The 57,671-nt window shown below is 59.7% G+C and carries 47 protein-coding genes, 3 tRNA genes, 1 pseudogene and 2 riboswitches (2 of these 53 cut by a window edge); of the genes and pseudogenes, 29 read left to right on the top strand and 22 right to left on the bottom strand.

What is annotated here, in order from left to right; all coding sequences use genetic code 11:
- A protein-coding gene (locus J2Y56_RS00500; protein WP_310347839.1) for an ATP-binding protein crosses the window boundary here: on the top strand, positions 1-116 show its end. It extends 1,384 nt beyond the left edge of the window; only the last 116 of its 1,500 coding nucleotides appear in the window; its start codon lies beyond the left edge, outside the window; the stop codon is at positions 114-116.
- On the opposite strand, the gene J2Y56_RS00495 is transcribed toward J2Y56_RS00500, so the two are convergent.
- From J2Y56_RS00495 to J2Y56_RS00450, 10 genes and pseudogenes are all read right to left on the bottom strand, one after another.
- The gene (locus J2Y56_RS00495) at positions 117-815 is read right to left on the bottom strand and encodes a response regulator transcription factor (RefSeq protein WP_310347836.1); all 699 of its coding nucleotides are present in this window, start codon (positions 813-815) and stop codon (positions 117-119) included.
- Between the two features lie 333 nt (positions 816-1,148).
- A pseudogene (locus J2Y56_RS00490) lies at positions 1,149-1,302 on the bottom strand (DNA adenine methylase); the annotation flags it as partial.
- 88 nt (positions 1,303-1,390) lie between these two features.
- Positions 1,391-1,477: transfer RNA gene (locus J2Y56_RS00485), tRNA-Leu, on the bottom strand.
- A 194-nt stretch (positions 1,478-1,671) separates the two neighbouring features.
- A tRNA-Cys gene (locus tag J2Y56_RS00480) sits at positions 1,672-1,745 on the bottom strand.
- A gap of 45 nt (positions 1,746-1,790) precedes the next feature.
- Positions 1,791-1,866, bottom strand: a tRNA-Gly gene (locus tag J2Y56_RS00475).
- A 63-nt stretch (positions 1,867-1,929) separates the two neighbouring features.
- Positions 1,930-2,490 carry a CDP-diacylglycerol--glycerol-3-phosphate 3-phosphatidyltransferase gene (gene pgsA / locus J2Y56_RS00470; RefSeq protein WP_007943517.1) on the bottom strand — a complete coding sequence of 187 codons (561 nt, stop codon included), beginning with the start codon at positions 2,488-2,490 and terminating at the stop codon, positions 1,930-1,932.
- A gap of 32 nt (positions 2,491-2,522) precedes the next feature.
- Positions 2,523-4,346, bottom strand: coding sequence for an excinuclease ABC subunit UvrC (gene uvrC, locus J2Y56_RS00465; RefSeq protein WP_310347833.1), 1,824 nt, complete (start codon positions 4,344-4,346; stop codon positions 2,523-2,525).
- 2 nt (positions 4,347-4,348) lie between these two features.
- Positions 4,349-4,990, bottom strand: a complete 642-nt coding sequence (gene uvrY, locus J2Y56_RS00460; protein WP_008015884.1) for a UvrY/SirA/GacA family response regulator transcription factor — start codon at positions 4,988-4,990, stop codon at positions 4,349-4,351.
- A 127-nt stretch (positions 4,991-5,117) separates the two neighbouring features.
- Positions 5,118-5,561 (bottom strand): GNAT family N-acetyltransferase, encoded by a 444-nt coding sequence (locus J2Y56_RS00455; RefSeq protein ID WP_310347831.1) that lies wholly within the window; start codon positions 5,559-5,561, stop codon positions 5,118-5,120.
- Positions 5,562-6,320, bottom strand: a complete 759-nt coding sequence (locus J2Y56_RS00450; RefSeq protein WP_310347824.1) for a carbon-nitrogen hydrolase family protein — start codon at positions 6,318-6,320, stop codon at positions 5,562-5,564.
- A 627-nt stretch (positions 6,321-6,947) separates the two neighbouring features.
- On the opposite strand from J2Y56_RS00450, the gene J2Y56_RS00445 reads away from it, so the two are divergent.
- From J2Y56_RS00445 to J2Y56_RS00385, 13 genes are all read left to right on the top strand, one after another.
- Positions 6,948-8,027, top strand: coding sequence for a 3-deoxy-7-phosphoheptulonate synthase (locus tag J2Y56_RS00445; protein ID WP_310347821.1), 1,080 nt, complete (start codon positions 6,948-6,950; stop codon positions 8,025-8,027).
- Positions 8,028-8,330: 303 nt separating this feature from the next.
- Positions 8,331-9,212: a triacylglycerol lipase gene (locus tag J2Y56_RS00440; protein ID WP_310347818.1), complete on the top strand. Its 882-nt coding sequence runs from the start codon at positions 8,331-8,333 to the stop codon at positions 9,210-9,212.
- An 82-nt stretch (positions 9,213-9,294) separates the two neighbouring features.
- Positions 9,295-9,576: a peptidylprolyl isomerase gene (locus tag J2Y56_RS00435; protein WP_007943531.1), complete on the top strand. Its 282-nt coding sequence runs from the start codon at positions 9,295-9,297 to the stop codon at positions 9,574-9,576.
- 136 nt (positions 9,577-9,712) lie between these two features.
- Entirely contained in the window at positions 9,713-11,581 is a 1,869-nt protein-coding gene (locus J2Y56_RS00430) for an extracellular solute-binding protein (protein ID WP_310347815.1), read from the top strand.
- Positions 11,581-12,642 (top strand): microcin C ABC transporter permease YejB, encoded by a 1,062-nt coding sequence (locus J2Y56_RS00425; RefSeq protein WP_310347813.1) that lies wholly within the window; start codon positions 11,581-11,583, stop codon positions 12,640-12,642. The genes J2Y56_RS00430 and J2Y56_RS00425 overlap by 1 nt, the downstream gene beginning before the upstream one ends.
- Complete coding sequence (locus J2Y56_RS00420; RefSeq protein ID WP_007943536.1) at positions 12,642-13,664, top strand: ABC transporter permease; 1,023 nt, start codon at positions 12,642-12,644, stop codon at positions 13,662-13,664. The genes J2Y56_RS00425 and J2Y56_RS00420 overlap by 1 nt, the downstream gene beginning before the upstream one ends.
- Positions 13,665-13,678: 14 nt before the next feature.
- A complete protein-coding gene (locus J2Y56_RS00415) occupies positions 13,679-15,253 on the top strand; it encodes an ABC transporter ATP-binding protein (protein WP_310347809.1) in 1,575 nt (524 codons plus the stop codon).
- Between the two features lie 126 nt (positions 15,254-15,379).
- A complete protein-coding gene (locus J2Y56_RS00410) occupies positions 15,380-16,795 on the top strand; it encodes a sigma 54-interacting transcriptional regulator (protein ID WP_310347806.1) in 1,416 nt (471 codons plus the stop codon).
- Positions 16,796-17,081: 286 nt separating this feature from the next.
- Positions 17,082-18,473: a GntP family permease gene (locus J2Y56_RS00405; protein ID WP_007943539.1), complete on the top strand. Its 1,392-nt coding sequence runs from the start codon at positions 17,082-17,084 to the stop codon at positions 18,471-18,473.
- Positions 18,474-18,480: 7 nt separating this feature from the next.
- Positions 18,481-19,254 carry a 3-hydroxybutyrate dehydrogenase gene (gene hbdH, locus J2Y56_RS00400; protein ID WP_007943540.1) on the top strand — a complete coding sequence of 258 codons (774 nt, stop codon included), beginning with the start codon at positions 18,481-18,483 and terminating at the stop codon, positions 19,252-19,254.
- A 120-nt stretch (positions 19,255-19,374) separates the two neighbouring features.
- Positions 19,375-21,330 (top strand): acetoacetate--CoA ligase, encoded by a 1,956-nt coding sequence (locus tag J2Y56_RS00395; RefSeq protein WP_310347803.1) that lies wholly within the window; start codon positions 19,375-19,377, stop codon positions 21,328-21,330.
- A gap of 164 nt (positions 21,331-21,494) precedes the next feature.
- Entirely contained in the window at positions 21,495-24,032 is a 2,538-nt protein-coding gene (locus tag J2Y56_RS00390) for a PAS domain S-box protein (RefSeq protein ID WP_310347799.1), read from the top strand.
- A gap of 67 nt (positions 24,033-24,099) precedes the next feature.
- Positions 24,100-24,375: a peptidylprolyl isomerase gene (locus J2Y56_RS00385; protein WP_007898282.1), complete on the top strand. Its 276-nt coding sequence runs from the start codon at positions 24,100-24,102 to the stop codon at positions 24,373-24,375.
- Positions 24,376-24,411: 36 nt separating this feature from the next.
- On the opposite strand, the gene J2Y56_RS00380 is transcribed toward J2Y56_RS00385, so the two are convergent.
- The 4 genes from J2Y56_RS00380 to J2Y56_RS00365 all read right to left on the bottom strand — a co-directional run bounded on the left by J2Y56_RS00380 (position 24,412) and on the right by J2Y56_RS00365 (position 26,825).
- Positions 24,412-25,629: an amino acid deaminase gene (locus J2Y56_RS00380; RefSeq protein WP_310347798.1), complete on the bottom strand. Its 1,218-nt coding sequence runs from the start codon at positions 25,627-25,629 to the stop codon at positions 24,412-24,414.
- Positions 25,630-25,738: 109 nt separating this feature from the next.
- The gene (locus tag J2Y56_RS00375) at positions 25,739-26,128 is read right to left on the bottom strand and encodes a RidA family protein (protein WP_310347794.1); all 390 of its coding nucleotides are present in this window, start codon (positions 26,126-26,128) and stop codon (positions 25,739-25,741) included.
- Between the two features lie 177 nt (positions 26,129-26,305).
- A complete protein-coding gene (locus tag J2Y56_RS00370) occupies positions 26,306-26,587 on the bottom strand; it encodes a type II toxin-antitoxin system RelE/ParE family toxin (RefSeq protein ID WP_310347792.1) in 282 nt (93 codons plus the stop codon).
- Positions 26,577-26,825 carry a type II toxin-antitoxin system Phd/YefM family antitoxin gene (locus J2Y56_RS00365; protein WP_310348343.1) on the bottom strand — a complete coding sequence of 83 codons (249 nt, stop codon included), beginning with the start codon at positions 26,823-26,825 and terminating at the stop codon, positions 26,577-26,579. The genes J2Y56_RS00370 and J2Y56_RS00365 overlap by 11 nt, the downstream gene beginning before the upstream one ends.
- A gap of 388 nt (positions 26,826-27,213) precedes the next feature.
- Here J2Y56_RS00365 and J2Y56_RS00360 point away from each other — a divergent pair, with 388 nt between their 5' ends.
- From J2Y56_RS00360 to J2Y56_RS00330, 7 genes are all read left to right on the top strand, one after another.
- Positions 27,214-27,663 (top strand): co-chaperone YbbN, encoded by a 450-nt coding sequence (locus J2Y56_RS00360; protein ID WP_007946522.1) that lies wholly within the window; start codon positions 27,214-27,216, stop codon positions 27,661-27,663.
- A gap of 116 nt (positions 27,664-27,779) precedes the next feature.
- Positions 27,780-28,934 carry a non-hydrolyzing UDP-N-acetylglucosamine 2-epimerase gene (gene wecB, locus J2Y56_RS00355; RefSeq protein ID WP_310347789.1) on the top strand — a complete coding sequence of 385 codons (1,155 nt, stop codon included), beginning with the start codon at positions 27,780-27,782 and terminating at the stop codon, positions 28,932-28,934.
- Positions 28,931-31,105, top strand: coding sequence for a cyclic di-3',5'-guanylate-activated glycosyltransferase NrfB (gene nrfB, locus J2Y56_RS00350; RefSeq protein WP_310347787.1), 2,175 nt, complete (start codon positions 28,931-28,933; stop codon positions 31,103-31,105). The genes wecB and nrfB overlap by 4 nt, the downstream gene beginning before the upstream one ends.
- Positions 31,106-31,131: 26 nt before the next feature.
- Positions 31,132-34,260 (top strand): NfrA family protein, encoded by a 3,129-nt coding sequence (locus tag J2Y56_RS00345; protein WP_310348339.1) that lies wholly within the window; start codon positions 31,132-31,134, stop codon positions 34,258-34,260.
- Complete coding sequence (locus tag J2Y56_RS00340) at positions 34,260-35,144, top strand: DUF4434 family protein (protein WP_310347784.1); 885 nt, start codon at positions 34,260-34,262, stop codon at positions 35,142-35,144. The genes J2Y56_RS00345 and J2Y56_RS00340 overlap by 1 nt, the downstream gene beginning before the upstream one ends.
- Positions 35,122-36,198: a GGDEF domain-containing protein gene (locus tag J2Y56_RS00335; RefSeq protein ID WP_310347782.1), complete on the top strand. Its 1,077-nt coding sequence runs from the start codon at positions 35,122-35,124 to the stop codon at positions 36,196-36,198. Before J2Y56_RS00340 ends, J2Y56_RS00335 begins: the two co-directional genes overlap by 23 nt.
- Positions 36,199-36,308: 110 nt before the next feature.
- The gene (locus tag J2Y56_RS00330) at positions 36,309-36,566 is read left to right on the top strand and encodes a DUF2790 domain-containing protein (RefSeq protein WP_007946516.1); all 258 of its coding nucleotides are present in this window, start codon (positions 36,309-36,311) and stop codon (positions 36,564-36,566) included.
- Here the strand turns inward: J2Y56_RS00330 and J2Y56_RS00325 are convergent.
- Positions 36,563-36,967, bottom strand: coding sequence for a MerR family transcriptional regulator (locus J2Y56_RS00325; RefSeq protein ID WP_310347779.1), 405 nt, complete (start codon positions 36,965-36,967; stop codon positions 36,563-36,565). The genes J2Y56_RS00330 and J2Y56_RS00325 overlap by 4 nt on opposite strands.
- A 77-nt stretch (positions 36,968-37,044) precedes the next feature.
- Here J2Y56_RS00325 and J2Y56_RS00320 point away from each other — a divergent pair, with 77 nt between their 5' ends.
- Complete coding sequence (locus tag J2Y56_RS00320) at positions 37,045-38,268, top strand: NADH:flavin oxidoreductase/NADH oxidase family protein (protein ID WP_310347777.1); 1,224 nt, start codon at positions 37,045-37,047, stop codon at positions 38,266-38,268.
- Between the two features lie 118 nt (positions 38,269-38,386).
- On the opposite strand, the gene J2Y56_RS00315 is transcribed toward J2Y56_RS00320, so the two are convergent.
- The 4 genes from J2Y56_RS00315 to cobW all read right to left on the bottom strand — a co-directional run bounded on the left by J2Y56_RS00315 (position 38,387) and on the right by cobW (position 45,130).
- A complete protein-coding gene (locus J2Y56_RS00315; protein WP_310348338.1) occupies positions 38,387-38,950 on the bottom strand; it encodes a VWA domain-containing protein in 564 nt (187 codons plus the stop codon).
- Positions 38,951-39,051: 101 nt separating this feature from the next.
- Entirely contained in the window at positions 39,052-40,050 is a 999-nt protein-coding gene (locus J2Y56_RS00310) for an AAA family ATPase (RefSeq protein ID WP_310347775.1), read from the bottom strand.
- 145 nt (positions 40,051-40,195) lie between these two features.
- On the bottom strand, positions 40,196-44,053 hold the full coding sequence (gene cobN / locus J2Y56_RS00300) for a cobaltochelatase subunit CobN (RefSeq protein ID WP_310347774.1): 3,858 nt from the start codon (positions 44,051-44,053) through the stop codon (positions 40,196-40,198).
- A 3-nt stretch (positions 44,054-44,056) separates the two neighbouring features.
- On the bottom strand, positions 44,057-45,130 hold the full coding sequence (gene cobW / locus J2Y56_RS00295; protein ID WP_310347771.1) for a cobalamin biosynthesis protein CobW: 1,074 nt from the start codon (positions 45,128-45,130) through the stop codon (positions 44,057-44,059).
- Positions 45,131-45,231: 101 nt separating this feature from the next.
- Positions 45,232-45,444, bottom strand: a riboswitch (cobalamin riboswitch).
- A 177-nt stretch (positions 45,445-45,621) separates the two neighbouring features.
- Positions 45,622-45,850, top strand: a riboswitch (cobalamin riboswitch).
- 118 nt (positions 45,851-45,968) lie between these two features.
- On the opposite strand from cobW, the gene J2Y56_RS00290 reads away from it, so the two are divergent.
- The 4 genes from J2Y56_RS00290 to cobM all read left to right on the top strand — a co-directional run bounded on the left by J2Y56_RS00290 (position 45,969) and on the right by cobM (position 48,129).
- Complete coding sequence (locus tag J2Y56_RS00290) at positions 45,969-46,172, top strand: CbtB domain-containing protein (RefSeq protein WP_150781205.1); 204 nt, start codon at positions 45,969-45,971, stop codon at positions 46,170-46,172.
- 11 nt (positions 46,173-46,183) lie between these two features.
- The gene (locus J2Y56_RS00285; RefSeq protein ID WP_310347768.1) at positions 46,184-46,891 is read left to right on the top strand and encodes a CbtA family protein; all 708 of its coding nucleotides are present in this window, start codon (positions 46,184-46,186) and stop codon (positions 46,889-46,891) included.
- A complete protein-coding gene (locus J2Y56_RS00280) occupies positions 46,888-47,301 on the top strand; it encodes a cobalamin biosynthesis protein (RefSeq protein WP_310347767.1) in 414 nt (137 codons plus the stop codon). Before J2Y56_RS00285 ends, J2Y56_RS00280 begins: the two co-directional genes overlap by 4 nt.
- Before the next feature lie 81 nt (positions 47,302-47,382).
- Positions 47,383-48,129, top strand: a complete 747-nt coding sequence (gene cobM, locus J2Y56_RS00275) for a precorrin-4 C(11)-methyltransferase (RefSeq protein ID WP_310347765.1) — start codon at positions 47,383-47,385, stop codon at positions 48,127-48,129.
- Between the two features lie 160 nt (positions 48,130-48,289).
- Here cobM and nfuA read toward each other — a convergent pair whose 3' ends face one another.
- Together nfuA and J2Y56_RS00265 are read right to left on the bottom strand one after the other, a co-directional pair.
- Positions 48,290-48,874: a Fe-S biogenesis protein NfuA gene (gene nfuA, locus J2Y56_RS00270; protein WP_007946504.1), complete on the bottom strand. Its 585-nt coding sequence runs from the start codon at positions 48,872-48,874 to the stop codon at positions 48,290-48,292.
- 199 nt (positions 48,875-49,073) lie between these two features.
- Positions 49,074-51,371 (bottom strand): fatty acid cis/trans isomerase, encoded by a 2,298-nt coding sequence (locus tag J2Y56_RS00265; protein WP_310347763.1) that lies wholly within the window; start codon positions 51,369-51,371, stop codon positions 49,074-49,076.
- 155 nt (positions 51,372-51,526) lie between these two features.
- Here J2Y56_RS00265 and metH point away from each other — a divergent pair, with 155 nt between their 5' ends.
- A complete protein-coding gene (gene metH / locus J2Y56_RS00260; RefSeq protein ID WP_007946502.1) occupies positions 51,527-55,237 on the top strand; it encodes a methionine synthase in 3,711 nt (1,236 codons plus the stop codon).
- Between the two features lie 95 nt (positions 55,238-55,332).
- Positions 55,333-55,551: a DUF2970 domain-containing protein gene (locus J2Y56_RS00255; protein ID WP_310347759.1), complete on the top strand. Its 219-nt coding sequence runs from the start codon at positions 55,333-55,335 to the stop codon at positions 55,549-55,551.
- Here the strand turns inward: J2Y56_RS00255 and J2Y56_RS00250 are convergent.
- Positions 55,548-56,624, bottom strand: a complete 1,077-nt coding sequence (locus J2Y56_RS00250; protein WP_310347756.1) for an ABC transporter substrate-binding protein — start codon at positions 56,622-56,624, stop codon at positions 55,548-55,550. The genes J2Y56_RS00255 and J2Y56_RS00250 overlap by 4 nt on opposite strands.
- 520 nt (positions 56,625-57,144) lie before the next feature.
- Here J2Y56_RS00250 and J2Y56_RS00245 point away from each other — a divergent pair.
- A protein-coding gene (locus J2Y56_RS00245; protein WP_310337916.1) for a nitrite/sulfite reductase crosses the window boundary here: on the top strand, positions 57,145-57,671 show its beginning. Its footprint extends 1,132 nt past the window's final position; the window shows 527 of its 1,659 coding nt (coding positions 1-527); its start codon is at positions 57,145-57,147; its stop codon lies beyond the right edge, outside the window.

The following is a 57,671-nucleotide window of genomic DNA, read 5'->3' as shown; positions in this document are numbered from 1 at the left end:
GCAGAACCCGATTGGGGCTCGCCGGTTTGCGTTATCGCGTTGAGTCTCTGGGCGGGTTGTTCAGTATCGACTCTCAAACCTCAGGAACGTCGGTCAATGCACAGTTCAAACTTTAGTCAGAAGCGGCACCGGGCATCAATTGGTGTTTTCCCTGCGGTGATGTGAAATCGCCCGAGCGCTTCGCGCTCCCTGTAATGCCGTAGGGCCGTGACCGCTTCGACACGATTTCGGGCGTGCAGTTTCTGCATCACACAGGTCATGTAGTGCTTGACGGTTTTTTCGCTAATCAACAGCTTTGACGCAACCTCCCTATTGGTCAGTCCCTTTGAAACTTCATAAATAACCTGCTCCTCGCGCAAGGTCAGATCAAACGTATGAATCTGCGTTTCGTGTTTCTTGAAGTTACTCAGCAGTTTGTTGGCAAAGTCGGGGGTGATATACGACTCACCCTTGGCCACCGACCTGATCGCCTGGACCAGTTCCGGTCCGCTGACACCTTTCAACACATACCCGCGCGCGCCGGCCTCCAATGCCATAAAGGCGTCATTTTCGGATTCTGAAACCGTCAGCATCAGCACCTTCACATCCGACAACTCAGTGGAAATGAACCGCACCGCGGCGAAAACATCGCCCGGCATATTGACGTCCATCAACATCACGTCCGGACGCACCCTCTGGGCAATATCCATGGCTTCGTCCGCATTGGCGCCCTGCTCCACGACCTGAAGATCCGCCCGTTTTTTCAACGTATTGGCAACGCCCTCACGCAACATTGGATGGTCGTCGGCAATGCCGATGCGAATGAATGGACTCATGACCCGCTCCCGAAAGGATTAGCACTCGAATGACCGATCATTCATTAATAGCAGGAAACATGGGATGACACCGGTCACCCGTCATGCGTCCCAGGCTCCGGGCGTTCGAATATCAGACTTAGGTCTTACCGTCAACAAACAATCATCATTACAACAATACAAGAATTTGCACCGCATCCTATTGTTTTTAAAGACCTCTAAAAACGTCAAAAAACAGACAGCCTCACAAAATCCGGACCCATATTTATCCGACCAACAGTCGCTTTTCTAAGCTCAGGATTCCGATAGGGTTTCCGGGCGGGTCATCTTCTGCCACTCGAACACTTGGCGCTAGCTGACTGCCCACTTGAACTGGCGCACGAACTCTTCGAGGTGGTTCTGTGCGACGCGAACAACGTCACCAGATCGCCGTTGATGTCATTGAGGATTCGACGGGCGCTGCCGGGGGCGCATAACGTAGCGCGGCGCCGCCGGCAAAGACTTCGATAGTGACCAATTGAGGAGCTTGTCAAAAATTGAGGAGCAGAAAAACAAAAGGCCTGCATGAGGAGTCTCACGCAAGCCCTTGATATATATGGTGCCCGAAGCCGGAATCGAACCGGCACGCCCTTACGAGCGGGGGATTTTAAGTCCCATGCGTCTACCAGTTTCGCCATTCGGGCGGTAGCGCGGTGAAGCAGTCTCAAAACTGGCAGATGACAACCGGCAGTTCTGACGCTTGTGCAGCAGAGGGGGAAATATATACATCCCGCCCCGGTGAAGCAAGTTCGCATATAACCTTTTCAAGACAAAATCTTGCAGGGCTGCGGAAATAAAAAAGCTCCGTAAATCATAGATCTACGGAGCTTGTTTATAGTGGAGGCCGAGGTCGGAATCGAACCGGCGTAGGTGGATTTGCAATCCACTGCATAACCATTTTGCTACTCGGCCTCAAACATCTGCTGTCAGTAGCACAACAACAAATGCGTACAAACTTGGAGCGGGAAACGAGACTCGAACTCGCGACCCCGACCTTGGCAAGGTCGTGCTCTACCAACTGAGCTATTCCCGCGTCTTGGTGTGGCGCATTCTATAGAATCCAGAAGCCCCGTCAACCCCTTGATTCAAAAAAGTTTTATTTCTTTTCAACGTCGGTCTTCAGATGCGGCCAGGCAGCCCGCAAGTACTGGACCATCGACCACAATGTCAGGCCCGCAGACACCAGCAGCAAGGCATAACCGATCAAGACCCAGAAGGAAAAGTCTGACGGATTGGCCAGCAGGATGACCAGCGCGAGCATTTGCGCGGCGGTTTTCCATTTGCCCAGGTTCGACACCGCCACGTGAGCACGGGCGCCGAGTTCGGCCATCCATTCGCGCAATGCCGAGACGACAATTTCGCGGCCGATGATGACGGCAGCCGGCAGCGTGAGCCACAGGTTGCCGTGTTCTTGCACCAGCAAGACCAGTGCGACGGCGACCATCAGCTTGTCCGCCACAGGATCAAGGAAAGCCCCGAACGGGGTACTTTGCTCCAGGCGTCGGGCCAGATAACCGTCCAGCCAGTCTGTGGCGGCAGCAAATGCGAAGACCGAGGCAGACGCCAGGTAGCTCCATTGGTAAGGCAGGTAGAACAGTAAAATGAAGATCGGGATGAGCAGGACGCGTAGAACGGTAATCAGATTAGGGATATTCATCGGCACAACTGGCTACGAGGTGAGTTGGCATTCTACTCGCTGTGCAGATTTGCATAAATCAACTCTGCGAGCTTTTTACTGATCCCGGGTGCTTTGGCGATCTCTTCGATGCTGGCACGAGACAGCTCCTGCAATCCACCAAAATGTTTCAATAAATCGCGACGCCGTGTCGGCCCGACGCCAGCCACGCCCTCAAGCGTGGACGTGCGACGAGTTTTTCCACGGCGTGCGCGGTGCCCGGTAATGGCGAAACGGTGGGCTTCGTCACGTATTTGCTGAATCAAATGTAGCGCAGGGGAATCGCCGCGCAAGGTGAACTCGTGGGCCGCATCGTTGAGGTACAGGGTTTCGAAACCGGCCTTGCGCGTCGCCCCTTTGGCCACGCCCAACAGAATCAAGTCAGGCACCGCCAGTTCATTGAGAACATCACGTGCCATGGACAGCTGACCTTTGCCGCCGTCCACCAGCAAAATATCCGGCAGCTTACCCTCGCCGTCCTTCAACTTGCTGAAGCGGCGGGTCAAGGCCTGATGCATCGCGGCGTAGTCATCCCCCGCCGTCACGCCTTCGATGTTGTAGCGGCGATAATCGGATTTGATCGGACCTTCCGGGCCAAACACCACGCAGGACGCCACGGTGGCTTCGCCGCTGGAATGGCTGATGTCGTAGCACTCCAGACGCTGCGGTGGCTCGTCCAGGTTCAACACTTCGGCCAGCGCGTCGAAACGTGCCGCGACGTGCTGACGGTTCGCCAGACGCGCGCCCAAGGCCTGCTCGGCATTGGTGACCGCCAATTGCTGCCAGCGCGCTCGCGTACCGCGTACCCGATGACTGATCGTCAGTTCGCGACCACGCAAGGCTTCGATGGCCTCGATCAGCGTCGGGAAGTCCTCATGGACCACGTTGACGATCAGCTCGCTGGGCAAGTCGCGCTCGGGGCTGGTGATGAAGTACTGGCCGAGAAAGGCGGCCATGACTTCGGAAACGTCTTCGTCGATACCGGTTTGCGGGTAGAAGTTCTTGCTGCCCAACACCCGTCCACCGCGCACGCTGATCAGGTGAACGCATGCGCCGCCCGGATTGACGAACGCGGCGATCACATCGATATCGCCGGTGCCGCCTTCCATGCTTTGCTGATCCTGGACTCGCCGCAACAATGAAATCTGGTCGCGCAACTCGGCGGCGCGCTCGAACTCCAGATTGACCGCCGCCTCCTCCATACCCGCAGACAACTCGTCCGTCAGGGCATTGCTGCGCCCCTCAAGGAACATCACCGAGTGGCGAACGTCTTCGGCATACACCTCAGGCTCGACCAATCCCACACACGGCGCCTTGCAACGTTTGATCTGGTATTGCAGGCAAGGTCGCGTACGGTTCTTGTAATAGCTGTCTTCGCACTGGCGGACAAAAAAGGTCTTTTGCAAAAGGCTCAGGCTTTCTCGAATCGCGCCGGCGCTCGGGTACGGACCAAAATACTTGCCCTTGGCCTTCTTCGCACCGCGGTGGATGCTCAAGCGAGGGAACTGGCCATCCGAGAGAAAAACGTAGGGGTACGATTTGTCATCGCGCAGCAGGATGTTATACGGCGGGCGCCATTCCTTGATCAGCGTCTGCTCAAGCAACAGGGCTTCGGTTTCGTTGGCGGTGATCGTGGTTTCGACCTGAGCGATACGGGCCACCAGCGCCGCCGTCTTGGGTGCCAGACCGGACTTGCGGAAGTAGCTCGACAAGCGGTTTTTCAGATTCTTGGCTTTGCCGACATACAACAAGCGCGCATCGCTGTCGAACATGCGATACACACCGGGGCGCCCGCTGACCGTCGACAGAAAAGCGCTGGGATCGAAGACGTCAGTCATTGTCAGAGGCTGGCATCGACCATGCCGTGACGAACCGCCAACAGCGTCAGCTCGACATCACTGCTGATCGAAAGCTTCTCGAAGATACGGTAACGGTAAGTGTTGACCGTTTTGGGTGACAGGCAGAGTTTGTCGGAAATAATCTGTACTTTCTGGCAGCCGACAATCATCAGCGCGATCTGAATCTCGCGCTCGGACAATGCATCGAAGGGCGAATCGTTGGTCGGCTGGAAGGATTTGATCGCCAGTTGCTGGGCAATCTGCGGACTGATATAGCGTTGCCCGGCGAACACCAGGCGAATGGCCTGAACCATTTCCGGCAATCCGGCGCCCTTGGTCAGGTAACCGGCGGCGCCGGCCTGCAACAACCGCGTAGGAAACGGATCTTCCTCACACACAGTGACCGCGACGACTTTGATATCCGGGTGACTGCGCAACAGTTTGCGCGTGGCCTCAAGACCGCCGATGCCGGGCATCTTGACGTCCATCAACACCACATCGGGTTTCAGCTCACGCGCTTTGAGCAGGGATTCTTCCCCTGACTCAGCCTGGCCGACTACTTGTAGGCCATCGATGTCAGCCAGCATTCGTGTAATGCCTGTACGAACGAGATCATGGTCATCGACTACTAGCACCCTAATCAAGCAGACACCTCGCGATTTGGTCTTATTGGGTTGCCGGACACCTTAGCAAAAAGCTACTGGCAGACCTAGCGGCAAGCGTCATATAAAAAGTATCAATTCGTCTTGAAGCGCTTGTTACCAGAGCGTTTCAGCGATGCACCCCACCGACGTCACGCTGCATTTTCAGGAAACACTCGTCTTTGCCGACCACCGCCAGCCCTTTTCTCTCGTAAAGATTTTTTGCCGGATTATTTTCGAAAACAGTCAGGCGTAACGCCGGACGTCGTTCCTTGCACGCAAGTGCGAACACCTGATCGATTGCCCAAGAGCCCGCGCCCTGCCCCCGGAACGCTTCGCGAATGTGCAGCTCGCGAATATATAAGGCACTGGCATCGCGGCTCAGACTGACAAAACCCAACACCGCCTCATCACGCACAATCATCCGGTTCTCGCGCCCCGCCCAGGCGACATCAAATGCCTCATCCAGCCAAAGCAGGTCGTGCTGAATGTAATAGCGCAGCATGTTGTCGCAGGTCAGCCTCCGGGCGAAGTCGAGATCCCGGGGTGTGGCCGCACGCCATTCGAAACCCATTCAAGCCTCCAAAATATCGACGATATGTCCGTGCCACTCACCCGCTTCTCGACGAGCCACCACCATCACGTTTCCCGTACCGGGTGCCGCGGCAATGAGCGAACCGTCCGATGCCCAGATGGCACTGCGCCCCGCTGACTCCCAGCCACCGGTTGCACCGCCATGGTTGGCCATCAACACCGTCATTGAATGAGTGTTGGCATAGCCTTGCAGCAGCGCCGTATCCGGGGCATAGCCGTTTTCCGTGATCAGTACACCGGCGGCATACAAGGCGGCGCCCTGCTCCGCGGCTGAGGCTGCGTGACGGGCGTGAGAAAAATCAGCACACACCGCCAGCGCCACCGTATCGGTACCGATCGTCAACATCGAACCCCCTGTGCCCGGGGCAAAGGCCACTTCTTCGCCGGGGTGCAAATGCTGCTTGCTGTAGACCTCTAGAGAACCATCAGCACCGAACACCAATGCGCCAATGAATACTGGCGAAGCCTCCGACAGCCGAATCGGCATGCCGACCACACTCGTCACACCGACTTCCCGGGCGAATTCCCGTAACGGCTGCAACACCTTGGCATCCGGTACGATGGCCAACCCGGCAGCCAATCCCCGCTCATACCCGGTCAGCGACAATTCCGGAAAGACCAGTAGCTGAACACCCTGCTCCGCGGCAACCTGCATGAAACGCTGATGCCGGACAATGTTGGCAGCGAGATCACCCGCGACGGAGGAAGATTGAGCGGCGGCAATGGTGAATGGCGTCATGCTTCGTCCTTGTGACGTTAGTGGGTGGGCAAAACCCAAAGTGTGTCATAAAGCCGCCTGCACTCAAGCGATAGAAAACGCGGCCGGCCATCGATAGCATTTTCTGATTGAAACCGCGCACCGGCCTCGAGTAAGCTCGGTGCATCCATCGGAGACAGACCATGCTCAACGCCCTCTCTCAGCTTCCAACGATCAGCGCCCTGCGCTCGGTGGCGGCTGCGCGGGCGAATGACGTTTGCACTCCGGTCAGCTTTTATTTTGGGTATTGGTTTAGCCACTGGCGCGCCTGATACCCACACGGCGCCCACTTTAAACGGGTCGCCGCCAGAGTTTTTCCAAACCCCCGGTCGGCCTCCCGACCGGGGGTTTTGTTTTTTCAGCCCCGCACATTTTTGCAACACACCAGACACTTTGAGGATTCACGACATGAACAACGCCACTTATTACCGTTACGACAGTTTTACCGCCTGGCGATTTACCAGCCTCCGCTCGGGACAGCCTGCCGCCTCCGATCGGTCACCCACAGGTGGCAAGCACACACACGCAGCCAATCCGGCCAATTGTCGAACACCCCAGTAGGGCCGAGCGCGCGGGAACGAACCCGCCGCCAGCCCAGGAAGCCTTGCCATGAACTCGTCCGTCTCTGCTCTGCCGCTGTCCACTTTGAACCCTGCCAATGAAGCGCTGACCTTGCGTCTGCCCAGCTCATTGCAACTCAAACAGCAATTGCCCCTCAGCAACGCCCTGGCCCGACAAGTCGCCGCTCACCGCGACGCGGCCCGTGCGATCCTCAACGGTGAAGACTCCCGCCTGCTGGTAATCGTCGGCCCTTGCTCGATTCATGAACCGCAGTCCGCCCTCGAATACGCCACCCACCTTGCCCGACTCGCCACCGACGTCAGCGATGAAATGCTGCTGGTGATGCGCGCCTACGTCGAAAAGCCTCGCACTACCGTCGGCTGGAAAGGCCTGGCCTACGACCCGCATCTGGATGGCAGCGATGACATGGCGGGTGGCTTGATGCTTTCGCGAGAGTTGATGCTCGAAATGATTCGTCTCGGCTTACCGATTGCCACCGAACTGCTGCAACCCATGGCCGCCGGTTACTTTGATGATCTGTTGAGTTGGGTGGCGGTTGGTGCCCGTACCACCGAATCGCAGATCCATCGGGAAATGGCCAGCGGCCTGGGCATGCCGGTCGGGTTCAAGAACGGCACCGATGGCGGCGTGGCCGTTGCCAGCGACGCCATGCGTTCGGCGGCCCATCCGCATCGGCATTTCGGCGTCGATAGCCAGGGACATCCTGCGATCATCCAGACGCCAGGCAATCGCGACACTCACCTGGTTTTGCGCGGCGGACACCGTGGACCGAACTACGACCGCGACAGCGTTGCTCAGGTGCATCGCGATTTGACCCGACTCAATATCCCGGTGCGAATCATGGTCGACTGCAGTCACGCCAACAGCGGCAAAGACCCGGCGCGACAACCCGCAGTGTTCAACGACGTGCTCGAACAACGCCTGCAAGGCGATCGTTCGCTGATCGGCATGATGATCGAAAGTCATTTGTTCGAAGGTTGCCAGCCCCTGAGTCCATCCCTGCGCTACGGCGTCTCAGTGACTGATGGCTGTCTTGGCTGGGCCGGGACAGAGCAGTTGTTGCGTCAGGCTGCCGACCGGCTTCGAGCGCGGCGCGAGCATCAATAAACGGCTAACGCAATTTCCGTAGCTGGCGAAGCCTGCTGCTACGGATTGCGTTGTGGCTTAGACAGGACATTACTGACAGGTAAAGGTGTTTCCCGAGTAGGCCATCGCAGGAAAATGTGCGGTTACAGATCAAAAGATGTCGAAACATTCAGAACAGGACCTCAAGCACATTCGAAATGTCCTACATTTTCTATACCTTTTTCAGCAGCTTACAGCGGATTCCTCATACACCGCCCACGTGCCGGGGTGCTTTAGAGTGAGCCCATCTGCACACCTCTGAACGACCGCGAAAAAGGAATGAACATGCTACGGAATGCAACTACCCAGCACCCTATCCTGCTGATCCATGGGCTCTTCGGCTTCGATCGCATCGGCACAACCGAATTCTTCCATAACGTCAAGCAGTCCCTGCGAAGTGCGGGGGCCAGGGTGTTCATCCCGCAGCTGTCGGCTACCCATAGCAACGAAGCACGTGGCGACCAACTGCTGGCACAGGTCGACCGGGTGCTGGAAGGCACCGGCGCCAGCAAGGTCAACCTGATCGGCCATAGCCAGGGCGCATTGGCCGCACGTTATGCGGCGGCACTGGCCCCCCATGCCATTGCATCGGTGACCTCCGTCAGCGGCCCGAACCACGGTTCGGAGCTGGCCGACTTCCTGCGCAAGGCGCTGACGCCCGGCCGACTTCCGGAACATGTCGCCGCGACCGTGGCGACACTGTTCGCCGACTTTGTGTCGTTACTTAGCGGCAACCTGCACCTGCCCCAGAACGCTGTCGCCGCGCTCAACGCGCTGACCACCGAAGGTGTGGGCGCTTTCAACGACAAGTACCCTCAAGGGTTGCCAAAGACCTGGGGAGGCAAGGGGCGCGAACTGGTTAACGGCGTGCGTTATTACTCCTGGAGCGGCACGTTACAGGGAACCCTGCTCGACGAAGGACTCAATGCACTCGACCCGCTGCACGGGTTCCTACGCGCTTTTTCCCATTACTTCACCACGGAAGCGGAGCAAAATGACGGCATGGTCGGCCGCTACAGCTCACATCTGGGGAAAGTGATCCGCTCCGACTATCCACTGGATCACTTGAGCAGCCTCGGTCATACCGGTGGCCAGGGCCGCAAAGCCATCGATCCCGTGGAGTTGTACGTACAGCATGCCGAGCGCTTGAAAAACGCCGGCCTGTAATCTGTCTGGAACTTTGACGAGAAATAGGCCACTGAATCCGGTAGGCTCCGCACTTTACTGAATATTGAAAGGAGTATTTCCCATGGCTAAAGCCACTGCCCGTCACATCCTGGTTGCCTCGGAAGCCAAGTGCAACGAACTGAAAGCCCAGATCGAAGGCGGCGCTGATTTCGGCGAAGTCGCCAAAGCCAACTCCACATGCCCGTCCAGCCGTCAAGGCGGCGACCTGGGTTCGTTCGGTCCTGGCCAGATGGTCAAGGAATTCGACGCCGTGGTGTTCAGCGCTCCAATCAACGTTGTACAAGGCCCGGTGAAAACCCAGTTCGGTTATCACTTGCTGGAAGTGACCAGTCGTCAGGACTGATCGATCCGCAAGGCTTTACACATAACGGCCCGCCTTTTGGTGGGCCGTTGTGTTTCAGATACGTTTTTAGGCTGGCGAGGGACGCGCCGCTAGCGTACAAATTGTGGTTTTCGATCCTCCGGCTCTAAGGCTGACAATGCGACTGGCTTTCCCCACTTTGTTGTTCACTGCCGTGGCGCTGCTATTGGGTGCCGCCGGTGTGAATGCTGCACCGCAACATGCATTGACCGTGTACGGCGAACCCGCGAAGTATCCTGCAGGTTTCAGTCATTTTGCCTACACCAACCCGCAGGCCCCCAAGGGCGGCACAATGCGTCGCTCGGCGATCGAAATCGGTCATTTCGACCATATCCTGCCGTACATCGACAAGGGCATTGGCGTCACTCAAATCGACGGTTTGCTCTACTCGCCGCTGGCCCAGCGCTCGCTGGATGAGCCCTACACCGTATATGGCCTCGTCGCACAAAAGATGGAGCGCCCGGACGACGGTCTGTTCCTGCGTTTCCATCTCAACCCCAAGGCACGCTTTGCCGACGGCAAACCGATCACGGCCGAAGACGTGCGCTACACCTTCAACCTGTTGATGACTCAGGGCAGCCTGCGCTATCGCACCCAATTCGCAGACGTCAAAGGCGTGGAAGTTGAGTCGCCTCTGACCGTTCGGTTCGATTTCAAAAGCAACGAAAACCGCACCCTGCCCCTCGACATCGCGACGCTGCCGGTGTTTCCCGAGCATTGGTGGAAGACCCGCGACTTCGCCGGCGGCGGCGGGTACGAAGCGCCGCTGGGCAGTGGCCCTTATAAGGTGGGCAAAGTCGACTCCGGTCGCAGCATCACCTTCGAGCGCGACGCCAATTGGTGGGGCAAGGATTTACCCGTCAGCCGTGGCCTCTACAACTTCGATCGCTTCAGCATCGAATACTTCGGTGACACCGACGTCGCGCGCCAGGTGCTACGGGGCGGGGCCTATGACTACAACCGCGAATTTTCCGCCACCGGCTATTCCATCGGCTATGAAAGCCCGGCCCTGAGCGACGGTCGCCTGCAGAAGGCTCACTTGGCAACAGACGCGCCGCAGACGGCGCAGGGGTTTGTCTTCAATCTGCAGAACCCGATTTTCCAGGACCGCCGGGTGCGCCAGGCGCTGGCCATGCTTTGGGATTTCGAGTGGAGCAACCGGCAGATGATGCGCGACCTGTACATCCGCCAGCAAAGCTACTTCTCCAACACTGACCTGGCTGCGGGACAGTTGCCCGATGCGGCGGAGTTGGCCATTCTTGAACCGCTACGGGGGCAGATCCCCGACGAGGTGTTCACCCAGGTCTTCGAAGCACCGAAAACCGATGGCAGCGGTGTGATTCGCGACAAGCAGTTGCTAGCGCTGGACCTGCTCGAACAGGCTGGCTGGAAACCCGATGGCGATCAACTGGTCAACGCCGATGGCGAGCCGCTGAGTTTTACCTTCCTGGTCAGCCAGAACGGCATGGACCGATTGCTGTTGCCTTACAAGCGCACCCTCAAACAGATCGGCATTGACCTGAACATCCGCCGTATCGATTCCTCGCAGTACGTGAATCGCCTGATGAGCCGCGATTACGACATGATCGTCACCGGCTACCCGGTGACTACCTCCCCGGGGGGCGAACTGTTCAATTACTTCGGCTCGATCTCGGCCAACGACCCCGGCGCCAATAACTATATGGTGCTGAAGAACCCGGCGATCGACACCCTGCTCACCGGCCTCGTCCACGCCACCACCCAGCCCGAGATGCTGCGTTACGCCCACGCGCTGGACCGGGTGCTGCAATGGAACTACTACTGGATTCCCAATTATTACCCGCCTGGCACATCGACCGTCTGGTGGAACCGGTTCGGCCGACCGAACGAGCAGGCCAGCAATGACGAAGCCATCGAGAGCTGGTGGGAAATCAGCACGACGCCGCTGACCAACCAGCAAATGACCGCCGAGCAAATCAGCCGTGGCAAACCCGGAGGGCCGCATTGATGTGGGCTTACATACTGCGGCGTCTGCTGCTGATCATTCCGACGCTGGTGATCATTCTGTTGGTCAACTTCGTCATCGTCCAGGCGGCACCGGGCGGTCCGGTGGAACAGGCCATTGCGCACTTGCAAGGCATCGGTGGTGCGGCGGTTGGTGGCGGGTCCGGCGAAACCATGCACGGCACCTCGCGTGCCAGCCGTGGCCTCGACCCACAGCTGATCAAGGACATCGAAAAACAATACGGTTTCGATAAACCCGCCCATGAACGCCTGTGGCTGATGCTCACCAGTTACGCCCGGCTCGACTTCGGCAAGAGCTTCTTCCGTGGTGCCACGGTCACCGACCTGATTCTGGAAAAAATGCCGGTGACCATTTCCCTCGGGCTTTGGGCCACGTTGATCACCTATCTGGTGTCGATCCCCCTGGGTATCCGCAAGGCCGTGAAACACGGCAGCCATTTCGACATTTGGAGCAGCACCGCGATCATCATCGGCTACGCCATGCCGGCGTTCCTGTTCGCCATGTTCCTGATCGTGGTGTTCGCCGGCGGCACCTCATTGAACTGGTTCCCGGTGCGCGGACTGGTCTCGGACGACTTCGAGTCGCTGTCGACCGTGGGCAAAGTCGCCGACTACTTCTGGCACCTGGTGCTGCCGGTGACGTCGCTGGTGATCGGCGGTTTCGCCACCCTGACCATCCTCACCAAAAACTCGTTCCTCAACGAAATCACCCGCCAATACGTCATCACTGCACGCGCCAAAGGCATGAGCGAACGCCGGGTGCTGTACGGGCACGTCTTCCGCAATGCGATGTTGCTGGTGGTGTCGGGCATTCCGCAGGCGTTCATCAGCGTGTTTTTCGCCGGCTCCTTGCTGATCGAAGTGATTTTCTCCCTCGATGGCCTGGGCCGCATGAGTTATGAAGCCGCCGTCTCGCGCGACTATCCGGTGGTGTTTGGCTCGCTGTTCATCTTCACGCTGTTTGGCCTGCTGATAAAACTGGTCGGCGACCTCTGCTACACCCTGGTCGACCCGCGTATCGACTTCGCCGCGAGGAATGCCTGATGTTCAAGCTTTCACCGTTGGGCCGTCGTCGTTTTGAACGTTTCAAGAAAAACCGTCGGGGCTGGTGGTCGCTGTGGTTATTCATTGGCCTGTTTGCGCTGACTTTGGGTGGCGAGTTGATCGCCAACGACAAGCCGTTGGTGGTCAGCTATCAGGGGCAATGGTATTTCCCGGTGTTTAAGCGCCACACCGAGCAGGCGTTCGGCGGGCAACTGCCGTTCCAGGCGGATTACCGCAGCGACTATGTGCAGAAGCTGATCAAAAAGGACGGCGGCTGGATGCTGTTCCCGCCGATACCGTTCAGTGACGACACACCGAATTATGACCTCAACAAACCTGCACCAAGTCCGCCTTCGAATGTGAACTGGCTGGGCACTGACGATCAGTCCCGGGATGTATTGGCCCGGGTCATTTTCGGCGCCCGGGTGTCGATCCTGTTTGCATTGATGCTGACCTTTGTCAGCGCCCTGATCGGCATTGCCGCCGGCGCCCTTCAAGGCTATTACGGCGGCTGGGTCGACCTGATCGGCCAGCGCTTGCTGGAAGTCTGGTCCGGGCTGCCGGTGCTGTACCTGCTGATCATTCTCTCGGGGTTCGTCGAACCGAATTTCTGGTGGCTGCTGGGGATGATGGCGCTGTTTACCTGGCTGGCGCTGGTTGACGTGGTGCGCGCCGAGTTCCTGCGCGGGCGCAACCTGGAATACGTCAAGGCCGCCCGGGCGCTGGGCCTGACGGATCGCAAAGTGATCGTGCGGCACATTCTGCCCAACGCGATGAACGCGACCCTGAGTTACCTGCCGTTCATTCTGACCGGGGCGATTACCACCCTGACGGCACTGGACTTCCTTGGTTTCGGTATGCCCGCCGGCAGTGCATCCCTCGGCGAACTGATCGGCCAGGGCAAGCAGAACCTGCAAGCGCCGTGGCTGGGGCTGACGGCGTTCTTCACGCTGGCGCTGATTCTTTCTTTACTGGTGTTTATCGGCGAGGCATTACGTGATGCTTTCGATCCGAGATCCTGACGCGGACTGTTGATATGAGTACCCCCCTGATCGAAATCCGTGACCTCAGCGTTGCCTTCAATGGCGAAACCGTGGTGCGCAATCTGTGCCTGGACATCCGCCCCGGTGAATGCCTGGCGCTGGTCGGCGAGTCGGGGTCGGGTAAATCGGTGACCGCGCATTCGATCCTGCAATTGCTGCCCGAATCCGGCACCGAAACCACCGGCAGCATTCGTTATCGCGGCAAGGAACTGCTCGGCGCCCCGGCCAACGTGTTGCGTGAATTGCGCGGCAACCGGATCGCGATGATTTTTCAGGAGCCGATGACGTCGCTCAATCCCCTTCACAGCATCGAAAAGCAGATCGGCGAAACCTTGCTTCTGCACAAAGGCCTGACTGGAAAAGTGGCACAAGCGCGGATCCTTGAGTTGTTGCACCTTGTCGGCATTCAAAAGCCCAAGGAGCGGCTCAAGGCCTACCCTCACCAACTCTCGGGCGGCCAGCGTCAACGCGTGATGATCGCGATGGCCCTGGCCTGCGAACCGGAGTTGCTGATCGCCGACGAACCCACCACGGCGCTGGACGTGACCGTGCAGCGCAAGATTCTGATCCTGCTCAAATCGCTGCAACAACGGCTCGGCATGTCGTTGCTGCTGATCAGCCATGACCTCAATCTGGTGCGCAGCATTGCCCAGCGGGTCTGTGTGATGAAGGCCGGGGAAATCGTCGAGCAGGCCACTTGCGAAACGATTTTCACCGAGCCGAAGCACCCCTACAGTTGTGTGCTGTTGAATGCCGAACCGGAAGGCGAAGCCCTGCCCCGCGATGAGCGCGAAAACGTGCTGGAGGTGGGCAATCTGCGCGTGCAATTCCCCCTGGGCGGTGGCTTGTTTCAGCGCAAGACGTACCTCACCGCAGTGGACGGCATCAGCCTCAACATTCAGCGTGGCAAGACGCTGGGCATCGTCGGTGAGTCCGGCTCGGGCAAGTCGACGCTCGGTCAGGCGATCTTGCGGTTGCTCGATTCCGAAGGCAGCATCCGCTTTCAGGGTTCGGAGCTGGATGGGCTGACGCAAAAGCAACTGCGGCCGTGGCGCAAGAAAATGCAGGTGGTGTTCCAGGACCCTTATGGCAGCCTCAGTCCGAGGATGTCAGTCGCCCAGATCATCAGCGAAGGCCTTGAAGTTCACAGCCAGTTGACCGATGAACAGTGCAAGGTCGAAGTGATTCGGGCGCTGGAAGAAGTCGGCCTGGACCCGCAAAGCCGTCATCGCTACCCGCACGAATTTTCCGGCGGCCAACGTCAGCGCATCGCCATCGCCCGGGCGCTGGTGCTGAAACCGGCGCTGATCCTGCTGGACGAGCCGACCTCGGCGCTAGACCGCACCGTGCAAAAACAAGTGGTCGCCCTGCTCCGCCAGCTTCAGGAAAAACACGGTCTGACGTATTTGTTTATCAGCCATGACCTGGCGGTGGTACGCGCCCTGGCCCACGACATGATCGTGATCAAGGACGGCAAGGTGGTGGAAAGCGGAGCCAGCCATGACGTGTTTGATTCGCCGCAGCATCCGTACACCAAAGAGCTTTTGGCGGCGGCGCATCCGCGGTAGTCGCAAGACCGAGTTGCGGCCTTCGCGAGCAAGCCCGCTCCCACATTTGGAATGCATTCCCCTGTGGGAGCGAGCCTGCTCGCGATGAGGCCCGCACCGACACTAAACATTTTGGACAAGATCACCATGAACACCACCGAAAGCCTCAAGGATTACCAACGGGTCCGCCTGCTGGCGATCCGATCGCTGTTCGAGATCATCGAGCAGTCCAGCGAAGGCACGGTAATTGTCGACCGCGATGCGAACATCGTGTGGATGAACGAGCGGTATGCCCGGCGTTTCGGCCTGGAGTCGGCAGAAGGCGCCATCGGCAAGTCCTGCGAAAGCGTGATCCCCGGCAGCCTCTTGCGTGAGGTAGTGCGCACCGGACGCCCGATTTTGCTGGACATGCAGGACACGTCGAAAGAGCCGCTGGTGGTCATGCGCCTGCCGATTCACGACGATGAGGGCGTGGTGATCGGCGCGATAGGGTTTGCGTTGTTCGACGAATTGCGCAGCCTGTCGCCGATGCTCAAGCGCTACATGAGCATGCAGGAGGAACTGGCGTCCACCCGCTCGCTACTGCGGGCGCGGCAGACCAAATACAACTTCGCCCACTTCATCGGCACCAGCGCTGCGAGCCTGGAAGTCAAACGCCGTGCCCGGCGCAGCGCCAGCGCCGAGTCGCCGGTATTGTTGCTCGGTGAAACCGGCACCGGCAAGGAGCTGCTGGCCCAGGCGATCCACAGTGCTTCGCCCCGCGCGCACAAAGCCTTCGTCAGCATCAACAGCGCGGCGATTCCCGAATCGTTGCTGGAAGCGGAATTCTTTGGTACCGCCCCCGGCGCGTTTACCGGCGCCGACCGCAAGGGCCGCGCCGGCAAGTTGCAGATCGCCCAGGGCGGCACCTTGTTCCTTGATGAAATCGGCGACATGCCGCTGCCGCTGCAAAGCAAATTGCTGCGGGTTTTGCAGGAAAAGGAATTTGAACCGGTCGGCTCCAACGAAGTGATCCAGAGCGATGTGCGGGTGATTGCCGCCACCTCCACGGACCTTGCGGCCGCGATCAAACGAGGCGAGTTTCGCGCGGATTTGTACTACCGCCTCAACGTACTGCCGATCCACGTGCCTCCCCTGCGCGATCGTCTCGATGACCTCCCGGCACTCAGCGAAGCGATCCTTGAGGAATTGCGCAGTCAGCATGAACTGAACCCCGAGGCACTGGAGCTGTTGGGCCAGCACGCGTGGCCGGGGAACATCCGTGAACTGCGCAACGTTCTGGAGCGGGCGGCGTTGCTCAGTGATGACCTGGTGCTGGATGCGGCGGAGATTCGTGCGGCGATTGGCACGTTCACGGCAGTAGAGCGAGCGGCGCCGCTGGCGATCGAGCCGGTTGCGCATGAGACATTTAGTGCAGCGCGTGTGCGATTTGACCGGCAATTGATTGAAAGCACCCTCGCGCAATGCGGGGGCAAGGTGGTTGAAGCGGCGGCGCGATTGGGGTTGGGGCGATCGACTTTGTACAAGAAGATGGTGGCGTTGGGGATTGTCGAGTCTCCATAAAGAGACACAGATCTCCATTGTTAGACAGACCATCGCGGGCAAGCCCGCTCCCACAGGGGGACGCGTTTTCATGGGTGACTCGCTCAAACTGTGGGAGCGAGCCTGCTCGCGATGAGGCCATCACTGCCAAACAAGTCTCAAATGAGAGACAACCATCTCGAAAGCCCATCAAAAACGAAACAAATATCCTTATATTTCAATGACCTAAGTGTATGGCACGAATCTCGCTTAAGCCCTCTCCCACAAAAGACCTACCCTACAAAAATAACAATCCAGGAGACACACCATGAGTGTGATCATTGCCTTGGCAGCCCTCACGCTGCTGATGGTGGCTGCTTACCGCGGCTACAGCGTTATCCTTTTCGCCCCGATTGCCGCCCTCGGCGCCGTTCTGTTCACCGACCCTTCCGCTGTTGCCCCAGTCTTCACCGGGGTGTTCATGGAGAAAATGGTCGGGTTCATCAAACTGTATTTCCCGGTGTTCCTGCTCGGCGCGGTGTTCGGCAAACTGATCGAGTTGTCCGGCTTCTCCCGCTCAATCGTCGCCGCCGCCATTCGCCTGCTTGGCACGCGTCAAGCGATGTTGGTGATTGTGCTGGTCTGCGCCCTGCTCACCTACGGCGGCGTGTCGCTGTTTGTGGTGGTCTTCGCGGTCTATCCGTTTGCCGCTGAAATGTTCCGCCAAAGCAACATCCCCAAGCGTTTGATTCCGGCGACCATCGCCCTCGGTGCGTTCTCGTTCACCATGGACGCCCTGCCCGGCACCCCGCAAATCCAGAACATCATCCCCAGCACTTTCTTCAACACCACCGCCTGGGCGGCGCCGTGGCTGGGTTTGATCGGCGCGATCTTCGTGTTCTGCGCCGGCATGCTGTTTCTTCAGCGCCAGCGCAACAAGGCCCAGCGCTCCGGCGAAGGCTATGGCACCGAGTTGCGCAACGAGCCGGAAACAGCACTCGACATCAAACTGCCTAACCCGTGGATCGCCCTGTCGCCGCTGTTGGCCGTGGGCATCTCGAATCTGTTGTTTACCCAGTGGATTCCGCAGTGGTACGGCAAGACCCACACCCTCCAGCTGGCGGGCATGGCCGCGCCGGTGACCACTGAAATCGCCAAGCTGACGGCGATCTGGGCGGTTCAGGCAGCGTTGCTGGTGGGCATCATCATGGTGTTGGTGTTTGGTTTCCAGGCGATTCGCGGCAAGTTGGCCGAAGGCAGTCGAAGTGCAGTCGGCGGTTCGTTGCTGGCGGCGATGAACACGGCCTCGGAATACGGCTTCGGGGCGGTAATCGCCTCGTTGCCGGGCTTCCTGGTGCTGGCCGACTGGCTCAAGAGCATTCCGAACCCGCTGGTCAACGAAGCCATTACCGTGACCGTGCTCGCGGGCATCACCGGCTCTGCCTCGGGCGGCATGAGCATCGCCCTGGCGGCCATGGCCAATAACTTCATCGCGGCGGCCCATGCGGCCAACATTCCGCTGGAAGTGCTGCACCGCGTGGCCGCGATGGCCAGTGGCGGCATGGACACCCTGCCGCACAACGGCGCGGTGATTACCTTGCTGGCAGTCACCGGCCTGACGCACCGTGAAGCCTATAAAGACATTTTCTGTATTACGCTGATCAAGACCCTGGCGGTCTTCGTGGTCATCGGCATTTTCTACGCCACTGGCATTGTGTGAGGTATTCATGACGACTCTTTCAGGCAAGACCGCACTGGTCACCGGTTCCACCAGCGGCATCGGCCTGGGCATTGCGCTCAGCCTGGCCAAGGCCGGCGCCAACGTGGTGCTCAATGGTTTCGGTGATGCCTCCAAAGTGATTGCCGAGGTCCAGCAGTTTGGCGGCAAGGTCGGTCATCACCCGGCTGACGTCAGCGACCCGACGCAGATCGCCGAGATGATCGACTACGCCGAGCGTGAGTTCGGCGGCATCGACATTCTGGTCAACAACGCCGGCATCCAGCACGTCGCATCGGTGGAAGCGTTTCCGGTGGAGCGCTGGGACTCGATTATCGCGATCAACCTGTCGTCGGTGTTTCACAGCACCCGCTTGTGCCTGCCGCGCATGCGGGCCAAGAATTGGGGAAGGATCATCAACATCGCCTCGGTGCATGGTCAGGTGGGGTCGGTGGGCAAGGCTGCGTATGTGGCGGCCAAGCATGGGGTGATCGGCTTGACCAAAGTGGTGGGCCTGGAAACTGCAACCACACACGTGACCTGCAACGCGATCTGTCCTGGCTGGGTGCTGACGCCGCTGGTGCAAAAGCAGATTGATGACCGCGCCGCGACCGGGATCGATCCGCAGCAGGCGCAGCATGATTTGCTCGCAGAGAAGCAGCCGTCACTGGAGTTCATCACCCCGCCGCAGTTGGGTGAACTGGTGCTGTTCCTGTGCAGCGAGGCCGGTAGCCAGGTGCGTGGCGCGGCGTGGAATATTGATGGTGGGTGGTTGGCGCAGTAATCCGCCACTAGACCGCGTTATCGTTCTTCGCGAGCAGGCTCGCTCCCACAGGGGATCGCATTTCAATGTGGGAGCGAGCCTGCTCGCGAAGAGATCTGCAGATAGAAGAAGAGGCAAGCCATGTCCGAGATCCTCTGGCAACCCAACGCCGAGCGCATCGGCAAGTCGCGCATGGAGGCCTTTCGGCGCTCCATCATTCAGCGCCACCACCTCCACGTCGATGACTACCCGGCCCTGCACCAATGGTCCATCGATCAGCGTGAAGACTTCTGGCAGGCCATTGTCGATTTCTTCGACATCCGCTTCCACGATCAAGCCGACGCGATACTTGTCGAGGGCCCGCAAATGCCCAGCGCCGAGTGGTTCCCCGGCGCCACCCTGAACTTTGCCGAACACCTGCTGCGCCGTCGCGACGATGCCATCGCGGTGATCGCCATTGGCGAGAACGGCCAGCGCGAACACCTGACCTGGGCTGAGCTGGCGGAGCATGTGGCCGGGTTCCAGCACAGTTTGATCGCCGCGGGTGTCGGCCTCGGCGACCGTGTGGCGGCGTGCATGCCCAACACCTGGCAAACGCTGGTCGCGATGCTCGGCACCACCAGCCTGGGCGCGATCTGGTCCTGCTCATCGCCGGACTTTGGCACTCAAGGTGTGATCGACCGTTTCGGCCAGATCGAACCGAAAGTACTGATTACCTGCGCCGGCTACCGCTACGCCGGCAAGGACATCGACCAGACCGGCAAAATCAATGAAATCCTTCAACGCCTGCCCTCGTTGCAGCAGTTGATCGTGGTGCCTTATGCAAGGCCGCAGGCGCACATCGTGGATTTCCATACCCGTGCCAACGTGACGTTATGGGAGGATTTCTACGACGTTGGCGGCGAGCCGGATTTCGTCCCCGTGCCCTTTGCGCATCCGCTGTACATCCTTTATTCCAGCGGTACCACCGGCGTGCCCAAATGCATCATCCACAGCACCGGCGGCGTGTTGCTTCAGCACGTCAAAGAACACGGATTGCATTGCGATCTCGGTGCCGGCGACCGCCTGTTCTACTACACCACGTGCGGCTGGATGATGTGGAACTGGCTGGTCTCGGCCCTCGCCGTGGGCAGCGCCGTGGTGCTGTACGACGGCTCGCCGTTCCATCCTGATCCTCAACGCCTTATCGACCTGATCGACGACGAACGCATCAGCGTCTTCGGCACCAGTCCCAAATACCTCGCGACCCTGGAAAGCAACGGCGTGAAGCCAAGGGATAGCCATGACCTGAGCAGCCTGAAAACCCTGCTCTGCACCGGTTCTGCGCTGTCGCCCCAGAGTTATGACTATGTGTACCGCGACCTGAAACCCGACGTGTGTCTGGCCTCGATGTCCGGTGGCACCGACATCGTTTCGTGCTTTGTGAACGGCAACCCGTTTCAACCGGTGCGCCGGGGCGAGATGCAGGGCAAGAGCCTGGGCATGGCCATCGAAGTGTGGAATGACGCCGGTCAGCCGGTGATCGGCGAGAAAGGTGAATTGGTGTGTATCCGGCACTTTCCGGCGATACCCATCGGTTTTTGGAATGACCCGCAGCAGGAAAAGCTGCGGGCGTCGTATTTCAGCCAGTTCCCTGGCATCTGGGCCCAGGGCGATTATGCCGAGCAACTGCCCCACGGCTCGATGGTGATCCATGGTCGCTCGGATGCAGTGCTCAACCCTGGCGGCGTGCGCATTGGCACGGCGGAAATCTACCGTCAGGTAGAGAAAGTCCCGCAGGTGCTGGACAGCGTGGCCATTGGTCAGCAGTGGCAGGATGACGTGCGGGTGGTACTGTTTGTGCGGTTGCAGGACGGTGTTGAACTGGACGAAGCCTTGCAGCAACAGATCCGCCAGGTCATCCGCGCCAACACCACGCCTCGGCATGTGCCGGCAAAAATACTCGCGGTGACCGATATTCCGCGCACTATCAGCGGCAAGGTCGTCGAGTTGGCAGTGAGAAATGTGGTGCATGGGCAAAAGGTGAAAAACACCGATGCACTCGCCAATCCAGAAGCGCTCGAACAATTCCGCAACCGCGCCGAACTCCTTGATTGACAGTGAACTACTGTGCCAGCCCATGATTTGCGCAAACATCGATTTCCATGGCAAAAAGCCCCCGCAAAGCATTCAATGAAAAAATAATGACCCAATACGGGTCAACCAGCGTCTACCGCCCGACGAGATAGAAAACGCCGCCGACTTAAACGCAGGACCACTTGATGAACGCAGCACCCACCGGCAGCGATGCCCTGGCCTTGATTGCCCGACTGGACTGGACAAGCACCCCATTGGGCGCTGCTGGCACCTGGCCGCAGAGCTTGCGCACCGCCGTGGACATCGTGATTCACTCACCGATGCCGATGCTGTTGCTATGGGGACCGCAGCTCACGCAGATTTACAACGATGGCTTCGCCTTCCTCGCCGGCAGCAAGCATCCACATGCATTCGGACAACCGACGCACCAGATCTGGCCGGAACTCCAGGACTTTACCGACCCGATTTACAGCGCCGTCCTGCAGGGCCAGGTGCGCACCTACAGCGAACAGCGTTTTACCTTGCAACGTGACGGTGAGGCGTCCGACTTCTGGCTGGATTTGACCTACAGCCCGATTCGCGATGAAAACGCCGAGGTCGCCGGCATTCTGGTCACGGCCATCGAAACCAACGAACGCCGCCGAATCGCACTGGAACTGGAACAGCGCTCGGCCGCCAGCCTCAAGGCTCAGCGCGACACCGAGCAACGTCTGCAACTGGCCCTGGCCGCCACCGATGCGGTCGGCACCTGGGACTGGGACATCGGCGAAGACCGCTTCCTCGCCGACGCCCATTTCGCCCAACTGCACGGCGTCGATCCGGGCATGGCCGGGCAGTTGCCCATCAGCGAATACCTGCACGGTGTGCATCCAGAAGACCGGGCGTTGATTGCGCGCAGCATCAAGCATTGCATCACCCATGGCACCGAGTACGCCGAGGAATATCGCCTGCTGCAACCCGACGGCCAAGTGCGCTGGGTGTTTGCGCGGGGGCGCTGCTACAAGGATCACCACGGCCGGCCGATGCGTTTTCTCGGCGCTGCGCTGGACCTGACCGAGCGCAAACACACCGAGCAGGCATTGCGCCAGAGTCAGACCGAGCTGCAACTGATCATCAACGCCATGCCAGTCCTGATCAGCTACGTCGACAGTGAAGAGCGTTTCCGCCTGAATAACGCTGCGTACCTGGACTGGTATGGCCTGACGCCACAGGAGCTTTACGGCAAAACCATTCGTGAGGTGCTGGGTGAGGAGGCCTATGCGTTGCGCGCCGAATACATCGCCGACGCGCTGAAGGGCAAGCCATGTTGTTTCAGCATCAGCACGCCGCACCGTGACGGCAGCCTCCGCCAGGCACTGATGAACTACCTGCCGCGCCACGGTGCGGATGGCGCGGTGAATGGGTTCTATATTTTTGTGATCGACGAAACCGAGCGTAAACAGACCGAAGAAGCCCTGCGCAATCTCAACGAAACCCTGGAAGAGCGCGTCGCTGCCCGTACTCAACAGCTCGCGCAAGCCAACCAGCGTCTGCAAAACGAGATGTTCGAGCGTGAACGCGCCGAAGATGCCTTGCGCCATGCGCAGAAAATGGAAGCGGTCGGCCAACTCACCGGTGGCATCGCCCATGACTTCAACAACATGCTGACCGGGATCATCGGCAGCCTTGACTTGATGCAGCGCTATATCGCTGAGGGGCGCACCGACGAGATCGGCCGTTTTACCGACGCCGCCGTGTCCTCAGCTAATCGCGCCGCCGCGTTGACCCATCGCTTGCTGGCGTTCTCCCGGCGTCAATCACTGGATCGCAAGCCGCTGAACACCAATGAGCTGGTGCGCTCGCTGGAAGATTTGCTCAGCCGCACCAAGGGCGACCACATCGAGCTGAGCCTGCAATTGGCCGATGAAGTCTGGCCGATCAGCACCGACGTGAGTCAACTGGAAAACGCCTTGCTCAACCTGGTGATCAACGCCCGCGATGCGATGCCTGATGGCGGCAAACTGCTGATCGAAACGGCCAATGTTTACCTCGACGGCAACGATCTCTCCACGCTGGAACCGGTCAGGGCCGGGGACTACGTGATGATCGCCGTCAGCGACAACGGCACCGGCATGACGCCGTCGGTGCTGGCCAAGGCCTTTGACCCTTTCTTCACCACCAAACCCATCGGCCAGGGCACTGGCCTGGGGTTGTCGATGATCTACGGCTTCGCCCAGCAATCGGGCGGGCATGCCAGCCTGTTCAGTTTGCCGGGCAAGGGCACCAGCGTGCGACTGTACTTGCCACGCCTGCACGACATGGAACCGCAAGACGTGCTGATGCCGGTAAAAAGCGAGGCGCCAGCGGCGATTGCCGGGGAAACCGTGGTGTTGGTGGAGGACGATCCGGCTGTGCGCATGTTGGTGCTCGACTTGCTCAATAAGCTGGGTTACCACGCACACGAAGCCGAAGATGCGAAGACCGCCCTGCCGCTGCTGGAATCCGACTTGCGCGTCGATCTGTTGGTGACCGATGTCGGGCTGCCGGGCATGAACGGTCGGCAATTGGCCGAGATCGCCCGTCAGCATCGCCCGGATCTCAAAGTGTTGTTCATGACCGGTTACGCGGAAACGGCCGCTGAACGTCAGGGTTTTCTGGAGGAAGGCATGGACATGGTAGCCAAACCGTTTTCCATCGACCTGCTGGCCAACAAGATTCGCACGATGATCGGCCAACCCGAGTGAGTTGAGGCATAATCGCCCGCCCCCCGCTGGCACCAACATAGCCACCACCGTTGCAAGGTATGCCCCCATGAAAGCTCAAGCCCGCCACATTCTGGTGAAAACCTCGGAAGAAGCCGAGCAGCTCAAACAACGCATCGCCAAGGGCGAAGCCTTCGATGTGCTGGCCAAGAAGTATTCCACCTGTCCGTCCGGCAAGCGCGGCGGCGACTTGGGTGAAGTGCGGCCGGGACAGATGGTCGGGGTCATTGATGCAGTGATTTTCAAGAAACCGCTGCGAGTGGTGCATGGGCCGATCAAGAGCAAGTTCGGGTATCACCTGGTGCAGGTGTTTTACCGGGATTGATGGGTTGGCTTTTCGGCCCCACCTCGGTTTCAAGCCTTAGAAACAGGTCTCCATGGTTTCGATGACATTCAGCTGATCATCCACCAGACACCCCGTGCGCCACTTGTCGAACGTCAAGCACGGGTGCGAAGTGCCAAACGAAATGATGTCGCCCACTCGCAATTCAACCCCCGGCGCCACATTCATGAACGCGTGTTGATCCATCACTGCCGTCACCTTGCAGGCGCTGACGTCATCGCCCGTCGCCGGCACCACGCCGGCCTTGTAACGCAGCAACGGCACTGGCAAACCGGCGTCGTAGGCCACATCGCGTTTGCCCAGGGCAATCACTGCGAAACCCGGCTCCGGCATCGACTGTACATGCGCCCAGACTTCCATTGCCGGACGCAAGCCCTCGTTGAGGTCGCTGCGTCGGTTGAGCACGCAGCATTGCGCTTCTTTGTAGATGCCATGGTCGTGCGCCACATAGCTGCCGGGACGTAGCACGCTGAGGAAACGTCCGCCCGCGTTCTGCGCTTCGAACGCCTCGGCAATCAAGTCATACCAGGCTGATCCCGACGCGGTGATGATCGGTTTGGCAATCGCGAACGCACCGCTGTCCTGCAACTGCACCGCCAGGCGCACCAACGACGCAGCGAAATCACGAATGCCGGTGACCGCATGATCACCATGGATCACGCCTTCATAGCCTTCGATGCCGGTCAGGGCCAGCGCCGGTTGCGCGTTGATGGCTCTGGCCAGTGCGATGACTTCGTCTTCGGTACGGCAACCGCAACGACCGCCGACCACGCCGTATTCGATCATCACGTTCAGGCGCACACCGCGCGAGGCGAAGTAGGCGCCGAGGTCGGCGACGTTGTCCGGGTGATCAACCATGCAATGGAAGTCGAAGGTCGGGTCTGCCAGCAGAACGGCAATCAGCGCCATGTTCGGCGTGCCGACCAATTGGTTGGCCATCAGCACCCGACGCACGCCATGGGCATACGCCGCACGGGTTTGCGTGGCACTGGCCAGGGTGATGCCCCAGGCCCCAGCGTCCAGTTGGCGGCGAAACAGGGCCGGGGTCATGCTGGTTTTACCGTGGGGCGCGAGCTCGGCACCACTGTTGCTGGCAAAGGCCTGCATCCAGCGAATGTTGTGCTCCAGCGCTTCGCGGTGCAGCACCAGCGCCGGCAAGCTGACATCGCGCACCAGGTTAGCGCCGATATGGGCAAAGCCCTTTTCCACGGCGGCAGTGTGTTGGGCAGTAGACATGGTCGAACTCCTCACATTCGCGGCCGCAGGCAGCCGCAGTTATTCGTTGATACGCCGGGCCGTCATCGCTTGTAGGAGCAGGGCTTGCCCGCGATGGGCTCGACTCGGTTCAAACCTTTTTCTTGTACGCGACGCAGTCAATCTCAACTTTGCAATCAACCATCATGCTCGCCTGCACACACGCGCGCGCCGGGGCGTGTTCGGGGCTGAAGTACTCGGAAAACACTTTGTTGAAACTCCAGAAATCCCGTGGATCGTCCAGCCATACGCCGGTTCGCACCACGTCTTCCAGGCCGTAACCGGCCTCTTCGAGAATCGCGATCAGGTTTTTCATGGTCTGGTGAGTCTGCTCGACAATGCCTCCCACAATGATTTCGCCATCCAGCGCCGGCACCTGCCCGGACACGTGCAGCCAGCCATCGGCTTCAACCGCGCGGGCGAAAGGACGGGGCTGACCGCCGCCAGCGGTGCTACCGGTGCCGTAACGGGTAATGGTCATGATTGGTTCTCCTGATTGATGCATATTCCGCTATAGCGGAGACTTGAATGTAACAACGGAACAGTCCGCTGAAAGTGTGCCACAGGTTGCGGGGGGTACGGGGGAGGTTGAAAACCACGTTGAATCTACAAATCGAGACAAACGCAGGTGAAACTGTTGTGGATTCAACAAATCGCATCAGCGTGCGGTAGCGGCTTTGTAAACATCACCGCGCTCTCTCCTCCCCACGGCAATTACTGTCACTACCAGTGCGTCATCCATGACGCGGTAAACCAGTCGATATCCGGCACTTTGCAGCTTGATTTTGTAGGCATTTCCAAGCCCACTGAGTCGGTCTGCGGGGACGTGTGGGTTTGTAAGTCGCTCCCGAAGTCTCTTTTTGAACTGATCTCTGAGGTTTACTCCAAGCTTTTTCCATTCCTTCCAGGCTTTATCGGAGAACTCCAGCTCATAGGTCATCAATCGAAACCTGTATCGTCGGGTCGTTTTCCCGCTCTTTACAAAGGGCAAGCAACTCCAGATCTTCCAAACGATTCATCAGGGCTTCGTATTCTTTGGCGGGAACGCAATAGAATGCCGGTTCATTGCGATTTAGTATCGCAACAGACAGACCACCGCCAGCAGCCACAGTACCCATCGGGTTCCTTTTCAATTCAGAGATGCTCGCTACGACCTGCGACAGGACGATATGTGTCATAAAAATGTTCCTTTGAGTGCTTTTAGAGGTACTAAAAATAGCACTCCAAAGGGTATCTGCCTCTATCCTTTTGGCATATAGAGGGCGCTCACCAGATGTCGTTTGCTGCACTTCAATTCGCGGATTGATCTTGTATTCCGGGTTGCTACTCATGCTCTCAGGTACTCCCTTCCAGTCCAAAACTGTCGTCACTGACGGATGAACAAAAGTATCACTTCACTCGCTTCCAGCTTTCCGTGATTGCTGTCGGGCCGGTCCCACTCTGAAGTAAGCCATGTCCTGATCGCCGTAGGAAAAGACCGAACTGTAACTTCTGACAGTAGACCCACCCCGCCCCCCTCCTTTACCGTCGGCAAACCTCGATGGTCGTTGTAAAAAGGAGATTTCAATGAGCTCGACCCGCCACCCGCCGACACTGGCGCCGGCCTACCGAAAAGCCTTGAACACCTGGCGGCCGGTGATCCTGTATTTCGGCAATACACACTGCCCTGCCTGCGAAATTGCCGAACCGATTTTCCGTCAAGTTGCTGAACAGTATCGGGACCGGGCGAGTATTTATGTGCTGAACACCGGCGAGTCTCCCCGCCATCCGAACGTGACCGGCACCCCGACCGTGCTGTTTTACAAGGATGGCAAACTGCTGAAAAAACTCAAAGGCATAGGCACCCGGCAAACCCTGGAAGCCGACTTTGCAGCCCATATTGGCAAGACAAAACCCAAACTCCTGCACCGACAACCCTCCCACACGGTCCATTGGTTACGACAAACGCTCAGCACCCTGCGCACCGCCCCCAGAGCCAGCGATCTGCTAAACCGTCGCCTCCATACTCGTTGTTGATGAAGCCTGTATGAGCATTGGACAACCCCGGTTCCGACTGCTTTATTCAATACTCAATTGATAAGCGGTTTTAACAGCCACGATATGACTGGCGTGCGCTGACCGGGGAGGAGTTGATGTCTTTCAAGGTCATGATGGTGTTCGGCACCCGCCCTGAAGCGATCAAGATGGCACCGCTCGCACGCGTTCTACGTCAGTGGCCCGGCATCGAACTAAACATCTGCTCCACTGGCCAACACCGTGAAATGCTCAAGCAGGTGCTGGATTCCTTCGAATTGTCGGTCGACGAAGATCTGCACGTGATGACTCAGGGTCAGACTCTCAACGGCCTTTCCGAACAATTGCTGATTCAGCTCGACAAGGCCTATGAACGGGTAAATCCGGATATCGTGCTTGTCCATGGCGATACCACCACCAGCTTCATTGCCGCCCTCGCAGCCTTCAATCGTCAATTGCCGATCGGCCATGTCGAAGCGGGATTGCGCACCGGCAACCTGAGCGCGCCCTGGCCTGAAGAAGCCAACCGACACCTGACCGGCGTGATAGCCGACCTGCATTTTCCGCCCACCACCAAGGCTGAAGACAACCTGCTGCACGAAGGCGTGCCCAAGGGCAATATCGAAGTCACCGGCAACACGGTGATCGATGCGCTGGTGTGGATGCGTGCACATCAAACAGAAGTCAACTGGCACCCTGCCGCCGACTCACCGCTGGCGGTGCTGGATGAGCACCGCCGTATGGTCCTGATTACCGGTCACCGACGGGAAAACCTCGGCGACGGCTTTCAGAATATCTGCCAGGCGTTGGCCCAACTCGCACAGCATTACCCCGACGTGCAATTCGTCTACCCAGTACACCTCAACCCGCAGGTGCAAAGTGCGGTGTATGGGATGCTCTCGGACAAACCCAACATCTATCTGGTAGCACCGCAGGACTACCAGCATTTTGTCTGGCTAATGGGTCGGGCCCATTTCATCCTCACCGACTCCGGCGGTATTCAGGAAGAAGCACCGTCAATTGGCAAACCCTTGCTGGTGATGCGAGATGTCACGGAACGGCCCTCGGTGCTTGAAGGCGGCACGGTGCTGTTGGTGGGTACCGATACCGACCGGATCGTCAAGGAAGCCAGCCGGTTGCTGGATGAGGATGCCCACTTCGAGCGCATGAGCCGCGTGTTCAGTCCCTATGGGGACGGCCACGCCAGTGAGCGCATTGCCACACGCCTCGACGCCTGGCTACGTGCACGCTCGGCGTCGGGTAAAGCCACATGAGTCTTGGCCTTGTCGATTTTTTTGCTTATGTACTGTTTGGTCTTAAATACATCGCGATAGCTCTGGCCCTGTTGATGTTTGTACTCGGGCTCGATGACTTGTTCATCGACCTGGTGTACTGGACTCGCAAGTTGATCCGGCGCTGGCGGATCTACGAAAAATTCGAGCGTGCCGACGAAGAGCGGCTCTACGCCATCGCCGAAAAGCCCTTGGCGATCATGGTTCCGGCATGGAATGAAGTCGGCGTGGTCGGAGAAATGGCGCGTCTGGCGGCCTCAACCATCGACTACGAGAACTACCAGATTTTTGTCGGCACTTACCCCAACGATGCCGACACCCAGGCCGATGTCGATGCGGTCTGCCAGCACTATCCCAATGTGCACAAAGTGGTGTGCGCCCGCCCCGGCCCGACCAGTAAGGCCGATTGCCTGAACAACATCATCGACGCGATCCTGCGCTTCGAAAGCGAGGCCAGGATCCAGTTCGCCGGTTTTATCCTGCACGATGCCGAAGACGTGATTTCGCCGATGGAGTTACGCCTGTTCAACTACCTGTTGCCGAACAAGGACCTGATCCAGATCCCGGTCTACCCCTACGCGCCGGAGTGGCACGGCTTCACCGCCGGGCACTACGTTGACGAGTTTGCGGAGAATCATGGCAAGGACGTCATTGTGCGCGAAGCCCTGACCGGTCAGGTGCCGAGTGCCGGTGTCGGCACTTGCTTCAGCCGCAAGGCCATCAGTGCCCTGCTGGAAGATGGCGACGGCATCGCCTTCGATGTGCAAAGCCTGACCGAAGACTACGACATCGGTTTTCGTCTCAAGCAAAAAGGCATGAAGTGCATTTTCGCCCGTTACTCGGTGACCGACCCGAAACTGGCGCTTGAGCAGCCTTGGGCATTCGGCATGAACCGTGAGTTTTCCCAGGTCATCTGCGTCCGCGAGCATTTTCCACGGGACTTGCAGTACGCCATCCGCCAGAAGTCGCGCTGGATTGTCGGTATCGTCTTCCAGGGCACCACTAACCTCGGCTGGAGCTCCAAAGGTCTGCTCAGCTACTTCCTGTGGCGCGACCGGCGCGGCTTGATTGCGTATTTGTTGAGTTTTCTGGTCAACTTGCTGTTCGTGGTGCTGCTGGTCATGTGGTTGGTGACGGTGATTTTCCCGGAGACCTGGCGTTATCCATCGATCCTCTCCGACAGCAAACTGCTGATTGCGCTGCTCTGGCTTAACGGGTTGATGCTGCTCAATCGATTGTTCCAGCGTGGCTGGTTTGTCACTCGTTACTACGGTCTGGGTGAGGGATTGCTGTCGGCGCCGCGCATGATATGGAGCAACTACGTCAACTTTTTCGCCAACCTGCGGGCACTGCGCCAGGTAATGGAAATGGGTGATTCGCGCCGTGTGGCCTGGGACAAAACCACTCATGAGTTTCCGGCCCTGACCAAAGCCCAGCGCACGCCGCTCGGTCATCGTCTGATGGAAAAAGGCTTGATCACCGAGGAGCAACTGGACGCCGCGATCACCAGCCCGGTGCGGCGTCGCCTCGGACGCGAACTGTTACTGCGCGACTGCATCACCTCTGCACAACTGGTCGAGACGCTGGCCGAGCAACTGGACCTGGAATGGGCGCCGCTGAACCCGTTCAAACTCGACAAACGCCTGATTGATGCAGTGCCGCGCAAAGTCGCCTCTCATTACGGCGTGCTGCCAGTGGCCGAAGACGGCGACACGCTGGTGCTGACCTCGGAAAGCCCGGTCAGTCAGGTGTCGCAGGGAGCCATCAGCCGCCAGTTGAAACGCCCGGTGCGCTGCCGACTCGCGCCTCAAGGCCGGGTCACCCTGGGCATTCGTTACTGGTACGCCAGCCCCCATCAACGTGACGAGGTCAGGCAGATGCTCAGCGTGCTTGAGCGTCATCAGGACGATGAAGCCCTGCTCGAACGCGTCAGCCGCCATCAAGTGCTGCTTGGCAATCTGCTGCAAGAGCGCGGCATGGTTCCGGCGACTTTGTTCAATCAGGCCCTGATCGACTTCGACGCCGAAACCATGTCCTTGGGCGAACATTTGATCTCACGCGACATGATCACCCGGGAAGTACTCGAACAAGCCTTGGCCGATCAGGCCAGCGAACAGCACGCCGCCTACTGCATCACCCGGGAGGTCGCGTGAAGGCTTGGACAGTTTGCCTGGGTACCATGCTGTTCAGCCTGAGCCTCAACACGTGGGCGCAGGCCGAACCGCTGAGCGATTTTCAGGAGTTCCGCAGTTTTCCCTACATGGACCGCAGTTACCGCGAAGCGAAAAAAGGCAACTGGGCCGAAGTCGAGCGGTTGATGCGTCATCTGCTGAGCAAGGTGCCAAATAACGACGAAGCCCGTGCTTTGCTGGTGGAATCGCTGGCCAAACAACGGCGCTACAAGGACGCGGTGCAGACCCTGCCAGATACCCCGAAAAACAGCGATGCCCTGCTCAACCTGCGCCTGACCTGGATCGAACAAGACCCGCCAGGCAGCGAACAAGTCGAACAGTGGATGGCCACCAGCTCCCCGAACCACCGCGTGCGCCTATGGCAGGCTTACAGCCTGAGCCTGGCCAAGTTCGGCGGTGCGGCCAGGGCGCACGACTGGCTGGCGCAATTGGCACCCCGAGGCGACGAGGACATTCTGCGCCGCGCGCGCGCGAACTGGTCAGAGCAACTGCGCGACTGGAACGGCACCATCGAACAACTGGCCCCACTGGCGGCCCGCAATCAACTGGACGCCCAAGGCTGGCAACGACTGGCCAATGCCTACGTGCAGCGCCTCGACGAGCAAGCGCTTCGACAACTGCTGGAACAGGCACCCAGCGCTGAAGCCGCACGCAAAACCCGCCTGGCCATGGTCGACCGCTCGATTGCCATGGGCCACACCCAGCAAGCCCAGCGCTGGATGCAATCGCTGCCGGCCAGCGACCTAGCGGACCCGGCCCAGCGTCAACGGCTGTGGGAATTGGCACGACAAACGGGCGACGTCGCCATCGTGCAGCGCCTGAGCGGCGAATTGCAGCGCCCCTGCCTGGAAACGGCAGAATGGCTATCGCGCCGCGACCCGGACGCGGCACTCAGCCAATTGCGCGGTTGTCGGCCAGACGACGATCCGCAGACCTGGCTGATCCTCGCCCAACGCCTGCAAGCCACCGAATTGCTGCAAAGCACACGCCTGCCGGAGCCGTGGGACACACGCCGGCACGAACAACTGCTGGACGTCTGGCAGGCGCAGGGCCACAGCGACAAAGTCTTGGCCTGGCTGGCCAGCCAGCCGCAAACCGCCGGCGTGGTGAAGCGCCGCGCCGATCTGACGCAAGCACTGGGTCGAACAACTGAAGCGGCGGCGTTGTGGGAGCGCCATTACCAGCTGACCGGTAACTTCGACTCGCTGAATCAGGCCACTTATTTGGCGCTGAACAACGGTCAACGGGAGCATGCGCAACAACTGCTCGAAAACGCTTACGATCGCCACAACGGCAAACTGCCGGCCGTCCTGCTGCAACGCCTGGCGAATTTCTATGCCATGTCGACCCCGACCCCGGCGCAGCAACGGCGCATCGTCTCGCTGCTCAATCGCGTCGATCCCGCCACGCGCGGTCAGTTGCTGGCGCAACTGGCCGAGAACGGTCAATGCGCCGTGGTGCAGCATGCCATCGGCGAGCATCCTCAGGCTGTGGGTGACTACCGCGCACTCGGCCGCTGCGCCATGCCGGATCGTCCCGGCGAAGCGGTGGTTTATTACCAACAGGCTGAAAAACGCGGGGACCAAAGCAGCCGCCTGCCGTTGGCCTATGCCCTTGAAGCAGCGGGTGATTCGGCTGGCGCCCTGGCGATCTGGCGCAGTGTTCCTGCGGCACAAATGAGCGACAACGCCAAACTAACCGCCAGCCGCAGCGCCCTTGCCGCAGGTGACAATCAGGCCGCTGAACGCTACTGGCAACAGAGCAGCGCCCGGGGTGCCAATGAATGGGCGTTGGGCGCAGCCATTGCCGATGCGCGGGGTGATCATGGATTGGCCTTGCAGCGACAGCACTCAGCCTTGCAGCAATCGCCTGATGCCGGGAATTTCTACGCGGCGTCCGTCACGGCGCAAAAAGCCGGTGAGACGCAGCAAAGCACCGCGTGGCTCGCCGAGGCCGTGCGCCGCGAGCCAGACAACCCACGTTATCGGGCCGATTACGGCATGCGACTGGCCGGCGCCGAGACCCGCGAAGAACGCGCGAAAGCGCTCCCCTACCTGCAAACCGCCACCCAGGATTTCCCCGAGGACTACCGCCTCGGCGAAACCCTCGCCTTGCGCCATGACGAAGCCGCAGACAGCGCTTCGGCGCGCAACGAACTGCGCCGGGTGATCGACCAGGAACAAAACCCGGTCGCCGCCGACGATGAAGATGGCAGTATGGAAGCCCGGCGTTATCGCCAGCGTCGCGCCCACGAAGCCCTGTCTCGCCGCGACACGCGCACCTTAGCCAGCACCTGGTCGCCGGCCGGCATATCGACCAACGACTTTGTGCGCCCCGACAACAACGGCACCGGCACCAGCCGCCAGCCCGCCTCGCAGAACGTGCAATTGGCCATGTGGGACCATGCGCTGGGCGAAGAACCGAGCCGGGCCGGCAGCACGCTTTCGGTTTATGGACGGGTGTTGCTCGGCGGTGTCGGTCGTACGAGTTACGCCGAATCCATCGGTACTGGCGTCGGCCTGCGCTATAAACCGTGGGGCACAGCAAACATCAACTTCTACGGCGAGATTTACAAACAGAGCCAGTTCGACGACCAGGACAATCACAGCCTGAGCCTGGGACAACTGCTTGTTCCTGAAAAACTGGCCGATCAGATTGAAGATCACCGCCAGGACGGCCACAGCACCACCGACTACCTGCTGCGCGCCACCGGATCGTTTCTCGATCAGGGGCGATTCCGCAACGATTGGCGCGTCGATGAAAGTGATTGGGAAGAACGCTCCCTCTACCTGGACGCCGCCTGGTGGACCAAGGCCGGCGACCACCAATGGCTGTCGCGTTTCCAGCAGGGGCATACCTGGAAGTTGCCATTCAATGGCGCGCAAACCCTCATGCCGTACGGTTTTCTCGAATTCGCCAGCCAGGACCCGAGCAATGTCTGGCGCCAGGACCTGCGCACTGGCCTGGGCTTGCGCTGGCAATGGTGGTTCGACGAGGACATCTACAACGCCTATCGCGCGCACCTGAGCGTACGTACCGAGTACCAGCAATCGCTGGGCGGCAACTTGTACGAGGGCGGTAGCGGAGTGCTGGTGGGCGTGGAGATGAACTTCTGATGAGGCGATTAGTGCTGATGGTCTGCGTCCTCTTGGTCAGCCTCGTGGCGCGTGCTGATGTGCGGATTTTTTATCAACCGCTGAACGTCGATGCCAATCTCAGCCAGGCACAATGGCGAACAGTCTGGCAACAAACCGCCCGCCAAGGTGCACACACCGTGATGGTGCAATGGACGGCGTACGGCGATTCGAACTTTGGCGGGGCCAAGGGCTGGCTCGCCAGCAGTCTGCACCTGGCCCACGAGCAGGGCCTGAAAATTGTGCTGGGGCTATCCATGGACCCAGCCTACTACCAGCGCATCAATGAACTGGACAGCGCCGGGCTGGCCACCTATTGGCAAGCACAACTGGGCCAATCGCTGGCTCAGCAGCGGACACTGCGCAAGGACTGGAAACTGCCCGTCAGCGGCTGGTACCTGCCGCTGGAACTGGATGACCTGCACTTTTTTCCGGCCGAACGACGCACCACCCTGCAACGCCAGTTGAAGGACTTCGCCGGCAAACTCGATGCGCCGCTGCATATCAGTGCATTCAGTGCCGGCAAACTGGCGCCGCAGGTCAACGGACAGTGGCTGGGCGCCTTGGCCACTGCTGGCCTGCAAGTATGGTGGCAAGACGGCGCCGGCACGGGCCGCTTGCCGGCATTGGTTCGTCAGAGCTACGCCAGCGCACTGCCCTGCCCGGTCGGTATCGTGCGTGAAGCCTTTCGCCAGGTCAGCGTCGAAGGCCAGCCGTTTCGTGCGCAACCGTCTACGCCAGACGCAACGTCGGCGGGTTGTCATCCGACCTCGGTGTTTTCCCTGCGCTACCGGCCATGGGGCAAGTTGATCCTCGACAACCAGCACAACAACAGGGCCGGCGATGTACAAAACCATCGAAGATGAAATCCGTGGCAAAGCCGCGCCGGCTGCTTTGAAAGCCGAGTTCATCCAGCACGAGTTCGAACGCCAGCACACGTTCTGCCTGTTGATCTATGTCGCCAGTGTTGCCATGTGGGTGGTGTTCGACTTGATCCTCAGCTTCATGGGCGGTCGGCCTTTTACTTGGCAGTTGCTGTTGTTCTTCGGGGTGTTTTCAACCCTGACGATTCTGTTGCTGTTCACCCGCAAAGCCGGGCACTTTGATGTCTTGAATCTGTTCTTCGTGTTCGCCATCACGTTGGGCTCGCGGCTGCTGGTAGATGATTTGCCTGAAAGCAACCGTGCGGCATGGCTGTTAATTGCCGCGTCCAGCACGCTATACGGCGCTTCGATCCTGCCGCTTAGTCGCTGGTCGTTCTTCGGCGCGCAACTGATTACCTGGTTGAACCTCAACCCGTTCTATCACACCGACGTTGGCGCGTTCGAGGTCAGGGGTGTGATGACCCTCAATTACAGCGCTTTCCTCTGTGCGCTGACGCTCTACAGTTTCTTCAAATTGCGTGAAGCCAAGCTGAACAACTACATCATGACCAACCTATTGCTGGATCAGGCTTACTTCGACACCCTCACCGAAATCCCCAATCGCCGGTCATTCATGACCCGCGCCCACCAGCAACTGCATGCCAAGCCGCGCGTGCACGACCATTACCTGGCGATGATCGACATCGACAACTTCAAGAAGGTCAACGATGTCTACGGCCACGACATCGGCGACGAAGTGCTCAAGCGCATTGCCGCAGACATCAAAACGGTCATGGTCGATTTTGAGTACGCACGACTGGGGGGTGAGGAGTTTGCGATTTACCTGGCCGGGGTGCGTCGCGAAGACGTCGAACACCTGGCGGGTGAACTGTGCCGGGTGGTGCGTGAACACCCGACCCGGCATCCGGTGACCATCAGTGTCGGCCTGGCGCGGGTTGCAGACGGCGACACGTTGAATCAGGCGCTGATCAAGGCCGATGAGGCGTTGTATGCGTCAAAGCACTCGGGGAAGGATCGGTACACCTTTCATGAATAACCTAAAGCGCCTTTTGATCTGAAAACCTTGCCTTGAGCCTGGAATAAACCCTGGCGGGGCTCGTCGTACTGCCACTGAAATCCTTCAGTAGCCACTACGAGCGCCCCATCATGAAAAACCTTCTGTCCACGCTGTTTCTGATTGCCCTGACCGGTACTGCAGCCGCCGCCTCCGTCGACAACGCCAACCCCTCGAACGTCGAGGATTACAGCTATTCGAAAGCGCTGAACATCGCCAAGGTGGTCAACATCACCAGTGGCGATTACTGCGGCATCGGCCCACGGGAAATGACCTACATCGACACGATGGGCACCACCCATGTCTTGCGCTACCAGGCTTACGGTGATTCGTGCATCGATCAGAACTAAAGCTTGAACGACGCCATCAATCGCTCGGCATTCGCATCACAGGCCATCCCTTCGGGCCGTGTCTGGATATTTTCGATCACCGCCAGCAACTGCGCCTTGCTCTGGGCCAGGTGCAGTTGCATTTCCTCGATCTGCTCCACTTTACGCGAAAGCCCCGCCACCAATTCGTCATGCTTGAACTCGCCCGTCACCTTGTCCGGTAGCAACAGCTTCAGCTCTTCCAGACTGAATCCTGCCTGCTGCGCACACTGGATGATTTGCAAGGTTTGCAGTACTTGCGCGGGATACCGCCGGTAACCGTTGGCCGAACGCTCGACCTGACGAATCAAACCCTGAGCCTCATAAAAACGAATGCGCGAAGCGTTCAGCCCGCTTAACTGCGCCAGTTCACCAATCTTCATTACGCCCTCATTTGCCTGCTTGACATTAAAGTTAACTTTAAGCTTAGCCTCTGCTCTTCACTGATGAGGAGTCAAGCATGTCGCCCTTCCAAGCGTTGAATCTGCCCAACGGCCAGACCGTCGGCAATCGTATCGCCAAAGCCGCGATGGAAGAAAACCTCGCTGACACCGGGCAAGCACCGTCTGACGCATTATTTCGGCTGTATCAGGCCTGGGCCGAGGGCGAAGCCGGTTTGTTGCTGACCGGTAATGTCATGATCGACCGCCGCGCCATGACCGGCCCCGGCGGCGTCGTGCTGGAAGACGAACGCGATCTGCAACGCCTTCGGCAGTGGGCAACCATCGGCCGGTCCGGTGGCGCGCAGTTCTGGATGCAGCTCAATCACCCCGGCCGCCAGACCATGGCCAACCTCGGTCAGCAAGCCTGGGCACCGTCGGCAGTGGCACTGGACTTGGGGGCGCTTTCGAAAATGTTCGCCGAGCCCAAACCGATGACCGAGACCGATATCGCCGAGGTGATCGCGCGCTTTGCCACCAGCGCGGCCCTCGCCGAAAAGGCCGGCTTCACCGGCGTGCAGATTCATGCCGCGCACGGTTACCTGATCAGCCAGTTCCTCTCACCGTTGACCAATCGCCGCACCGACCGCTGGGGTGGATCGCTGGAGAATCGAGCGCGCTTGCTACTGGACGTGGTCAGTGCCGTTCGCCAAGCCGTCTCGCCGCAATTTTGCGTGGCGGTTAAACTCAACTCCGCCGACTTCCAGCGTGGCGGCTTTGACGCTGACGATGCCCGTCAGGTGATCATGTGGCTCAACGAGCACCCCATCGACCTGCTGGAACTCTCCGGCGGCAGCTACGAGGCCCCGGCCATGCAAGGCGAAGCCAGTGATGGCCGGACGTTGGCGCGCGAAGCCTATTTTCTGGAAATGGCCGGTGAACTGGCCAGCGTCGCGCGCATGCCGGTGATGGTCACCGGTGGCATTCGGCGACTGGCCGTCGTCGAACAGGTGCTCGACAGCGGCATCGCCATGGCCGGCATCGGTACGGCACTGGCGGTCGAACCGCAGTTGGTCAAACACTGGCGCGAAGGCCGCAACAGCCATCCACAACTGCCGCCGATTCTGTGGAAACGCAGACCACTGGCGGCACTGGCGAGCATGGCGGTGGTGAAGTTTCAGCTTCATCGATTGAGCCGCGGGCGCAAGCCACGGCCGCAGGTGTCTGCCGTGTGGGCGTTGATTCTTGACCGGTTGTATATTGGCCGGCGTACGCGGCAGTACCGTCAGGCGATGGGCAAATAGATTTAAACCGGGTTGTCCCCATCGCGAGCAGGCTCGCTCCCACAGGTTTTGTGGACACTGAAGAACCACTGTGGGAGCTGGCTTGCCAGCGATGAGGCCGGAACAGACAACCAATAATTCAGCCAGAAATCAGCTCATCAATATGGCGATAATCTGCTTGTAATTCAGCCGCCATCTGCCTCGCCCGCCCAAGCCGAATCGGCCCGCGCTCGATATCAATCAGCAGGCTCGGACACTCCAGCAGCGGCAAACTCGACCACTCCTTCAATCGCCCATCGGTCAGCAACAACACACGCTGCTGCTCCGCCGGGAAGCGCTTTTGCCGCGTTGCCAACCAACGCACCGCCTCACCCAGCGCCGCCAACACCGGCGTACCACCGCTTGCGCCCAATCCATCAAGCCAGGCCCGCAAACCGCTGGACGCTTTCAAGCCTTGTACCTGCCATTTCGGCACATTGCCGCTGGCCGTCAACAACGCAAGGCGCGCCCGCTGGCGGTAGGCATCATCGAACACTTGCGCCAGGAAGCCTTTTGCATCGCTCAGCGCCTGGTGACGCCGGGTCGAGGCCGAGGCATCGACGATCACCAGCCACAACTCATGGGCGCAACGGGTACGCAGGTGGAACAGCACATCGCTGCGCTGACGCGGCCGGCCATTGAGTAAGGTCCCCGGCCAGTTGATCGAACCGCTGCGTGCGGCGTGACGTTTGCCTTGCTTGCCGTTGTCCAGCCGTCCTGCGCGGGGTCTGGCATTCGCCCCCGCATCAGATCGAGGGCGAATGCCTAGGGCTTTTTTGGCCAGCTCGGCACTTCACGGCGAGCGCCAACCGGCAGCGCCTGGGCAGGCATTTCACCCCATTGGCCCTGGCCTTCGCTCGGGTTGGCGTTTTGTGCAGACGGCGGTTGATGGTGTTGCGGGGCCAGTGGTGATTGCTCGCGGCGGCGATGGCGCAAGGCAAACTCGGCGACGGCGTCGATATCGGCCTCAGTGATCGCGTTTGCACCGCGCCATGCGGCATGGGCGCGCGCGGCGCGTAACCAGACCAGGTCAGCGCGCAAGCCATCGACGCCGGCAGCAAAGCAGCGTTCAGTGATCAGCGCCAACGCTTCATCATCAAGGGGGATGCTCGCCAATAGGCTACGTGCCATCTCGCACCGTTCCCGCAGCGACTGCTGCTGATGCTCCCACTGCGCGCAGAAGCGTTGCGGGTCGCTATCGAAATCCAGGCGTCGACGGATGATCTGGCCGCGTTCGGTCGGTGCGGTGTGGCCGCTGAGCGCAACGTTCAGACCAAAACGGTCGAGCAGTTGCGGGCGCAGTTCGCCCTCTTCCGGGTTCATGGTGCCGATCAGCACAAACTTCGCCGAATGCCGATGGGAAATTCCATCGCGCTCGATCAGGTTGGTGCCGCTGGCGGCGACGTCGAGCAACAGGTCCACGAGGTGATCGGGCAGCAGGTTCACTTCATCGACGTAGAGCACGCCGCCGTCAGCCTTGGCCAACACGCCGGGAGAGAATTGCGCACGGCCGTCGCTCAGGGCGGCGTCGAGGTCGAGGGTGCCGACCAGTCGTTCTTCGGTGGCGCCCAGTGGCAAGGTGACAAATTGACCACTGGCCAACAGGTCCGCGAGGCCCCGGGCCAGGGTGGATTTGGCCATGCCACGCGGACCTTCGATCAGCACGCCGCCGATTTTCGGGTCAATGGCGGTCAGGTACAGGGCGAGCTTCAAGTCGTCGGCGCCGACCACGGCGGATAGGGGGAAATGCGGGGTGTCGGTCATTGTTAAATCTCGCTCATGGTCGGTGGCAGGCAAACCTTGAACCTGTGGGAGCGAGCCTGCTCGCGAAGGCGATGTGTCAGCCAACATCGATGTCGAATGATCTACCGCATTCGCGAGCAGGCTCGCTCCCACAGGGGTAAGTGCATTAGCTGTCTTCTTCTATATCCAGCAGCAAGTTTTCCAGCGCCTTGCGATACTCGCCCGGTTCCTTCCACATCCCCCGCTGCTGCGCTTCCAGCATCCGTTCAGTCATGTCACGCAGGGCGTGCGGATTGTGCTCGCGAACAAACTCCCGAGTCGCCGGGTCGAGCAAATAGGCGTCGGCCAGCAACGCATACTGGTGATCGTCAATCAGTTGCGTGGTGGCGTCGAACGCAAACAGGTTATCGACGGTCGCCGCCAGTTCAAACGCGCCTTTGTAGCCATGACGCTTGACCCCTTCGATCCACTTTGGATTGGCCGCCCGGGAGCGGATCACCCGGTTCAGCTCTTCCTTCAAGGTCCGGATCTTCGGCAAGTCCGGCTGACTGTGATCACCGTGGTAACTGGCTGCGGCTTCACCGCTGAGGCTTTCCACGGCGGCAAGCATGCCGCCCTGGAATTGGTAATAGTCGTTGGAATCGAGCAAGTCGTGCTCGCGGTTGTCCTGGTTTTGCAGCACCGCTTGCACCTGGCTCAGGCGCTGGGCGAATTGATCGCGGGCGGCGGTACCTTCGTCGGATCCGCCATAAGCATAGCCGCCCCAATTCAGGTAAACCTCGGCCAGGTCTTCGCGGCTTTGCCACAGACGACCGTCGATAGCGCCCTGCACACCGGCGCCATAGGCACCGGGTTTGGCACCAAAAATTCGCCAGCCGGCCTGACGATTGGCAGCGTCTTCATCCAGACCCGATTGCATCAACGTTTCACGCTCGGCGCGCACTTTGGCGGCCAACGGGTTGAGGTCGTCGGGCTCATCCAGCGCCGCGACCGCTTGCACCGCCGCGTCGAACAGGCGGATCAGGTTGGCAAAGGCATCACGGAAGAATCCGGAAACGCGCAAGGTCACGTCCACACGCGGACGGTCGAGCAAGCTCAGTGGCAGAATTTCGAAATCGTCGACCCGCTGACTGCCCGTCGCCCAGACCGGACGCACGCCCATCAGCGCCATGGCCTGGGCGATGTCGTCGCCGCCGGTGCGCATGGTCGCGGTGCCCCAGACCGACAGGCCGAGTTGGCGCAAGTGATCGCCGTGGTCTTGCAGGTGTCGTTCAAGGATCAGGTTGGCTGACTGGAAGCCGATGCGCCACGCGGTGGGGGTCGGCAGGTTGCGCACGTCCACCGAGTAGAAATTGCGCCCGGTCGGCAGCACGTCGAGACGACCGCGACTGGGTGCGCCGCTGGGGCCGGCCGGGACGAAGCGCCCGCTCAAGGCATCAAGCAGGCCGCGCATTTCCGCTGGGCCGCAGGCATCCAGACGTGGGGCGACGACTTCGCGCAGGTTGTCGATGATCGCGTGCACTTCGGCCCAGCGCGCCTCCTGTGGGAGCGAGCCTGCTCGCGAAGCGGTTGAACATTCAACATTGATGTCGATTGACCCGCCGCTTTCGCGAGCAGGCTCGCTCCCACAGAGGCCGGGATTGGTATTCAAAGTTTGCGAGATCAGGCCAGCGGCGAACAGTTCCAGACGTTCACGGGCATCACCCGCCGTGCGCCAGGCTTCATCATTGAGCGATTGCAGTTCAGCTGGACGCGGTCCAGTCCAAGGCTCGGCCAACACGCAATCAAGCGGATCGAAACCCAGCTCGAACGCTTTCGCCAACGCCCGCAACAAACTCGATTGCGCACCACGACCATCACCCCGGGGAATTCGCAGCAAGGCCAGCAACGTGTCGATACGCAACCGCCCGGTCGGTGACTCGCCGAAGATGTGCAGGCCATCACGAATCTGCGATTCCTTCAAGTCGCACAGGTACGTGTCCAGACGCGGCAACCAGATCGCCGCATCGGCGTCGCTGTCGAGTTTTTCGTCCAGTTGCAGCTCGCGGTCGATGTGCGTCTCGCGCACCAGTTGCAGAATGTCGCGCTGCAACTCCCGGGCGCGGCGCGGGTCGAGCAGTTGCGCTTCGTAATATTCGTCGGCCAGCAGTTCAAGGTTGCGCAGAGGCCCGTAGGTTTCAGCGCGGGTCAGCGGCGGCATCAGGTGGTCGATGATCACCGCTTGGGTGCGGCGCTTGGCCTGCGCGCCCTCGCCCGGATCGTTGACTATAAAAGGATAAATGTTCGGCAGCGGCCCGAGCAGTGCGTCCGGCCAGCAGCTTTGCGACAACCCGACACCTTTGCCCGGCAGCCATTCGAGGTTGCCGTGCTTGCCGACGTGGATTACGCCGTGGGCGCCATAGGTGTTGCGCAGCCAGAAGTAGAACGCCAGATAGCCGTGCGGCGGCACCAGGTCCGGGTCGTGATACACCGCACTCGGGTCGACCTGATAACCACGCGCCGGTTGAATGCCGACGAAAGTCAAACCGAAGCGCAGTCCCGCGATCATCATGCGTCCGCCACGGTACATCGGATCGCTTTCGGGTGTGCCCCAGCGTTCCAGCACGGCTTGGCGATTCTCTTCCGGCAAAGCATCGAACATCCGGTTGTAATCGTCCAGCGCAAGGCTTTGGTGGCAGGGACGCTGGTCGAGGGTGTCGAGGTCGTTGCTGACGCCGCCGAGTAGTTGCTGGATCAACGCGGTGCCGCTGCCCGGTAACCCGGCCGGCAACGGATAACCTTCCTTATGCAGCGCACGCAGGATGTTCAACGCGGCGGCCGGGGTGTCGAGGCCGACGCCATTGCCGATGCGCCCATCACGGGTCGGGTAGTTGGCAAGGATCAGGGCAATGCGTTTTTCGCTGTTCGGCACCCGCGCCAGATCGATCCAGCGTCGTGCCAGTTCGGCGACAAAATCCATGCGTTCCGGCTGTGGTCGATAACAAACCACATCGGACTGACTGCGCTCGCTGCGCCACGCCAGGTCCTTGAAACTGATCGGACGGCTGATGATTCGGCCGTCCAGTTCCGGCAACGCGATGTGCATCGCCAGGTCGCGCGGACCGAGGCCCTGCTCGCTGGCGCGCCAACCGGGCTCGTTGTCTTGAGCGCAAATCGCCTGGATCACCGGAATGTTGCGACGAAACGGTCGCAGGTGCGGCGCTTCGGGGCTGGATTGGGCGAAACCGGTGGTGTTCAGAATCACCCCTGCCCCGACTTCATCCAGCCAATCCTCGACCACCGCCAGGCAGCCGGGCTCTTTCAAACTGGCCACGGCAATCGGCAAGGGGTTTAACCCTGCCGCTTGCAAACGCTGGCAGAAAACGTCGATGAAACCGGTATTGGCCGCCTGCAAATGCGAGCGGTAAAACAGCACCGCCGCCACCGGTTGCCCGGTTTGCCAGTCGGCTTGCCAATCCTTCAGCTCTGCGGGGCTTTTGTGCGGGTGGTAAATCGCCGTACGCGACAGAACTTGCGGCTCGGCCCAAGTGTAATCGCAACCCAACCAACGATTAGCCAGGCAGCGGAAAAAGTCCAGGGCATTGCCCATGCCGCCCTGCCGCAAAAACTGCCAGAGCCGGTCACGGTCTTGCGCTACCACCGTGCTGAGGTCGCTGAGTTCCGGGTCCGGGCGATCATCGCCCGGCACCAGAATCAGCTGCACGCCCCGTTCGGACAATTGCACCAGCCGCTCGACGCCATACCGCCAATAGGCGATGCCGCCGTGCAGTGAGATCAGAATCACCTTGGCGTGACGCAACACTTCGTCGACGTACAGATCGACCGACGCGTGATTCTGCACCTGCATCGGGTTGGCCAGGCGCACGCTCGGGTAGTCGTCGGGCAGTTGCTGCGCGGCTTCAGCGAGCAGCGCGAGGCTGGAATCGCCGCTGCACAGGATCACCAGCTCGGCGGGGGTTTGTCCGAGGTCGGCGATGTTGTCATCCGACACGAAACCGCCGGGCTGGGTCCTGAGCAGGTGCATGGCTTAAACGCTGAGCGCGGCGCGCAATTGCGCTTCGAGTTGCGCGGCGTCCAGTTCCTGGCCAATCAATACCAGGCGCGTGGTACGCGCTTCATCGGCGCCCCACTGACGGTCAAAGTGCTTGTCGAAACGCGTGCCCACACCCTGAATCAGCAAGCGCATCGGTTTGTTCGGGATCGCCGCGAAACCTTTGACCCGCAGGATGCCGTGCTGGACCACCAGTTGCGTAAGCGCATCCATCAGCAGGCTTTCGTCGGCTTGCAGCAGTTCGATGGAAATGGAATCGAACGCGTCGTGGTCATGCTCATCGTGATGGCCGTCTTCACCTTCATGGTGGTGATCGTGGTGGCTGTGACGGCTGTCGATGTGTTCTTCGGAACCGGCACCCAGACCGATCAACACGTCCAGTGGCAGGCGACCGCTGCTGGCTTCGATGACTTTTACCGCTGGCGGCAACTCTTCGGCGACTTCGAGGCGAACGCGGGCCAGGTCTTCAGGGTTGATCAGGTCAGCCTTGTTGAGGATCACCAGGTCGGCACTGGCCAGTTGGTCGGCGAACAACTCGTGCAGCGGAGATTCGTGGTCCAGGTTGGGGTCGAGTTTGCGCTGGGCGTCGACCTGATCCGGGAACGCCGCGAAGGTGCCGGCGGCCACGGCCGGGCTGTCGACCACGGTGATGACGGCGTCAACGGTGCAGGCACTGCGGATTTCCGGCCACTGGAAGGCCTGGACCAGCGGCTTGGGCAGGGCCAGGCCGGAGGTTTCGATGAGGATATGGTCGAGGTCACCGCGACGGGCCACCAGTTCGCGCATCACCGGGAAGAATTCTTCCTGAACGGTGCAGCACAGGCAGCCGTTGGCCAATTCATAAACGCGGCCATTGGCTTCTTCTTCGGTGCAGCCGATGGAGCACTGCTTGAGGATTTCGCCGTCAATGCCCAACTCGCCGAACTCGTTGACGATCACCGCGATGCGACGGCCCTGAGCGTTGTCGAGCATGTGCCGCAGCAAGGTGGTTTTGCCCGAACCGAGAAAGCCGGTAACGATGGTGACGGGGAGTTTGGCCAGTGTTTTCATCGGATGCCCTTTGGCAAGGTGGCGGGCATACGGGACGACAACCGGCAACGCGCACGCGCATGCCTGAAGAGTTCGCCACCGGATCACCCCGCCCGGTTGAAAGTGAGAATCTGTGTCGAGGCAGGTCTCCTGGCTGACGGCTGGCCAGTCGCTTGACTGGCGGTTGCTGCGCCTTCCCGCTCGCGCCATGGCTGGCGCATGCAGTGGCATGGCAGAAACTGAACCGTTCACAGTTGCGGGGGCAGCCGCGGCATTGACCGCGTTCCCTTCTTAGCTTCGGCATGCGCCGAAGAACCTCGAATGCGCAAGGCTACGCATCGCGCTGGGGCGGGTCAATGTTCACATGACATCGGCGGCGCGTCCTTCGCGAGCAGGCTCGCTCCCACATTGGAACGCGGTCACCTGTGGGAGCGAGCCTGCTCGCGAATGATGCGCCTCGGTCCCGAGTTGAGAACCCATAGCAATTGACGCGAATCCCCCGCCCATGCTCTCCTACGCACTTTGTTACGGGTGCCCTTCACAGGGTGAAACGGGAAACCGGTGAATCGTGTGCTTTACTCAAAGCCATGTCAGTCCGGTGCTGCCCCCGCAACGGTAAGCGAGCGAAGCATCAAATCCACTGTGCCAGCAGTTCGGCATGGGAAGGTGATGCTTGCAGGTCAAGGCGAAAGCCTGCGCCCCTCGTGAGCCCGGAGACCGGCCCGCAACACAAAGTGATCGTTACGGTCACTGAACAACAAACCCGCGGTGGGCGGGCGCTGTTTGACGTCTGCGTGCCCGACTCGCAGGGGTTTTCCATGCGCTCTATTCACCCGCTGACAGACCAGAGGGAAGCGCCATGTCGATCATCAGCAGCACCGGCAGCAACACGGACAAGAGCACCGCCAGCACCACTTCAACCCTGAGCCAACGCCTGACCGCCGCCGTTTGTGCGTCGATACTGGGCGCGAGCCTTGTGTATTTCGCCGGTTTCTCGCACATCGAAGCGGTCCACAACGCCGCGCACGATACCCGTCACAGCGCCGCTTTTCCGTGCCATTGAGAGCTGCCGACATGTTCAAGCGTATAGCGCAAACCGCTGGTTTCACCGGGCTGTTGGCCGCCCTGTTGCTGACTCTGCTGCAAAGTTTCTGGGTCGCACCGTTGATCGTCCAGGCGGAAACCTACGAAAAAACCGGGCCGGCGGTGGTTCAACCTCATGAACACGCCGACGGCGCCATGGCAGGTCACACCCACAGTGCCGAAGCCTGGGAGCCGGAAGACGGCTGGCAGCGCGTGCTGTCGACGACCGGCGGCAACCTGGTGGTAGCCGTTGGTTTTGCCCTGATGCTTGCCGGCCTGTACACCCTGCGCGCACCGACCAAAACGTCTCAGGGCCTGCTCTGGGGTCTGGCGGGTTATGCGACCTTCGTGTTGGCGCCGACCCTTGGCCTGCCGCCGGAACTGCCAGGTACTGCTGCAGCTGATCTGGCTCAACGGCAAATGTGGTGGATCGGCACAGCCGCCTCCACAGCTGTCGGTATCGCGTTGATCGTGTTCAGCCGTCACTGGTTGATGAAGGTTCTTGGCGTGGCGATTCTGGCCGTTCCGCACGTGATCGGCGCACCACAACCGGACGTGCATTCAATGCTCGCACCGCAAGCGCTGGAAACTCAGTTCAAGATCGCTTCGCAGTTGACCAACGTGGCGTTCTGGCTGGCCCTGGGCCTGATCAGTGCCTGGTTATTCCGCCGCAAAAGCGATGGTCAATACCACGCATGACAGAGGCTGGCACAGTGCCGACGCTCGTGGTCGGCCTGGGCTGCCAGCGCGGCTGCCCCGCCAGCACGTTGCGGGCTTTGCTCGATCAAGCCTTACAGACGCATCAAATCGAACTACATGAGATCACCGCGCTGGCCAGCATCGACTTGAAGCGTGATGAGCCTGGCCTGATCGAACTCGCAGAGCACCTCGCACTGCCATTGATGTATTTCAGCAGCGAACAATTGGCCGGTTATCGTCCCCAACTCAGCCATCATTCGGACATCGCGTTCGAACGCACCGGCTGCTACGGCGTGGCTGAAAGTGCCGCCCTGGCATTAGCCGAACAGCTGGCCCAGGTGCCGGCAAAACTGCTGATTCCCCGACAAAAATTTGCTCAAGCGACCTTGGCATTGGCAGTTGTTGCATAAACCCCCCGATAATCGCGCCTTCGATCATGAGCAATCTTCATCTGAAGCCTTGCTCGGCCTCTTTTTTCACAGGAACTGACAATGACCGTCTATTTCATTGGTGCAGGGCCCGGTGACCCGGAACTGATAACGGTCAAAGGCCAGCGGCTGATTCGCAGCTGCCCGGTGATCATCTATGCCGGCTCCCTGGTGCCTGCGGCCGTGCTGGAAGGCCACCGCGCCGAACAGGTGGTCAACAGCGCCGAATTACACCTGGAACAGATCATCGAACTGATCAAAACCGCCCACGCCAACGGACAGGATGTGGCGCGAGTGCATTCCGGTGATCCGAGCCTGTATGGCGCCATTGGCGAGCAGATTCGCCACCTGCGCGAGCTTGGTATTCCGTTTGAAATCGTTCCGGGCGTCACGGCGACGGCGGCGTGTGCGGCGCTTTTAGGGGCGGAACTGACCCTGCCGGACGTGTCGCAGAGCGTGATCCTGACCCGCTACGCCGACAAGACCGCCATGCCGGCGGGAGAAGAATTGGGCAGTCTGGCGCAACACGGGGCGACCATGGCCATTCATCTGGGCGTTAATCACCTGGAAAAAATCCTCGCTGAACTCCTGCCGCATTACGGCGCGGACTGTCCGATTGCGGTGATTCACCGGGCGACGTGGCCGGATCAGGATTGGGTGCTGGGGACGCTTGAAGACATTGCCGGGAAGGTTGAAGCGAAGGGATTTCGACGGACGGCGTTGATTCTGGTGGGTCGGGTGTTGGGGAGTGACCAGTTCAGTGAGTCGTCACTGTATCGCGCGGGGCATGCGCATTTGTATCGCCCCTGAGATGATCGTTCCCGCGCTCTGCGTGGGAATGCCTCAACGGACGCTCTGCGTCCGTATATGGGACGCGGAGCGTCCCGAGCTGCATTCCCACGCGGAGCATGGGAACGATCAAAAAAAACGGCACTCACGGGTGCCGTTTTTTATGTTCGCAGCGAACACCTTAGTAGTAGGCGTTTTCTTTCTGCGTGTGGTCAGTCACGTCGCGAACACCTTTCAACTCGGGAATACGCTCAAGCAAGGTGCGCTCGATGCCTTCCTTCAGGGTCACGTCCGCCTGGCCGCAGCCCTGGCAACCACCACCAAATTTCAACACGGCGATGCCGTCTTCGACCACATCGATCAGGCTGACCTGACCGCCGTGGCTTGCCAGCCCCGGGTTGATCTCGGTTTGCAGGTAGTAATTGATGCGCTCGTTGACCGGGCTGTCGGCGTTGACCATCGGCACTTTGGCGTTTGGCGCCTTGATGGTCAGCTGGCCGCCCATACGGTCGGTGGCGTAGTCGACTACCGCATCGTCCAGGAAGGCTTCGCTGAACGAGTCGATGTAGGCCGTGAAGCTTTTGAGCCCCAGCGCCGTGTCTTCAGGTTTTTCTTCGCCCGGCTTGCAGTAGGCAATGCAGGTTTCGGCGTACTGGGTGCCAGGCTGGGTAATAAAGACGCGGATGCCGATACCCGGGGTGTTCTGCTTGGAGAGCAGGTCAGCCAGATAATCGTGGGCGGCGTCGGTAATGGTTATAGCGGTCATGGAAACTCCTCGCAGGCTTGGGCGCAGTTTACGCCAATCAACGCGCCGCACAAAGTCCTAGTATTTTTGTCAGGAAAGATCCCGGCAATTCCCTGTGGGAGTGGGCTTGCTCGCGAAAGCGTCAGGTCAATCAACATTTATGCTGAATGTGACGCCCTCTTCGCGGGCAAAGCCTGCTCCCACAGGGTTAGTGTGTGAATCAGAGGTTTTCGTAGCGGTTCATGTCCAGCACGCCCTCTTCCACCGGGTCGGTCTCATGGACGTATCGGCTGAGGTCGTGGAAATAGAACCAGAATTGAGGATGACTGCGGCGAATCCCCCAACGTTCGACGATTTTCTCGAAGCTATCCGCATCCTTGGCACTCTCCATCGCATCAACGAAGGCCCGTACTTGGTCCGCCGGGATGTTGAACATGAAGTTCGGATAACTACTGAGTACGCCCGGGTAAATCGTCAGCGTGTCGAGCCCCGGCTGATAGCGCCAAGACTCACCGACCAGGAACGCCACGTTGCTGTGCGCACGGTTGCGCAGCAGGCTGTAGACCTCGCGTTTACCGCTCGCGGTTTCGATGCGCAGCATTGTCGCTTCGGGCAACTGGTCGATGACCTTCAATCCCGCCGCCGGGCGCGAAGTCAGGCGACTCAAATCCTGTTCGGCGTCCTGCAAGGCCGGGTCGATATTGGGCCGCGAGCAATACGCGCCTGAGCACCGGTTGATCGGATCGGGCCTGGCGTTGAGATCGCCGTAACGGGCCAGCAATTGCGTGGCGAAGTCGCGCTTGGGGTCTTTTTCGTCGAGTTTCAGCGCGGTCGGTTTGTCGTCATCGATGGCCTCGTAGTTCAGCCACATCTTGACCTTGCCGCCGTCCTGGTACCAATCGTCGAGGTAGCCGTCCCGGGAGTCGGCCGGCATCAGGCGCAGGAAGTTCTGCTCGGCGCCGTTACGGATCAGGTCGAAATACAGACGGGTCTGGGCCTGATGGGAAACGTTGCCGAACACATCGAAGTTCACCGCCAGTTGATAGTAAGTGCGCTCCAGCAGCGGGAAATCGAACAACCACATCGTTTGCGGCACGTCGCCGATCAGGCCCTTGTTCACCGAAGCACTGTCGAAGTGCCGGAAGATGCTCAGCAGCGCGTTGTCATACCCCGCCCACAAGGTCGACCAGCTGGGTGCCGGTGCGTCGGCGTAGCTGTCCCGGCGCAGCACTTCGTACTCGTTACGTTTGTCGCGGTAGTCATGCCACAGGCTCAAGACGCTGCCGACGTCATCGTTTTGGCCGGGCATGGCCAGCAACGGCGTGGCCTGGCCGCGATAGTTGGGGTCGATGATATAGAGGTCGTGATCAGGGGCCTGGAACAGCGCCCAGAAGTGATCGCGGATCACATCGGTGGCAATCTGGCCACGGCACACCGGGCCGCGAATGAAGGTGCGCACAAAGTACTCGGCGTTATCGAGCATGAACTGATAACGCGCCTGCGCCGGGATTGCTTCAAACGTGGTAAACGGATTGGCCCGCCGCTCCGGCCCATAACCGGGCAAGGCATCGACCTGCCAATTGCCGCTGTAGAACAGGCTATTGACCCGCGCCATCTTCGCCGCACTCAGCGGATAGGTAATGTGGGTCTTCTGCACAATCACGCCCTGCACCGGCCACAAGCGGTAATACACCTGCGTGCCAGGGTCGTCATTCGGACGGCGAGTAGTAATCAGGTCAATCGGCTGGCCGGTTGGCGTACGCGAGCGCACCCACTGGAAGAAGTGCCCAGGTTCGCCATCCTTGAAATAGATATGGGCAAGAAACCAGTGCTCGAACAGCCAGCGTGCCACCAGGCTTTGCCGGGAGCCGGGCGCGTTGAGCAGGTTTTCCCACTGCACCACCTGCAACGCCTCTTTCGCGCTCGGCACCAGCCCCTGTTCATCAATCGGCGCACCCGATGCCAGCCAGCGTTGCAACGTCTGGTATTGCTGATCGGTCAGGCCGGTGACGGCGAGCGGCATGCCCTCTTTGGGATGCGAACGGGCGTAGGCGTCGAATTGCGCCGGCGCGGCGCACATGTTTTCCCGGTTCAGCCCCAGCACGATGTCTTGCGGAATTTTGGCATTGGGTTGCAACGGGGTGTTGTGGCCCAGTTCTAGCATTCGTGCCATCAACGCGGCCTGACTGCCTTGGGCGTCAAGCACCGGAAAAAACCCCTTTTGCTGCCAGGCTTGCTTGCCAGAAGCATCGTAAAACAGCCGGGTCGGTGCAGCAGCGGTGACGCGATCGCCGTCGTAGACCGGGACTTTCGTCGCGCCACGTGCCGCCCCTTCGCCACTGCCGAGGTTGAGCTGACAAGCGGCATCATTGCATGCGTGGCAGGCGACGCACTTTTCGGTAAAGATCGGCTGTATGTCACGACTGTAGGAAATAGCAGAAGAAATGGCCGGACCTTGCGCAACAGCGTCCCAGCTTAGAAGCAGCATAAACATGCTGATGATGACGCGATACGACATATCCCTGGTCCCAATCATGAAAAATCGCCGCGATTCTACCGGGTGGACGCCCGTGCCAACATGAACGATATTCATGCAAAACCGGGGCATGCTCTAAAAGCGCACAGGTTTGCTATGATCCCGCCCCTTCGTCATGGCCTTTCCGAGTAGTCCAAATGTCCGATCGCAGTGTTCGCCTTCAAGCTCTCAAGCACGCCCTCAAAGAGCGCATCCTGATTCTCGATGGCGGCATGGGCACGATGATCCAGAGCTACAAGCTCGAAGAACAGGATTACCGTGGCAAACGCTTTGCTGACTGGCCAAGCGATGTCAAAGGCAACAACGACCTGTTAGTGCTGACTCGCCCGGATGTGATTGGTGGCATCGAGAAAGCCTATCTGGATGCCGGCGCCGACATTCTGGAAACCAACACCTTCAACGCCACCCGGATTTCCATGGCCGATTACGGCATGGAAGAACTGGCCTACGAATTGAACGTTGAAGGCGCTCGCCTGGCGCGCCAGGTCGCCGATGCGAAAACCCTCGAGAACCCGGACAAGCCGCGCTTCGTCGCTGGCGTACTGGGCCCGACCAGCCGCACCTGCTCGCTGTCGCCAGACGTGAACAACCCTGGCTACCGCAACGTGACCTTTGATGAACTGGTGGAGAACTACACCGAGGCCACCAAAGGCCTGATCGAAGGCGGCGCCGACCTGATCCTGATCGAAACCATCTTCGACACCCTGAACGCCAAAGCGGCGATCTTCGCCGTGCAAGGCGTGTTCGAAGAGTTGGGTATCGAGCTGCCGATCATGATTTCCGGCACCATCACCGACGCCTCCGGCCGCACCCTTTCCGGCCAGACCACCGAAGCCTTCTGGAACTCCGTGGCCCACGCCAAGCCAATCTCGGTCGGTCTGAACTGCGCCCTCGGCGCCCGCGAATTGCGCCCGTACCTGGAAGAACTGTCGAACAAGGCCGGCACCCATGTTTCCGCGCACCCGAACGCCGGTCTGCCGAACGAATTCGGCGAGTACGACGAGCTGCCGGTGGACACCGCCAAGGTCATTGAAGAGTTCGCCCAAAGCGGCTTCCTGAACATTGTCGGTGGTTGCTGCGGCACCACGCCGGGCCACATCGAAGCCATCGCCAAAGCCGTGGCCGGTTACGCGCCGCGTGAAATCCCGGAAATCCCCAAGGCCTGCCGCCTCTCTGGCCTGGAACCCTTCACCATCGATCGCAACTCGTTGTTCGTCAACGTCGGCGAACGGACCAACATCACCGGTTCCGCCAAGTTTGCCCGCCTGATCCGTGAAGACAATTACACCGAAGCCCTGGAAGTCGCCCTGCAGCAGGTCGAAGCCGGCGCCCAGGTGATAGACATCAACATGGACGAAGGGATGCTCGATTCGAAGAAGGCCATGGTGACCTTCCTCAATCTGATTGCCGGCGAGCCGGACATCTCCCGCGTGCCGATCATGATTGACTCCTCGAAGTGGGAAGTGATCGAAGCCGGCCTCAAGTGCATCCAGGGCAAGGGCATCGTCAACTCGATCAGCATGAAAGAAGGCGTCGAGCAGTTCATTCACCACGCTAAACTGTGCAAGCGCTACGGCGCGGCTGTTGTCGTGATGGCGTTCGACGAAGCCGGCCAGGCCGACACCGAAGCGCGCAAGAAAGAAATCTGCAAACGTTCCTACGACATTCTGGTCAACGAAGTCGGCTTCCCGCCGGAAGACATCATCTTCGACCCGAACATCTTCGCCGTGGCCACCGGCATTGAAGAACACAACAACTACGCCGTGGACTTCATCAACGCCTGCGCCTACATCCGCGACGAGCTGCCGTATGCGCTGACCTCGGGCGGCGTGTCCAACGTGTCCTTCTCGTTCCGTGGCAACAACCCGGTGCGCGAGGCAATTCACTCGGTGTTCCTGCTGTATGCGATCCGCAACGGCCTGACCATGGGCATCGTCAACGCCGGTCAGCTGGAGATCTACGACCAGATCCCGCAAGAGCTGCGCGATGCCGTCGAAGACGTGATCCTCAACCGCACCCCGGAAGGCACCGACGCCCTCCTCGCCATCGCCGACAAGTACAAGGGCGACGGCAGCGTCAAGGAAGCCGAGACCGAAGAATGGCGCGGCTGGCCGGTCAACAAGCGTCTGGAGCATGCGCTGGTCAAGGGCATTACCACGCACATCGTTGAAGACACCGAAGAATCGCGCCAGTCCTTTGCTCGCCCGATTGAAGTAATCGAAGGCCCGCTGATGTCCGGCATGAACATCGTCGGCGACCTGTTCGGCGCCGGCAAAATGTTCCTGCCACAGGTGGTCAAATCCGCCCGTGTGATGAAGCAGGCCGTGGCCCACTTGATCCCGTTCATCGAACTGGAAAAAGGCGACAAGCCCGAAGCCAAGGGCAAGATCCTCATGGCGACGGTCAAAGGCGACGTGCACGACATCGGCAAAAACATCGTCGGCGTGGTGCTGGGTTGCAATGGTTACGACATCGTCGACCTCGGCGTGATGGTCCCGGCAGAAAAAATCCTGCAAGTGGCCAAAGAGCAGAAGTGCGACATCATCGGCCTGTCCGGCCTGATCACGCCTTCGCTGGATGAAATGGTCCATGTCGCCCGCGAAATGCAGCGTCAGGATTTCTACCTGCCGCTGATGATCGGTGGCGCGACCACCTCCAAGGCCCACACGGCGGTGAAGATCGAGCCGAAGTACAGCAACGACGCTGTGATCTACGTCACCGACGCCTCCCGCGCCGTGGGCGTGGCGACGCAGTTGCTGTCCAAGGAATTGAAACCGGCGTTCGTCGAGAAAACCCGCCTGGAATACATCGACGTTCGCGAACGTACTGCCAACCGCAGCGCCCGCACCGAACGCCTGAGCTACCCGGCGGCCATCGCCAAGAAGCCGCAGTTCGACTGGGGCACTTACGAGCCGGTCAAACCGACGTTTACCGGCGCCAAAGTGCTGGACAACATCGACCTCAAGGTTCTGGCCGAATACATCGACTGGACGCCGTTCTTTATCTCCTGGGACCTGGCCGGCAAATTCCCGCGCATTCTCGAGGATGAAGTGGTTGGTGAAGCCGCGACGGCGCTGTACGCCGATGCCCAGGAAATGCTCGCCAAGCTGATCGACGAAAAACTCATCAGCGCCCGAGCGGTGTTCGGCTTCTGGCCGGCCAACCAGGTGCGTGACGATGACATTGAAGTCTACGGCGATGACGGCAAGGCGATTGCCAAGCTGCATCACCTGCGCCAGCAAATCATCAAGACCGATGGCAAGCCGAACTTCTCCCTGGCCGACTTCGTTGCGCCGAAGGACAGCGAAGTCACCGACTACGTCGGCGGTTTCATCACCACCGCAGGCATTGGCGCTGAAGAAGTGGCAAAGGCGTATCAAGATGCTGGCGACGATTACAATTCGATCATGGTCAAGGCCTTGGCCGACCGCTTGGCCGAGGCTTGCGCCGAATGGCTGCACCAACAGGTCCGTAAAGACTACTGGGGCTACGCCAAGGACGAGACGCTCGACAATGAAGCGCTGATCAAAGAGCAATACACCGGCATCCGCCCTGCTCCGGGCTACCCGGCCTGCCCGGATCACACCGAGAAGTCCACGTTGTTCAAACTGCTGGATCCGGAGGCTGAAGAGCTGAAGGCGGGTCGTAGCGGCGTGTTCCTCACCGAGCACTACGCGATGTTTCCGGCGGCGGCGGTCAGCGGTTGGTATTTCGCTCACCCGCAGGCGCAGTACTTCGCCGTGGGCAAGATCGACAAGGATCAGGTGCAGAGCTACACGTCGCGCAAAGGTCAGGAGTTGAGTGTGACTGAGCGCTGGCTGGCGCCAAACCTCGGTTACGACAACTAACCAGCCCGGTAGGCCACAACTCCGTGGCCAACAAAGATCCCCTGTGGGAGCCGTAGGTCTATGCTTATGGCTCAAACACAGGTGACGAGGGATTTATGGACGATCCAGTCGACAACAAGCCGCCCACCTTCTGGCAGATGCTGCACAGCGTCCTGGCCGCCGCATTCGGGGTGCAGAGCGGAAAGAACCGGGCTCGGGATTTCACTCACGGCAAACCGAGTCATTTCATGATTCTGGGGATTCTGTTTACGGCGGTGTTCGCGTTGACCTTGTACGGCATCGTGCAGTTGGTGGTGTATCTGGCCGGGGTTTAGGGCATCAACGTATGCAGGCTGAACGGGTAACGGTAAGACGTTGGCCGCCCCTTGGCCGATAGACGACGGAAGTTCACGCCATAGTCCGGCTTAGCCCCCAACGCCAGCAGCTGTCTGGCTTGCGCCTTGTCGATCGGTTGCAGCAACGGGATCTGCCGATCACGGCCGCCGTACTGGCTGAGGTCCACGCCCTGATCCACGTCATGCAACTGAACCAGCGCCCAGCCGCCCAACGTGAAGTGCCCGCCCAACAACACGCTCAGCGTGCCATCGACTTTCGCCTGTAACGCAGCGGGTGAGGCATTGACCGCGCCGAACAAGGCGTCCTTGCCGGGCATACCGCCCTTTTCTTCCGAAAACGCCTGCATCGCGCCAAAGGCCATTTCGTCGTTGGCTGACCATATCAGCGAGACGTTCGGATAGCGCCGAAACAGCAGTTTCGCCTGTTCATAGGCGCGTTCACGGGTCCAGCCGCTGTAAACCATTTGTCGCAAACGAACTTCCGGATGCTCGGCCAGCGCGCGCATCATGCCTTGTTCGCGCAGTTGCGCCGAGGAAGTGATCTTCAGACCGGAAAAGGCCAGCAGCTCAATCACCTGACCGGGTGCAGCAGGCGGATGCAAACGAATCAGCTCCTTGAGCATCAGGTAGCCGCCTTCCTCGTCGTTGGGCACCAGACTGCCGAGGCGATCGGGACGTTCGCCCAGCAGGCTCAATTGATTGGCCGTCAATGACGAGTTGACCATAAACAGCTTCACGCCGCTGCCTTGCGCCAGTCGCAGGATTTGCGGTGCAACGTACTGTTCGTTGACAAACACCAGATAATCCGGACGGTCAGGACCTTGCAAAGCCTGGCGTGCTTGCGCCACGGTGAGTTCGGGCATGCGTTGAGAATAGAGAATCTGCAAGTCGATGCCGAGGTCCCGGGCGGCGGCCTGCATGAATTGCGCGTAGCTGGTCCAGAAGGCTTCTTGCGTCTTCCCCGGACTCAGAAACAACACCGATTCCGCACGCGCAGCCGATCCGAAGACCACGCCAAGCATCAGTAGACAGGTGTAGAAAAGCTTCAACATTAACGTCCGAGCCCCCGAAATTGCGCCGCGCAGTATAGCCAGTGAAATTTCGTAAAACGGTGTTTATTGCTGTTTTTGTCCGACAATCGTCAGAACGGGACCCGGACGGGGTCGGTTATTGATGACTGACCCAGAATACTGCCGTGCCCACGACCAGGATGATCAGAAACAAGATCGCCCAAGCATCGACCGTACTGTCAGTCTTTGTCACTTTGGTAGGGTTGCTCATTGCATCGCCTCTTGTCGGTTTTATCGGTGATTGCATAAAGACTCGACCACAGTAAAGACGACGATTGCCCGCACCACAAATAGGGGTTTAGTCATAACGCTTGCTGTTAGTCGCTTTGGTTCTTTACATATACTCAAACATCACTTTTGCGCATAACCGCAAACTGGTATCTTGCCCCGGCTCCGTAGGGAGAGCGCGGCCGTGCGCGCAGAATTGCAGAGGTTCTTGGACTGCGGCAAGCACAAAAACGCAGCTGTATCCGAGCGACCCAAGCCTGAGAACAGGACCTATATGTACGTATACGACGAATACGATCAGCGGATCATCGAGGACCGCGTCAAGCAGTTCCGTGATCAGACCCGACGCTATCTGGCAGGGGAGCTGAGCGAAGAAGAATTCCGCCCCCTGCGCCTGCAAAACGGGCTCTACATCCAGCGATTCGCGCCGATGTTGCGAGTGGCGGTGCCTTACGGCCAACTGACTTCGCGCCAAGTGCGAATGATGGCCAAGATTGCCCGCGACTATGACAAGGGCTACGCCCATATCAGCACCCGGCAGAACGTGCAGTTCAACTGGCCGGCCGTGGAAGACATACCGGACATTCTCGCTGAACTGGCGACCGTGCAGATGCACGCGATCCAGACCAGCGGCAACTGCCTGCGCAACGTCACCACCGACCAGTTCGCCGGTGTCGCCGCCGATGAATTGATCGATCCGCGCCCATGGTGCGAGATCGTCCGTCAGTGGACTACGTTCCACCCGGAATTCGCCTACCTGCCGCGTAAATTCAAGATCGCGGTCAACGGCTCGACGTCTGA

It is taken from the genome of Pseudomonas sp. BE134, assembly GCF_031456105.1.
Taxonomy (GTDB): domain Bacteria; phylum Pseudomonadota; class Gammaproteobacteria; order Pseudomonadales; family Pseudomonadaceae; genus Aquipseudomonas.
This window is presented reverse-complemented; position numbering and strand designations above follow the sequence as displayed.

Bases quoted from the DNA above. Each gene is read 5' to 3' on its own strand.
- J2Y56_RS00320 (WP_310347777.1), top strand. From the start codon at position 37,045: ATGTCGCCCTTCCAAGCGTTGAATCTGCCCAACGGCCAGACCGTCGGC.
- hbdH (WP_007943540.1), top strand. From the start codon at position 18,481: ATGACGACTCTTTCAGGCAAGACCGCACTGGTCACCGGTTCCACCAGC.
- J2Y56_RS00280 (WP_310347767.1), top strand. From the start codon at position 46,888: ATGACAGAGGCTGGCACAGTGCCGACGCTCGTGGTCGGCCTGGGCTGC.
- J2Y56_RS00425 (WP_310347813.1), top strand. From the start codon at position 11,581: ATGTGGGCTTACATACTGCGGCGTCTGCTGCTGATCATTCCGACGCTG.
- cobN (WP_310347774.1), bottom strand. From the start codon at position 44,053: ATGCACCTGCTCAGGACCCAGCCCGGCGGTTTCGTGTCGGATGACAAC.
- J2Y56_RS00310 (WP_310347775.1), bottom strand. From the start codon at position 40,050: ATGACCGACACCCCGCATTTCCCCCTATCCGCCGTGGTCGGCGCCGAC.
- J2Y56_RS00335 (WP_310347782.1), top strand. From the start codon at position 35,122: ATGTACAAAACCATCGAAGATGAAATCCGTGGCAAAGCCGCGCCGGCT.
- J2Y56_RS00325 (WP_310347779.1), bottom strand. From the start codon at position 36,967: ATGAAGATTGGTGAACTGGCGCAGTTAAGCGGGCTGAACGCTTCGCGC.
- metH (WP_007946502.1), top strand. From the start codon at position 51,527: ATGTCCGATCGCAGTGTTCGCCTTCAAGCTCTCAAGCACGCCCTCAAA.
- J2Y56_RS00450 (WP_310347824.1), bottom strand. From the start codon at position 6,320: ATGACGCCATTCACCATTGCCGCCGCTCAATCTTCCTCCGTCGCGGGT.
- J2Y56_RS00405 (WP_007943539.1), top strand. From the start codon at position 17,082: ATGAGTGTGATCATTGCCTTGGCAGCCCTCACGCTGCTGATGGTGGCT.
- J2Y56_RS00365 (WP_310348343.1), bottom strand. From the start codon at position 26,825: ATGACACATATCGTCCTGTCGCAGGTCGTAGCGAGCATCTCTGAATTG.
- J2Y56_RS00390 (WP_310347799.1), top strand. From the start codon at position 21,495: ATGAACGCAGCACCCACCGGCAGCGATGCCCTGGCCTTGATTGCCCGA.
- J2Y56_RS00250 (WP_310347756.1), bottom strand. From the start codon at position 56,624: ATGTTGAAGCTTTTCTACACCTGTCTACTGATGCTTGGCGTGGTCTTC.
- wecB (WP_310347789.1), top strand. From the start codon at position 27,780: ATGTCTTTCAAGGTCATGATGGTGTTCGGCACCCGCCCTGAAGCGATC.
- J2Y56_RS00410 (WP_310347806.1), top strand. From the start codon at position 15,380: ATGAACACCACCGAAAGCCTCAAGGATTACCAACGGGTCCGCCTGCTG.
- J2Y56_RS00385 (WP_007898282.1), top strand. From the start codon at position 24,100: ATGAAAGCTCAAGCCCGCCACATTCTGGTGAAAACCTCGGAAGAAGCC.
- J2Y56_RS00430 (WP_310347815.1), top strand. From the start codon at position 9,713: ATGCGACTGGCTTTCCCCACTTTGTTGTTCACTGCCGTGGCGCTGCTA.
- cobW (WP_310347771.1), bottom strand. From the start codon at position 45,130: ATGAAAACACTGGCCAAACTCCCCGTCACCATCGTTACCGGCTTTCTC.
- J2Y56_RS00360 (WP_007946522.1), top strand. From the start codon at position 27,214: ATGAGCTCGACCCGCCACCCGCCGACACTGGCGCCGGCCTACCGAAAA.
- J2Y56_RS00445 (WP_310347821.1), top strand. From the start codon at position 6,948: ATGAACTCGTCCGTCTCTGCTCTGCCGCTGTCCACTTTGAACCCTGCC.
- J2Y56_RS00380 (WP_310347798.1), bottom strand. From the start codon at position 25,629: ATGTCTACTGCCCAACACACTGCCGCCGTGGAAAAGGGCTTTGCCCAT.
- J2Y56_RS00395 (WP_310347803.1), top strand. From the start codon at position 19,375: ATGTCCGAGATCCTCTGGCAACCCAACGCCGAGCGCATCGGCAAGTCG.
- J2Y56_RS00265 (WP_310347763.1), bottom strand. From the start codon at position 51,371: ATGTCGTATCGCGTCATCATCAGCATGTTTATGCTGCTTCTAAGCTGG.
- J2Y56_RS00455 (WP_310347831.1), bottom strand. From the start codon at position 5,561: ATGGGTTTCGAATGGCGTGCGGCCACACCCCGGGATCTCGACTTCGCC.
- pgsA (WP_007943517.1), bottom strand. From the start codon at position 2,490: ATGAATATCCCTAATCTGATTACCGTTCTACGCGTCCTGCTCATCCCG.
- J2Y56_RS00290 (WP_150781205.1), top strand. From the start codon at position 45,969: ATGTCGATCATCAGCAGCACCGGCAGCAACACGGACAAGAGCACCGCC.
- J2Y56_RS00330 (WP_007946516.1), top strand. From the start codon at position 36,309: ATGAAAAACCTTCTGTCCACGCTGTTTCTGATTGCCCTGACCGGTACT.
- J2Y56_RS00440 (WP_310347818.1), top strand. From the start codon at position 8,331: ATGCTACGGAATGCAACTACCCAGCACCCTATCCTGCTGATCCATGGG.
- J2Y56_RS00340 (WP_310347784.1), top strand. From the start codon at position 34,260: ATGAGGCGATTAGTGCTGATGGTCTGCGTCCTCTTGGTCAGCCTCGTG.
- cobM (WP_310347765.1), top strand. From the start codon at position 47,383: ATGACCGTCTATTTCATTGGTGCAGGGCCCGGTGACCCGGAACTGATA.
- J2Y56_RS00495 (WP_310347836.1), bottom strand. From the start codon at position 815: ATGAGTCCATTCATTCGCATCGGCATTGCCGACGACCATCCAATGTTG.
- nrfB (WP_310347787.1), top strand. From the start codon at position 28,931: ATGAGTCTTGGCCTTGTCGATTTTTTTGCTTATGTACTGTTTGGTCTT.
- uvrC (WP_310347833.1), bottom strand. From the start codon at position 4,346: ATGACTGACGTCTTCGATCCCAGCGCTTTTCTGTCGACGGTCAGCGGG.
- J2Y56_RS00345 (WP_310348339.1), top strand. From the start codon at position 31,132: ATGCTGTTCAGCCTGAGCCTCAACACGTGGGCGCAGGCCGAACCGCTG.
- J2Y56_RS00255 (WP_310347759.1), top strand. From the start codon at position 55,333: ATGGACGATCCAGTCGACAACAAGCCGCCCACCTTCTGGCAGATGCTG.
- J2Y56_RS00420 (WP_007943536.1), top strand. From the start codon at position 12,642: ATGTTCAAGCTTTCACCGTTGGGCCGTCGTCGTTTTGAACGTTTCAAG.
- J2Y56_RS00285 (WP_310347768.1), top strand. From the start codon at position 46,184: ATGTTCAAGCGTATAGCGCAAACCGCTGGTTTCACCGGGCTGTTGGCC.
- J2Y56_RS00375 (WP_310347794.1), bottom strand. From the start codon at position 26,128: ATGACCATTACCCGTTACGGCACCGGTAGCACCGCTGGCGGCGGTCAG.
- J2Y56_RS00370 (WP_310347792.1), bottom strand. From the start codon at position 26,587: ATGACCTATGAGCTGGAGTTCTCCGATAAAGCCTGGAAGGAATGGAAA.
- J2Y56_RS00435 (WP_007943531.1), top strand. From the start codon at position 9,295: ATGGCTAAAGCCACTGCCCGTCACATCCTGGTTGCCTCGGAAGCCAAG.
- nfuA (WP_007946504.1), bottom strand. From the start codon at position 48,874: ATGACCGCTATAACCATTACCGACGCCGCCCACGATTATCTGGCTGAC.
- J2Y56_RS00415 (WP_310347809.1), top strand. From the start codon at position 13,679: ATGAGTACCCCCCTGATCGAAATCCGTGACCTCAGCGTTGCCTTCAAT.